The 57671-nt window shown below is 56.1% G+C and carries 54 protein-coding genes, 1 other RNA gene and 1 riboswitch (1 of these 56 running past the window's edge); of the genes, 20 read left to right on the top strand and 35 right to left on the bottom strand.

The genetic code is table 11. The annotated features are described in order from the left end of the window. From rpoC to rplJ, 4 genes are all read right to left on the bottom strand, one after another. A protein-coding gene (gene rpoC, locus ACR0IO_RS22325) for a DNA-directed RNA polymerase subunit beta' (RefSeq protein ID WP_155142438.1) crosses the window boundary here: on the bottom strand, positions 1-4187 show its 5' portion. 55 nt of this gene lie to the left of the window's left edge; only the first 4187 of its 4242 coding nucleotides appear in the window; it begins with the start codon at positions 4185-4187; the stop codon falls past the left edge of the window. A 52-nt stretch (positions 4188-4239) separates the two neighbouring features. After that, positions 4240-8376 carry a DNA-directed RNA polymerase subunit beta gene (gene rpoB, locus ACR0IO_RS22320; RefSeq protein ID WP_480744937.1) on the bottom strand — a complete coding sequence of 1379 codons (4137 nt, stop codon included), beginning with the start codon at positions 8374-8376 and terminating at the stop codon, positions 4240-4242. A 250-nt stretch (positions 8377-8626) separates the two neighbouring features. Next, the gene (gene rplL / locus ACR0IO_RS22315; RefSeq protein WP_155142436.1) at positions 8627-9001 is read right to left on the bottom strand and encodes a 50S ribosomal protein L7/L12; all 375 of its coding nucleotides are present in this window, start codon (positions 8999-9001) and stop codon (positions 8627-8629) included. A 79-nt stretch (positions 9002-9080) separates the two neighbouring features. Then, positions 9081-9599, bottom strand: a complete 519-nt coding sequence (gene rplJ, locus ACR0IO_RS22310) for a 50S ribosomal protein L10 (protein WP_170337106.1) — start codon at positions 9597-9599, stop codon at positions 9081-9083. A gap of 414 nt (positions 9600-10013) precedes the next feature. Here rplJ and ACR0IO_RS22305 point away from each other — a divergent pair, with 414 nt between their 5' ends. After that, positions 10014-10973 carry a phosphotransferase gene (locus tag ACR0IO_RS22305; protein ID WP_480744934.1) on the top strand — a complete coding sequence of 320 codons (960 nt, stop codon included), beginning with the start codon at positions 10014-10016 and terminating at the stop codon, positions 10971-10973. A 104-nt stretch (positions 10974-11077) separates the two neighbouring features. Here ACR0IO_RS22305 and rplA read toward each other — a convergent pair whose 3' ends face one another. Both rplA and rplK read right to left on the bottom strand, forming a co-directional pair. After that, positions 11078-11776, bottom strand: coding sequence for a 50S ribosomal protein L1 (rplA, locus tag ACR0IO_RS22300; protein WP_008758243.1), 699 nt, complete (start codon positions 11774-11776; stop codon positions 11078-11080). Position 11777: 1 nt separating this feature from the next. After that, positions 11778-12227 carry a 50S ribosomal protein L11 gene (gene rplK, locus ACR0IO_RS22295; protein ID WP_037314971.1) on the bottom strand — a complete coding sequence of 150 codons (450 nt, stop codon included), beginning with the start codon at positions 12225-12227 and terminating at the stop codon, positions 11778-11780. Between the two features lie 340 nt (positions 12228-12567). Between rplK and gntH the strand changes: the two genes are divergently transcribed. Further along, entirely contained in the window at positions 12568-13824 is a 1257-nt protein-coding gene (gene gntH, locus ACR0IO_RS22290) for a guanitoxin biosynthesis MBL fold metallo-hydrolase GntH (protein ID WP_170337110.1), read from the top strand. Between the two features lie 117 nt (positions 13825-13941). On the opposite strand, the gene nusG is transcribed toward gntH, so the two are convergent. The 7 genes from nusG to ACR0IO_RS22255 form a co-directional block, all read right to left on the bottom strand. After that, positions 13942-14475, bottom strand: coding sequence for a transcription termination/antitermination protein NusG (gene nusG, locus ACR0IO_RS22285; RefSeq protein ID WP_155142458.1), 534 nt, complete (start codon positions 14473-14475; stop codon positions 13942-13944). Positions 14476-14676: 201 nt separating this feature from the next. After that, positions 14677-14874 carry a preprotein translocase subunit SecE gene (gene secE / locus ACR0IO_RS22280; RefSeq protein ID WP_155142428.1) on the bottom strand — a complete coding sequence of 66 codons (198 nt, stop codon included), beginning with the start codon at positions 14872-14874 and terminating at the stop codon, positions 14677-14679. Positions 14875-14970: 96 nt separating this feature from the next. After that, the gene (gene ccoS, locus ACR0IO_RS22275) at positions 14971-15129 is read right to left on the bottom strand and encodes a cbb3-type cytochrome oxidase assembly protein CcoS (RefSeq protein WP_155142426.1); all 159 of its coding nucleotides are present in this window, start codon (positions 15127-15129) and stop codon (positions 14971-14973) included. 5 nt (positions 15130-15134) lie between these two features. Continuing rightward, positions 15135-17312, bottom strand: coding sequence for a heavy metal translocating P-type ATPase (locus tag ACR0IO_RS22270; protein WP_480744931.1), 2178 nt, complete (start codon positions 17310-17312; stop codon positions 15135-15137). A gap of 3 nt (positions 17313-17315) precedes the next feature. After that, on the bottom strand, positions 17316-17774 hold the full coding sequence (locus tag ACR0IO_RS22265) for a FixH family protein (RefSeq protein ID WP_170337114.1): 459 nt from the start codon (positions 17772-17774) through the stop codon (positions 17316-17318). 2 nt (positions 17775-17776) lie between these two features. Next, positions 17777-19204 (bottom strand): cytochrome c oxidase accessory protein CcoG, encoded by a 1428-nt coding sequence (ccoG, locus tag ACR0IO_RS22260; RefSeq protein WP_170337116.1) that lies wholly within the window; start codon positions 19202-19204, stop codon positions 17777-17779. 101 nt (positions 19205-19305) lie between these two features. After that, positions 19306-20181, bottom strand: coding sequence for a LysR family transcriptional regulator (locus ACR0IO_RS22255; protein ID WP_480744928.1), 876 nt, complete (start codon positions 20179-20181; stop codon positions 19306-19308). Between the two features lie 99 nt (positions 20182-20280). Here ACR0IO_RS22255 and ACR0IO_RS22250 point away from each other — a divergent pair, with 99 nt between their 5' ends. Further along, on the top strand, positions 20281-20439 hold the full coding sequence (locus tag ACR0IO_RS22250) for a hypothetical protein (RefSeq protein ID WP_480744926.1): 159 nt from the start codon (positions 20281-20283) through the stop codon (positions 20437-20439). 140 nt (positions 20440-20579) lie between these two features. On the opposite strand, the gene ccoP is transcribed toward ACR0IO_RS22250, so the two are convergent. Genes ccoP through ccoN form a run of 4 tightly spaced genes read right to left on the bottom strand, consistent with a single transcriptional unit; the run spans position 20580 to position 24015 of the window. Beyond that, positions 20580-21443, bottom strand: coding sequence for a cytochrome-c oxidase, cbb3-type subunit III (gene ccoP / locus ACR0IO_RS22245; protein ID WP_480744924.1), 864 nt, complete (start codon positions 21441-21443; stop codon positions 20580-20582). After that, positions 21440-21652: a cbb3-type cytochrome c oxidase subunit 3 gene (locus ACR0IO_RS22240; RefSeq protein WP_155142413.1), complete on the bottom strand. Its 213-nt coding sequence runs from the start codon at positions 21650-21652 to the stop codon at positions 21440-21442. The genes ccoP and ACR0IO_RS22240 overlap by 4 nt, the downstream gene beginning before the upstream one ends. An 11-nt stretch (positions 21653-21663) precedes the next feature. Next, positions 21664-22392: a cytochrome-c oxidase, cbb3-type subunit II gene (ccoO, locus tag ACR0IO_RS22235; protein WP_170337124.1), complete on the bottom strand. Its 729-nt coding sequence runs from the start codon at positions 22390-22392 to the stop codon at positions 21664-21666. A 15-nt stretch (positions 22393-22407) separates the two neighbouring features. Further along, a complete protein-coding gene (ccoN, locus tag ACR0IO_RS22230; protein WP_155142409.1) occupies positions 22408-24015 on the bottom strand; it encodes a cytochrome-c oxidase, cbb3-type subunit I in 1608 nt (535 codons plus the stop codon). A gap of 194 nt (positions 24016-24209) precedes the next feature. Here ccoN and ACR0IO_RS22225 point away from each other — a divergent pair, with 194 nt between their 5' ends. Continuing rightward, entirely contained in the window at positions 24210-25049 is an 840-nt protein-coding gene (locus tag ACR0IO_RS22225; RefSeq protein WP_155142406.1) for a universal stress protein, read from the top strand. 51 nt (positions 25050-25100) lie between these two features. Here ACR0IO_RS22225 and ACR0IO_RS22220 read toward each other — a convergent pair whose 3' ends face one another. Together ACR0IO_RS22220 and ACR0IO_RS22215 are read right to left on the bottom strand one after the other, a co-directional pair. After that, entirely contained in the window at positions 25101-25355 is a 255-nt protein-coding gene (locus tag ACR0IO_RS22220) for a GlsB/YeaQ/YmgE family stress response membrane protein (protein ID WP_170337127.1), read from the bottom strand. Between the two features lie 58 nt (positions 25356-25413). Next, the gene (locus tag ACR0IO_RS22215) at positions 25414-26736 is read right to left on the bottom strand and encodes an aminotransferase class I/II-fold pyridoxal phosphate-dependent enzyme (RefSeq protein WP_480744918.1); all 1323 of its coding nucleotides are present in this window, start codon (positions 26734-26736) and stop codon (positions 25414-25416) included. Between the two features lie 97 nt (positions 26737-26833). On the opposite strand from ACR0IO_RS22215, the gene ACR0IO_RS22210 reads away from it, so the two are divergent. Next, on the top strand, positions 26834-27706 hold the full coding sequence (locus tag ACR0IO_RS22210; RefSeq protein ID WP_480744916.1) for a LysR family transcriptional regulator: 873 nt from the start codon (positions 26834-26836) through the stop codon (positions 27704-27706). Here the strand turns inward: ACR0IO_RS22210 and fnrL are convergent. Next, a complete protein-coding gene (gene fnrL, locus ACR0IO_RS22205) occupies positions 27703-28446 on the bottom strand; it encodes a transcriptional regulator FnrL (RefSeq protein WP_155142398.1) in 744 nt (247 codons plus the stop codon). The two genes, ACR0IO_RS22210 and fnrL, sit on opposite strands and share 4 nt — an antisense overlap. A 61-nt stretch (positions 28447-28507) precedes the next feature. Here fnrL and hemN point away from each other — a divergent pair, with 61 nt between their 5' ends. Together hemN and ACR0IO_RS22195 are read left to right on the top strand one after the other, a co-directional pair. Next, positions 28508-29863 (top strand): oxygen-independent coproporphyrinogen III oxidase, encoded by a 1356-nt coding sequence (gene hemN, locus ACR0IO_RS22200; protein ID WP_480744913.1) that lies wholly within the window; start codon positions 28508-28510, stop codon positions 29861-29863. Positions 29864-30067: 204 nt separating this feature from the next. Further along, the gene (locus ACR0IO_RS22195; protein ID WP_480744910.1) at positions 30068-31996 is read left to right on the top strand and encodes an elongation factor G; all 1929 of its coding nucleotides are present in this window, start codon (positions 30068-30070) and stop codon (positions 31994-31996) included. 24 nt (positions 31997-32020) lie between these two features. On the opposite strand, the gene ACR0IO_RS22190 is transcribed toward ACR0IO_RS22195, so the two are convergent. The 5 genes from ACR0IO_RS22190 to ACR0IO_RS22170 all read right to left on the bottom strand — a co-directional run bounded on the left by ACR0IO_RS22190 (position 32021) and on the right by ACR0IO_RS22170 (position 38389). After that, a complete protein-coding gene (locus ACR0IO_RS22190; RefSeq protein ID WP_480744907.1) occupies positions 32021-33598 on the bottom strand; it encodes an ABC transporter ATP-binding protein in 1578 nt (525 codons plus the stop codon). After that, positions 33595-34701 (bottom strand): ABC transporter permease, encoded by a 1107-nt coding sequence (locus tag ACR0IO_RS22185; RefSeq protein WP_155142393.1) that lies wholly within the window; start codon positions 34699-34701, stop codon positions 33595-33597. The genes ACR0IO_RS22190 and ACR0IO_RS22185 overlap by 4 nt, the downstream gene beginning before the upstream one ends. Further along, complete coding sequence (locus ACR0IO_RS22180) at positions 34702-35796, bottom strand: microcin C ABC transporter permease YejB (protein ID WP_480744904.1); 1095 nt, start codon at positions 35794-35796, stop codon at positions 34702-34704. 1 nt (position 35797) lies between these two features. After that, the gene (locus tag ACR0IO_RS22175) at positions 35798-37708 is read right to left on the bottom strand and encodes an extracellular solute-binding protein (protein ID WP_480744902.1); all 1911 of its coding nucleotides are present in this window, start codon (positions 37706-37708) and stop codon (positions 35798-35800) included. A 174-nt stretch (positions 37709-37882) separates the two neighbouring features. Then, positions 37883-38389, bottom strand: coding sequence for a c-type cytochrome (locus ACR0IO_RS22170; protein WP_155142456.1), 507 nt, complete (start codon positions 38387-38389; stop codon positions 37883-37885). Between the two features lie 119 nt (positions 38390-38508). Here ACR0IO_RS22170 and ACR0IO_RS22165 point away from each other — a divergent pair, with 119 nt between their 5' ends. Then, positions 38509-39342 (top strand): prephenate dehydratase, encoded by an 834-nt coding sequence (locus tag ACR0IO_RS22165; RefSeq protein WP_155142387.1) that lies wholly within the window; start codon positions 38509-38511, stop codon positions 39340-39342. A gap of 11 nt (positions 39343-39353) precedes the next feature. Here ACR0IO_RS22165 and ACR0IO_RS22160 read toward each other — a convergent pair whose 3' ends face one another. The 4 genes from ACR0IO_RS22160 to nudC are packed head-to-tail and all read right to left on the bottom strand — an operon-like array spanning position 39354 to position 41940. Then, positions 39354-39896: a chloramphenicol phosphotransferase CPT family protein gene (locus ACR0IO_RS22160; RefSeq protein WP_480744900.1), complete on the bottom strand. Its 543-nt coding sequence runs from the start codon at positions 39894-39896 to the stop codon at positions 39354-39356. 46 nt (positions 39897-39942) lie between these two features. Further along, complete coding sequence (locus ACR0IO_RS22155) at positions 39943-40413, bottom strand: N-acetyltransferase family protein (protein ID WP_480744896.1); 471 nt, start codon at positions 40411-40413, stop codon at positions 39943-39945. Between the two features lie 36 nt (positions 40414-40449). Continuing rightward, entirely contained in the window at positions 40450-40917 is a 468-nt protein-coding gene (locus tag ACR0IO_RS22150) for an SRPBCC family protein (protein ID WP_170337149.1), read from the bottom strand. Between the two features lie 39 nt (positions 40918-40956). Next, positions 40957-41940, bottom strand: a complete 984-nt coding sequence (gene nudC / locus ACR0IO_RS22145) for an NAD(+) diphosphatase (RefSeq protein WP_480744894.1) — start codon at positions 41938-41940, stop codon at positions 40957-40959. A gap of 137 nt (positions 41941-42077) precedes the next feature. Here nudC and ACR0IO_RS22140 point away from each other — a divergent pair, with 137 nt between their 5' ends. From ACR0IO_RS22140 to rsgA, 3 genes are all read left to right on the top strand, one after another. After that, on the top strand, positions 42078-44003 hold the full coding sequence (locus ACR0IO_RS22140) for a bifunctional 2',3'-cyclic-nucleotide 2'-phosphodiesterase/3'-nucleotidase (protein WP_480744892.1): 1926 nt from the start codon (positions 42078-42080) through the stop codon (positions 44001-44003). A 39-nt stretch (positions 44004-44042) separates the two neighbouring features. Further along, positions 44043-44141: signal recognition particle sRNA small type (ffs, locus tag ACR0IO_RS22135), an RNA gene on the top strand. A 174-nt stretch (positions 44142-44315) separates the two neighbouring features. Continuing rightward, positions 44316-45344 (top strand): ribosome small subunit-dependent GTPase A, encoded by a 1029-nt coding sequence (gene rsgA, locus ACR0IO_RS22130; RefSeq protein ID WP_480744889.1) that lies wholly within the window; start codon positions 44316-44318, stop codon positions 45342-45344. Between the two features lie 31 nt (positions 45345-45375). Here the strand turns inward: rsgA and ACR0IO_RS22125 are convergent, their stop codons facing one another. Next, positions 45376-46233 carry an alpha/beta hydrolase family protein gene (locus tag ACR0IO_RS22125; RefSeq protein ID WP_480744886.1) on the bottom strand — a complete coding sequence of 286 codons (858 nt, stop codon included), beginning with the start codon at positions 46231-46233 and terminating at the stop codon, positions 45376-45378. Positions 46234-46317: 84 nt separating this feature from the next. On the opposite strand from ACR0IO_RS22125, the gene ACR0IO_RS22120 reads away from it, so the two are divergent. Together ACR0IO_RS22120 and ACR0IO_RS22115 are read left to right on the top strand one after the other, a co-directional pair. After that, a complete protein-coding gene (locus ACR0IO_RS22120) occupies positions 46318-46878 on the top strand; it encodes a TetR/AcrR family transcriptional regulator (protein WP_480744883.1) in 561 nt (186 codons plus the stop codon). A gap of 48 nt (positions 46879-46926) precedes the next feature. Next, positions 46927-47144: riboswitch (cobalamin riboswitch) on the top strand. A gap of 88 nt (positions 47145-47232) precedes the next feature. After that, positions 47233-47640 carry a hypothetical protein gene (locus ACR0IO_RS22115; protein WP_480744881.1) on the top strand — a complete coding sequence of 136 codons (408 nt, stop codon included), beginning with the start codon at positions 47233-47235 and terminating at the stop codon, positions 47638-47640. Position 47641: 1 nt separating this feature from the next. On the opposite strand, the gene ACR0IO_RS22110 is transcribed toward ACR0IO_RS22115, so the two are convergent. Then, complete coding sequence (locus ACR0IO_RS22110) at positions 47642-48145, bottom strand: protein-tyrosine phosphatase family protein (protein ID WP_480744879.1); 504 nt, start codon at positions 48143-48145, stop codon at positions 47642-47644. 173 nt (positions 48146-48318) lie between these two features. Here ACR0IO_RS22110 and ACR0IO_RS22105 point away from each other — a divergent pair, with 173 nt between their 5' ends. The 3 genes from ACR0IO_RS22105 (at position 48319) to recR (ending at position 51235) form a co-directional block, all read left to right on the top strand. Continuing rightward, positions 48319-50082, top strand: coding sequence for a DNA polymerase III subunit gamma/tau (locus ACR0IO_RS22105; protein WP_480744876.1), 1764 nt, complete (start codon positions 48319-48321; stop codon positions 50080-50082). A 141-nt stretch (positions 50083-50223) separates the two neighbouring features. Beyond that, positions 50224-50577, top strand: coding sequence for a YbaB/EbfC family nucleoid-associated protein (locus ACR0IO_RS22100; protein ID WP_155142368.1), 354 nt, complete (start codon positions 50224-50226; stop codon positions 50575-50577). Positions 50578-50641: 64 nt separating this feature from the next. Continuing rightward, on the top strand, positions 50642-51235 hold the full coding sequence (gene recR / locus ACR0IO_RS22095; protein WP_170337162.1) for a recombination mediator RecR: 594 nt from the start codon (positions 50642-50644) through the stop codon (positions 51233-51235). Positions 51236-51305: 70 nt separating this feature from the next. On the opposite strand, the gene ACR0IO_RS22090 is transcribed toward recR, so the two are convergent. After that, the gene (locus ACR0IO_RS22090; RefSeq protein WP_170335661.1) at positions 51306-51803 is read right to left on the bottom strand and encodes a lactoylglutathione lyase family protein; all 498 of its coding nucleotides are present in this window, start codon (positions 51801-51803) and stop codon (positions 51306-51308) included. A 197-nt stretch (positions 51804-52000) separates the two neighbouring features. Here ACR0IO_RS22090 and ACR0IO_RS22085 point away from each other — a divergent pair, with 197 nt between their 5' ends. Continuing rightward, positions 52001-52489, top strand: coding sequence for a hypothetical protein (locus ACR0IO_RS22085; protein WP_480744868.1), 489 nt, complete (start codon positions 52001-52003; stop codon positions 52487-52489). On the opposite strand, the gene ACR0IO_RS22080 is transcribed toward ACR0IO_RS22085, so the two are convergent. Next, positions 52486-53127, bottom strand: a complete 642-nt coding sequence (locus tag ACR0IO_RS22080; RefSeq protein ID WP_480744866.1) for a ribonuclease T2 family protein — start codon at positions 53125-53127, stop codon at positions 52486-52488. The two genes, ACR0IO_RS22085 and ACR0IO_RS22080, sit on opposite strands and share 4 nt — an antisense overlap. A 130-nt stretch (positions 53128-53257) precedes the next feature. Here ACR0IO_RS22080 and ACR0IO_RS22075 point away from each other — a divergent pair, with 130 nt between their 5' ends. Further along, the gene (locus ACR0IO_RS22075; protein WP_155142360.1) at positions 53258-54022 is read left to right on the top strand and encodes a DUF1013 domain-containing protein; all 765 of its coding nucleotides are present in this window, start codon (positions 53258-53260) and stop codon (positions 54020-54022) included. 55 nt (positions 54023-54077) lie between these two features. Beyond that, the gene (locus tag ACR0IO_RS22070) at positions 54078-54467 is read left to right on the top strand and encodes a hypothetical protein (RefSeq protein WP_480744863.1); all 390 of its coding nucleotides are present in this window, start codon (positions 54078-54080) and stop codon (positions 54465-54467) included. A 57-nt stretch (positions 54468-54524) separates the two neighbouring features. Here ACR0IO_RS22070 and ACR0IO_RS22065 read toward each other — a convergent pair whose 3' ends face one another. Next, the gene (locus tag ACR0IO_RS22065) at positions 54525-55556 is read right to left on the bottom strand and encodes a permease (RefSeq protein ID WP_480744861.1); all 1032 of its coding nucleotides are present in this window, start codon (positions 55554-55556) and stop codon (positions 54525-54527) included. Beyond that, on the bottom strand, positions 55549-55857 hold the full coding sequence (locus tag ACR0IO_RS22060) for an ArsR/SmtB family transcription factor (protein WP_155142353.1): 309 nt from the start codon (positions 55855-55857) through the stop codon (positions 55549-55551). Before ACR0IO_RS22060 ends, ACR0IO_RS22065 begins: the two co-directional genes overlap by 8 nt. 136 nt (positions 55858-55993) lie before the next feature. Here ACR0IO_RS22060 and pdxR point away from each other — a divergent pair, with 136 nt between their 5' ends. Continuing rightward, the gene (gene pdxR, locus ACR0IO_RS22055; protein WP_480744857.1) at positions 55994-57454 is read left to right on the top strand and encodes a MocR-like pyridoxine biosynthesis transcription factor PdxR; all 1461 of its coding nucleotides are present in this window, start codon (positions 55994-55996) and stop codon (positions 57452-57454) included. Positions 57455-57671 lie beyond the last annotated feature (217 nt).

Raw genomic sequence — 57671 nt, 5'->3', positions numbered from 1 at the left:
TCATCATCCATCATCGGAGCCGCCAGAGCAGCGGCCGCTTCGGCCTCTTCCCGGCGGGCTTCGATCACCACGTTGTCACGCGACTGCGCGATATGGCGGACGCTTTGAGTTGCGCCACCGGTACCGGCGGGGATCAGACGGCCGACGATGACGTTCTCTTTCAGGCCAACCAGTTTGTCTTTCTTGCCCTGAACCGAAGCTTCGGTCAGTACACGAGTGGTTTCCTGGAACGACGCCGCCGAGATGAACGAACGCGTCTGCAGCGAGGCCTTGGTGATCCCCAGAAGGATCGGCTCGCCCTGTGCCGGACGACCACCGCGGGCGATGGTCTTCTCGTTGGCTGCGTCGAACTCCTGCTTGTCGACATGTTCGCCTTTCAGCAGGGTGGTGTCGCCTGAATCCAGGATCTCCCACTTCTGCAGCATCTGGCGCACAATGACCTCGATGTGCTTGTCGTTGATCTTCACGCCCTGCAGACGATAGACGTCCTGCACCTCGTCGATCATGTAATCCGCCAGCGCTTCGACACCCATGATGGACAGGATGTCATGCGGAGCCGGGTTACCGTCCATCAGGTATTCACCCTTCTGGATGAAGTCACCTTCTGCGACCGGGATGTGCTTGCCCTTGGGCACCATGTACTCGATGGTCTCCATGGACTCGTCAGCCGGTTCAATGCTGATGCGGCGCTTGTTCTTGTAGTCGCGGCCAAAGCGTACGTAACCATCGGCTTCTGCGATGATCGCGTGATCTTTCGGACGACGGGCTTCGAACAGTTCCGCCACACGCGGCAGACCACCGGTGATGTCCTTGGTCTTGGCGCCTTCACGCGGGATACGCGCAACAACGTCACCAGCTTCAACCTGCTGACCGTCTTCAACCGACAGGATCGCATCCACCGACATCGGATAGTGAACCGGGTTGCCCGCATCGTTGCGGACCGGCTCGCCATCTTCGCCAACCAGAATAATCTCAGGCTTGAGGTCGCTGCCTTTGGGGGCGGCGCGCCAATCGATCACGATCTTCTGGGTCATGCCGGTTGCTTCGTCGGTCTCGTCGCGGACAGCAAGGCCCGAAACAAGGTCAACGTATTTCGCAGTACCGGCTTTCTCGGCGATGATCGGCAGGGTGTAGGGATCCCACTCGAACAGCTTGTCGCCACGGGCCACTTTGGTGCCATCTTTGACAAACAGCTTGGAGCCGTAGCCCAGCTTGTGGCTGGCACGCTCTTCGCCGTGTTCGTCCTTGATCACCAGCTTCATGTTCCGGCCCATGACAAGGCTGTCGCCTGCTGCATTGACCAGAATCTGCGGGTTCTCGAACGAAACAACACCGTCCTGGCTGGCTTCCTGGAACGACTGCTGACCACCTTGTGCAACACCACCGATGTGGAAGGTCCGCATCGTCAGCTGCGTACCGGGTTCACCGATGGACTGGGCGGCGATGATACCGACTGCCTCACCCGTGTTCACCATGGTACCGCGTGCAAGGTCACGACCGTAGCAGGTCGCACAGACGCCTTCCTCGGACTCACAGGTCAGAGGCGAGCGGATGCGCATCGACGCAACGGCAGCCTCGTCAATGGCGTCGGCCATACGTTCATCGATCAGCTGACCGGCAGCGACCAGAACCTCATCTGTACCCGGACGCAGAACGTCATCGGCAGACACACGGCCCAGCACACGCTCGGCCAGCGAAGCGACGACTTCACCGTCATTGACTGCAGCTTCGGCTGTGATCGCGCGCTCGGTTCCACAATCGACCTCGCGAACGATGCAGTCTTGTGCGACGTCCACAAGACGGCGGGTCAGGTAACCCGAGTTCGCCGTCTTCAGAGCGGTATCCGACAGACCCTTACGGGCACCGTGTGTCGAGTTGAAGTACTCGAGAACGGTCAGACCTTCTTTAAAGTTCGAGATGATCGGTGTCTCGATGATGTCGCCGTTCGGCTTAGCCATCAGGCCGCGCATACCGCCCAGCTGTTTCATCTGAGTAACCGAGCCACGCGCACCCGAGTGAGCCATCATGTAGACCGAGTTTGGTTCCTGCTCGGAGCCATCCTCTGCCCGATCCGACGACGAGATCGTGCTCATCATCGCCTCGGTGACGCGGTCGTTACACTTCGACCAGGCATCGACAACTTTGTTGTACTTTTCACCCTGAGTGATCAGGCCGTCCATGTACTGTTGTTCGAAATCCTTCACCTGATCGCGGGTGTCATCAACGATGCCCCACTTGTCGCCCGGGATGACCATGTCGTCCTTACCGAACGAGATACCGGCCTTGAACGCTTCTTTGAAGCCCATCGACATGATCTGGTCACAGAAGATGACCGACTCTTTCTGACCGCAGTAGCGGTAGACAGTGTCGATCACCTGCTGCACTTCTTTCTTACGCAGCAGACGGTTAACCAGCTCGAACGGTGCCTTGTTGTTCATCGGCAGCAGAGCACCCAGACGCACGCGGCCCGGAGTGGTCTCGAAACGCTGCTGAACTTCGTTGCCTTCGTCGTCGATCTGAGTGATCCGGGCAGTGATCTTCGAGTGCAGATGAACTTCACCCGCGTCCAGCGCGTGCTGGACCTCGTCGATCGAGCCGAACACTTTGCCTTCGCCGGGCATGCCTTCACGTTCCAGGGTCAGATAGTAGAGACCCAGGATCATATCCTGCGACGGAACGATGATCGGCGCGCCGTTTGCAGGCGACAGAACGTTGTTCGTCGACATCATTAGAACACGGGCTTCCAGCTGCGCCTCAAGGCTCAGCGGAACGTGAACAGCCATCTGGTCACCGTCGAAGTCAGCGTTAAAGGCCGAGCAGACCAGCGGGTGCAGCTGAATGGCTTTACCTTCGATCAGGACCGGCTCGAATGCCTGAATGCCAAGACGGTGCAGCGTCGGCGCACGGTTCAGCATGACAGGGTGTTCGCGGATCACCTCGTCGAGGATATCCCACACTTCGGGGCGCTCTTTCTCGACCAGTTTCTTCGCCTGCTTCACGGTCGAAGACAGACCCTTGGCTTCAAGGCGCGAGTAGATGAACGGCTTGAACAGCTCCAGCGCCATCTTCTTGGGCAGACCACACTGGTGCAGCTTGAGTTCCGGACCGGTCACAATGACCGAACGGCCCGAGAAGTCGACGCGCTTACCCAAAAGGTTCTGACGGAAGCGACCCTGTTTACCCTTCAGCATGTCCGACAGCGATTTCAGCGGACGCTTGTTGGCGCCGGTGATCACGCGGCCACGACGGCCGTTGTCGAACAGAGCATCTACGGATTCCTGCAGCATCCGCTTTTCGTTGCGGACGATGATGTCAGGTGCGCGCAGCTCAATCAGACGCTTCAGACGGTTGTTCCGGTTGATGACCCGGCGATACAGATCGTTCAGATCCGAAGTCGCAAAACGGCCACCATCCAGAGGAACCAGCGGACGCAGTTCCGGCGGAATGACCGGGATCACGGTCATCACCATCCATTCAGGCCGGTTGCCCGACTCGAGGAAGGATTCAACAACCTTCAGACGCTTGATGATCTTCTTAGGCTTCAGCTCGCCGGTGGCTTCGGCCAGATCAGCGCGCAGCTGCTCGGCTTCGGCTTCCAGATCGATCTGGGCCAGCATCTCACGGATGGCTTCAGCACCGATATTGGCGGTGAACGCGTCCATGCCATAGGCATCCTGCGCATCCATGTACTCTTCTTCGGTCAGCATCTGGCCGTAGGTCAGGTCAGTCAGACCGGGCTCGATGACGACGTAGTTTTCAAAGTACAGAACGCGTTCCAGATCACGCAGAGTCATATCCAGCATCAGACCGATGCGGGACGGCAGCGATTTCAGGAACCAGATATGTGCAACAGGCGCGGCCAGTTCGATGTGGCCCATGCGTTCACGGCGGACTTTCTGCAGGGTGACTTCCACACCGCATTTCTCGCAGACAACGCCGCGATACTTCATCCGCTTATATTTGCCGCACAGACATTCGTAGTCTTTGATCGGGCCAAAGATACGCGCGCAGAACAGACCGTCTCGCTCGGGCTTGAACGTCCGGTAGTTGATGGTTTCGGGTTTCTTGATCTCACCATAGGACCAAGACAGGATCCGTTCAGGGCTGGCCAGCGAAACCTTGATCTCGTCAAAGACTTTCGGCGGTGTCAGCGGGTTGAACGGGTTGTTGGTGATTTCCTGGTTCATTTTGATACCTCAAATTTTGCGGAAGGGGGGACGGGAGGAAGGGCCGAGGCCCTTACTCCTCAACCTCCGCATCCAGGAGTTCCATATTCAGGCCGAGGCCACGGACTTCTTTAACCAGAACGTTGAACGATTCCGGTACGCCCGCTTCAAAGTTATCCTCGCCCTTAACGATCGACTCATAGACCTTGGTCCGGCCAGCGACGTCATCCGATTTCACGGTGAGCATCTCCTGCAGGGTGTAGGCGGCGCCATAAGCTTCCAGAGCCCAGACCTCCATCTCACCAAAGCGCTGACCACCGAACTGCGCCTTACCACCCAGCGGCTGCTGGGTAACCAGGCTGTACGGCCCGGTCGAACGCGCGTGGATCTTGTCGTCCACCAAGTGGTGCAGTTTCAGCAGGTACTTGATGCCCACGGTCACAGGACGTGCGAATTGCTCACCGGTACGACCATCGAACAGAATCGACTGACCGCTCTCCGAGAAGCCCGCACGCACCAGCGCGTCGTTGACGTCAGCTTCCTTGGCACCGTCGAAGACCGGGGTAGCGATCGGAACACCACGGGTCACATTGCCCGCAGCCTCGATCAGGCCATCCTCGTCCAGACCGGTGATGCCTTCTTCGTAGACGTTCTCGCCATAGGCCAGCTTCATCGCTTCGCGCACCGGGGTCAGATCGCCGGAACGGCGGTACTCACCCAGAGCGTCATCGATGTTCAGACCCAGACCGCGCGCGGCCCAACCCATGTGGGTTTCAAGGATCTGACCGACGTTCATACGCGAAGGCACACCCAGCGGGTTCAGACAGAAGTCGACAGGAGTACCATCGGCAAGGAACGGCATGTCTTCCATCGGAACAACCTTGGAGATCACACCTTTGTTCCCGTGACGACCGGCCATCTTATCGCCCGGCTGCAGCTTACGCTTCACGGCGATGAAGACTTTGACCATCTTCATCACGCCCGGCGGCAGGTCGTCGCCACGACGGACCTTTTCGACCTTGTCTTCGAACCGGGCGTCCAGAGCGCGCTTCTGCACTTCGTACTGCTCGTTCAGAGCCTCGACGATCTGTGCGTCCTGCTCGCCTTCCAGTGCCAGTTGCCACCACTGACCACGGGTCAGGGTTTCCAGCAGTTCCTCGGTGATCACCGACCCTGCCTTGACCCCTTTCGGGCCTTTGACAGCGGTTTTACCCAGGATCAGACCCTGCAGACGCGCATAGATGTTGCGGTCAAGGATCGCCAGCTCGTCGTCCCGGTCACGGGCCAGACGTTCGACTTCCTCACGCTCGATCTGCAGCGCACGCTCGTCTTTCTCGACGCCGTGACGGTTGAAGACGCGGACTTCCACGACCGTACCGTAATCGCCCGGCTTAACGCGCAGCGAGGTGTCACGCACGTCAGATGCTTTTTCACCAAAGATGGCGCGCAGCAGCTTTTCTTCCGGGGTCATCGGGCTTTCGCCCTTCGGAGTGATCTTGCCGACCAGAATATCGCCCGGCTCAACATCCGCACCGATGTAAACGATGCCAGCCTCGTCGAGGTTGCGCAGCGCTTCTTCACCGACGTTCGGGATGTCGCGGGTGATCTCTTCCGGGCCCAGCTTGGTGTCACGGGCGGCGACTTCAAATTCCTCGATATGGACCGAGGTAAAGACGTCGTCCCGCGCGATACGCTCTGAGATCAGGATCGAGTCTTCGTAGTTGTAACCGTTCCATGGCATGAACGCGACGACCACGTTCTTACCAAGAGCGAGTTCACCCATATCGGTCGACGGACCGTCGGCAATGACTTCGCCCTTCTGGACGGTGTCACCCACCTTGATCAGCGGACGCTGGTTGATGCAGGTGTTCTGGTTCGAACGCTGGAATTTGCGCAGACGATAGATGTCAACGCCAGCGTCGCCCAGTTCCAGATCCTCGGTGGCGCGGATAACGATACGCTGGGCATCGACCTGGTCGATGATACCGGCGCGTTTCGCTTGAATCGCAGCACCCGAGTCGATCGCAACCTTTTCCTCGATACCGGTACCGACCAGCGGCGCCTCGGCGCGCAGCAACGGAACCGCCTGACGTTGCATGTTCGAGCCCATCAGAGCGCGGTTAGCGTCGTCATTTTCAAGGAACGGGATCAGCGATGCAGCGACCGAAACCAGCTGTTTCGGTGACACGTCGATCAGGTCCACATTCTCGCGCGGGGCAAGGGTGTAGTCACCGGCCTGACGGGTCGAAACCAGATCGTTGATGAACTTGCCATCTGCATCCAGAGTCGCGTTCGCCTGCGCCACGGTGTGACGCATTTCCTCGGTCGCGGACATGTAGTGAACCTCATCGGTCACCTCAGCGTCTTTGACAACGCGATAAGGTGTTTCGATGAAGCCATACTTGTTCACGCGGGCAAAGGTGGCCAGCGAGTTAATCAGACCAATGTTCGGACCTTCCGGCGTTTCAATCGGGCACATCCGGCCATAGTGGGTCGGGTGTACGTCACGAACCTCAAAGCCCGCACGCTCACGCGTCAGACCACCGGGGCCAAGCGCCGAGAGACGGCGTTTGTGGGTGACTTCCGACAGCGGGTTGGTCTGGTCCATGAACTGCGACAGCTGCGACGAGCCGAAGAATTCGCGGACAGCAGCAGCAGCCGGTTTCGCGTTGATCAGGTCCTGAGGCATGACGGTGTCGATCTCGACCGACGACATACGCTCTTTGATCGCGCGTTCCATGCGCAGCAGGCCAACGCGGTACTGGTTTTCCATCAGTTCGCCGACCGAACGCACACGACGGTTGCCGAGGTGGTCGATATCGTCCACGTCGCCCTTGCCGTCACGCAGTTCAACCAGCGCCTTGATGCAGGCCACGATGTCTTCGCGGCGCAGCGTGCGCAGGGTGTCCGGCGCATCCAGAGCCAGACGCATGTTCATCTTCACACGGCCAACGGCTGACAGGTCATAACGCTCGCTGTCGAAGAATAGCGTGTCGAACAGGGCCGATGCAGCTTCGACGGTGGGCGGCTCGCCCGGACGCATGACGCGATAGATGTCCATGAGCGCGCTTTCGCGGTTCATGTTCTTGTCCTGCGCCATGGTGTTGCGCATGTAAGGGCCGACATTGACGTTGTCGATGTCCAGAACCGGGATGTCGGTGATGCCCGCGTCGATCAGTTCCTTTGCGGTACCGCCGATCAGGTCGCCATCCTTGTCATATTCCAAGGTCAGTTCGTCACCGGCCTCGACATAGATCGCGCCGGTTTCTTCGTTGATGATGTCCTTGGCGACATACTTGCCAACGATATGGTCGAACGGAACCAGCAGGTCGGTAACAACGCCTTCTTCGATCAGTTTCTTAACAGCGCGCGGGGTGACTTTCTTGCCTGCTTCAGCAATCACTTCACCTGATTTCGCGTCAACCAGATCATAGGTCGGACGGGTACCACGAACACGCTCGGGGAAGAACGGCGTGATCCAGCCTTTCTTCTTGTCCAGTTTGTAGGACACGGTGTTGTAGTAGGCATCCATGATGCCTTCCTGGTCCAGACCCAAAGCGTAAAGCAGCGTGGTCACCGGCAGTTTGCGGCGACGGTCGATACGAGCGAACACAATGTCCTTGGCGTCGAACTCAAAGTCCAGCCAGCTGCCGCGATACGGGATGATGCGGCAGGCGAACAGCAGTTTACCCGAGGAGTGGGTTTTGCCCTTGTCGTGGTCAAAGAACACACCGGGCGAGCGGTGCATCTGGGATACGATTACTCGCTCGGTGCCGTTGACAACGAACGTACCGTTCGGGGTCATCAAGGGCATGTCGCCCATGAAGACATCCTGTTCCTTGATGTCTTTGACCGACTTTGCACCGGTATCTTCATCGACATCAAACACGATCAGGCGCAGAGTGACCTTCAGCGGCGCGCTGTAGGTCATGTCGCGCTGCATGCACTCTTCGACGTCATATTTGGGCTTTTCCAGATCGTATTTCACGAACTCCAAAACGGAGGTTTCGTTGAAATCCTTGATCGGGAAAACCGACTGGAACACACCTTTGATGCCTTCGCCATCAGTGGGCTGCTCTGCATCGCCGGAGCGCAGGAAAAGATCATAAGAAGATTTCTGGACCTCAATGAGGTTCGGCATCTCCAGCACTTCGCGGATTTTGCCGTAATATTTACGAAGACGTTTCTGGCCAAGGAACGTTTGAGCCATGTCAGATGTCACCTTTCGATGTTCTCAGCGGGCAAAGACACCGTCGGGCCCCGGCATCTTGCACATTCGAGACGACACGTCCGGATCAATTCATGGCCACCGTCCCGAAGGCAGCCTCCCGATCCGAAAACCGTGTCTTAGAAAACGCCCCAGATATTGAGGCCCTTTCTAAGACAGGTTCGGCTGGACCCGGATTTCTCCGGACCCAGCCAAATTTTTCGGCACATCAGCGATGCACCAGAGACTAAGCTTAGGCCAGCTCGACTTCGGCGCCAGCTGCTTCCAGCTTGCCTTTGATGTCTTCTGCTTCTGCTTTGTCTACGCCTTCTTTGATCTTGCCGCCGGCTTCGACCAGTTCCTTGGCTTCTTTCAGGCCCAGGCCGGTGATGCCGCGAACTTCTTTGATGACGTTGATTTTCGATGCGCCGGCGTTCTTCAGAACGACGTCGAATTCGGTTTTTTCTTCCTCAGCTGCGCCACCGGCGTCGCCACCAGCTGCAACCATTACGGCGCCGCCAGCTGCAGGCTCGATGCCGTATTCGTCTTTGAGGATGGTTTTCAGTTCTTGTGCTTCCAGCAGGGTCAGACCCACGATGCTTTCTGCGAGTGCTTTCAGATCAGCCATTTTATCAGCTCTTTCCGTTTACAGTGTGTGTTCCAACGTCAGGGTATTTACCCTACGCAGATCATTCAGTGCCAACCGCTTACGCAGCTTCCGCCTTCTCTTCGATGGTGGAAAGGATGCTTGCGATGTTGCTTGCAGGTGCGCCAATCGCGCCGGCGATGTTCGAAGCAGGTGCGCCAATGCAGCCCACGATCGAAGCAATAAGCTCCTCGCGAGACGGCATTTTCGAAACGGCTTCAACGCCTTTGCGGTCCAGAGCGTTCTCGCCCATTGCACCGCCGAGGATTTCAAAATTCTTGTTATCCTTGGCGAAGTCCTCGGCCACCTTGGCTGCTGCCACGGGGTCCTCGGAATAGGTCAGAACGGTCATCCCTGTCAGCAGGTCGGCCATGCTTTCACACGGCTTACCCTCAAGGGCGATTTTGGCGAGCCTGTTCTTGGCAACACGCACGGAACCTCCGGCTTCGCGCGCACGCGAACGCAGGTCCTGCATCTCGGCAACTGTCAGACCGGCGTAGTGCGAAACCACTACGACGCCAGAGCTTTCGAAGATTTGGCCGAGTTCCTCGACCACTTTCTCTTTCTGGGCTCTATCCACAGTTCTCTCCAAGTTAGGGATGAAACCTCATCCCGGCTCATATTTGCCGTAGCTTACGCTCCGGCGTTCAGGTCCGTTGTTACGGGATTGGCCAAAATTCGCCCGAGGGTCAGGACCCTCGAAATTCTTTGGTCTTACCCGTCTCAGGCAGGGAATTAAGACCTTTCGTAAGGTCACCCACCGTCTTGGACGAAACGAAATAAAGCGCACGACGAATCGCACGCTTTACTCCGCAGTTCTCTTTAGGGCAGATGGCGGGGGTTTCCAAGGGGTAAATTGGTCAGATCCCGGAAATCCGTCCGGCTCACTTTTGAACTTTGGTCAATAGGGAAATGGCAGCCATTGACACATAACCTGCGCTGAGGTCCTGTCACCTGCACATACAGAAGATCAATCACAGGCACCACTCTCCGAATGCCGGACCTTACCGAGAGCGAAAGACAGTTTACATCCGACTACGTGACTGAGTTTCTGAGTTACGCGAACACAGACGCTACGGAACAAGTCAAGTGCATCTACCGTTCACATGCTTATGCTACATCCCGCCTCGTCCTGAAGGTTCAAACCAAGCCCGCAACCTACGCTTTAAAGATTGATACAGAGGCTCCTGACACCGGAAGATTGCGCGATGAATTTGACCTTCTGACCAAACTGCATATCCATTTCGAGGACAACCCAACCACTCAGGTTATCCGCCCGGTATATCTGTCAGACACAAACTCCTTTTTCGTCACAGAGTTTATTGACCGGCCGACAGCAGTGGATCTGATCTACAACAGCACGGATGACGATCAGGTCGCACAGGTTTTCCGTCGTGCAGGATCTTGGCTCAATGACCTTCATAGTTGCCAATTGCCGGTAAACTATGCCTTCCGACCAAAGTGGATGACCGACAGCATCAGTGATCTGCTGGATGCGGTGCCCTATGAGATCTCGGATCAAAGTCGGAGATGGGTGAACATCATGTTCGCCGAAGCCGCCCGCCTGAAAGGCGTTGAAGACATTCGGGTCTTTTCACATGGTGATTTTCATGGGCAGAACCTGATCATCGGGCAGGGCAAAACGATTGGCCTGGATTTCACCGAAGCCCGAGAAAAACTGGCGGTGTATGACATCGTTGATTTTCTGAAAGCAGATATATTTCGGGAAGGTGGGGCATCAGACGTGGATCGAAGCGGCATCCTGAAGAGAAACAAAGAAATGTTCTTCCGCCGCTACAAGCACCCCATAAACACCGAGATTCTGGATTTCTGCATTCGGGGGCGGTTGCTGAAAGACTGGCTCTTTCTTCACCAGAGACGCCATGATTGCAGTGAATTCGAAGAGCACAAGCGAGAGCGCCTTGGCATTCGGCTAAGGCAAGTATTCGGCTAGATCATCGGGGAGCTTTCCGCTCATCCACAAACATCGATCCCTAAAAGAAAACCCGGGCAGCTTTCGCTACCCGGGTTAATTCTGTCACTACTGGTCGCTAAGGCTTATTCGCCCGCAGCAGCTGCAACGTCCAGAGTCACGCCTGGGCCCATGGTCGAGCTCAGTGCGATTTTCTTCATGTAGGTGCCTTTGGCGCCCGACGGCTTGGCCTTGGCAACAGCCGAGATGAAGGCGCGGACGTTTTCGACCAGCTTGGCTTCGTCGAACGACGCTTTGCCAACACCAGCGTGCACTACGCCGCCTTTTTCAGCTTTGAACTGAACTTCACCACCTTTGGCTGCTTCCACGGCCGCTTTCACGTCCATGGTCACAGTGCCAACTTTGGGGTTCGGCATCAGGTTGCGGGGGCCCAGAACTTTACCCAGACGGCCAACGATCGGCATCATGTCAGGGGTTGCAATGCAGCGATCGAATTCGATGGTGCCGCCCTGAATGGTTTCCATCAGGTCTTCTGCGCCAACGATATCTGCACCTGCTTCTTTCGCTTCGTCAGCCTTGGGGCCACGAGCAAATACAGCAACGCGCATCGCTTTACCGGTGCCGTTCGGCAGGCCGACAACGCCGCGAACCATCTGGTCTGCGTGACGAGTGTCAACGCCCAGGTTCAGAGCGATTTCGATGGTTTCGTCGAATTTCGAAGTTGCGTTGGCTTTGACCAGGGCAACTGCTTCGTCCACCGACAGGTTTTCCTTGCCAGCGACAGCTTCGCGCGCAGCGCGGGTACGTTTACCGAGTTTTGCCATCTTACTTCACCTCGATGCCCATAGAGCGGGCCGAGCCCAGGATGATCTGCATTGCGCCTTCGACGTCGTTGGCGTTCAGATCTTTCATTTTGGCTTCGGCGATTTCACGAACCTGCTTCGAAGTCACGGTTGCCACGGTCTCACGACCTGGGTTCTCCGCGCCACGAGGGCGGTTACGCTTGCCAACCGGCTTCAGACCAGCTGCTTTTTTCAGGTAATAAGACGCGGGCGGCGTCTTGATGTCCATGGTGAAGGACTTGTCCTGATAGTAGGTGATCACGGTCGGGCAAGGCGCGCCTTGCTCCATGTCTGCGGTCTTGGCGTTAAACGCCTTGCAGAATTCCATGATGTTGATGCCGCGCTGACCCAGCGCTGGACCAACTGGCGGCGACGGGTTCGCCTGACCTGCAGGAACCTGCAGTTTCATTGTACCAGCAAGCTTCTTGGCCATTTGGTTTTCCTTTCAACTTAGGTGAAACGCGTTCCACCCAGATTATGTTGCGTGGTCCGATCCGGGATCGCGATCCCAGCAACCTCCCACGAGAGAATCTCGCCCGAAGACGATAGAGGCGGCGTTTACAGGGGAATGCAGGGGTTGGCAAGGGGATCACTGACCCAATCCGAGACGACTTACAGGGCAACTTTCAAAAACAGTCATCTGCCCATCTATACTACTTCCTTGCATGCGATTCCGAGTAAAACTTGCCAAACACATTCAAAAATTGCGACCCTTGGATGAGTCGGAACTGCGTGTTTGGTTTCTCGACGATATCCTTATGGGAGGGCTTTTGATGATATTTTCCAAGACTTTCATAAATGTAATAACGCTTAGCGCCGGGATCACCACAGCCGCAGCGACGATCACGATAGCGCAAAACGAGGAACCTTCGGAATGGTCAAGGACCGACCCATACCCCAACCAAACTGTTTACTACCCGGGAACTGAATCTCTGGGGCCTGACGAGATGCGGGTTATCGCTTGCGGAACGGGGATGCCTCAACCACGCCTTAAACAAGCTGCCGCCTGCTTTCTTGTTGAACTGGGCAATGGTGAAAAATTCATCTTCGATATGGGCGAAGGTTCATATGAACGGATCATGGCGCTTGGGATACCCCTGGATCAACTGGATAAGGTCTTTTTAGGTCACTTGCACCTTGATCATGCAGGCGATTTTCCAGCCTTCTATTTTACCGGCCCCGTAAACAATCGCTTAACTCCAGTCCGCCTTTGGGGGCCTGAGGGGATCAAGCCGGAATGGGGCACTAAGGCATGGTCCGACCACATGATGAAGATGTGGGCCTGGGAAGAAGCGACCAGAGGCGCGGCGGTCGATCCGAGAGGATTGCAGCTTGAAGTGAACGAATTCGACTGGAAAGCTGTAAACAATGTCATCTTTGATGAAAACGGCGTTCAAGTCAGAACCCTGCCAGCCATTCATGGCGAGCAATCGGTTAGTTTTCTATTGGAATGGAATGGCCTCAAGTTCGCTTTTTCCTCTGATACACTTCCGACACGCTGGTGGAGAGAGCATGCCGCCGGTGCCGATCTTGCCATCCACGAGTGCTTCACTCCCCCTGAATACATGATCGAAAAGTACGGTTTTGAACCATCTGAGGCGATTTTTGTGGGCTCACAGGGGCATACAGCTGCACAGGCGTTTGGGAAGATCATGTCTGAGACAGAACCGCGACTGGCAGTTTGTTATCACTTCCAGAACGATCATGACATCGCGTTGGCCGTCTATTCGGCAATACGGGAAACCTATGACGGCCCGTTGGATTTAGCAGCTGATTTCATGACATGGAATGTAACGAAAGATAGTATTCGAACCCGGCAAGGGATACCCAACGAAGAGTCCTTTCCGGCACCGGTTCAAATGGCGAAGCAACCCCCAGACTCTGCCGCAGAGTTTCCATTCTCCGAATTCGATCTTGAAAGCATGGACCTTGGGGCTGCCGAAGCTACAAATGACATGATCGAAGCATTCAATGAGCGCTCGGGCAACAATGAGGTAGGTGCCTACACCAGCCTTCCCTTCAAAGAATAGGGAGCTAGTTCTGCGACGTTCGCGAACTTGGCTGGTCAGCGATCACAAAACTCATAAAGCAAAAAACGCCGCGTGGTCGATGACAACGCGGCGTTCTGAAATGCTCTGAGAAGCTATTCAGCCCTGCTTCGTGACCTGCGTAAAGTCCAGCTCCACCGGAGTTTCCCGACCAAAGATCGAGACGGTCACTTTCAGCTTCTGGTTCTCGTCGTCCACGCCTTCGACCATGCCGTCGAAATCTTCGAACGGGCCGTCGTTGACCTTGACCTTCTCGCCGACCTCGAAGGTAATCATCAGCTTGGGCGCTTCTTCACCTTCCTGAACGCGGTTGAGGATCTGGTTCACCTCGGCGTCGCGCATCGGCATCGGGCGGCCCTGCGGGCCAAGGAAACCGGTGACGCGGTTGATCGAGTTAATCAGGTGATAGCCCTGATCCGACATTTCCATATGCACCAGAACGTAACCGGGCATGAAACGACGCTCGGTCGTGACCTTCTTGCCGCGGCGCACTTCGATCACCTCTTCGGTGGGCACCAGTACTTCGTCGATATCGTCCTCAAGGCCCTGCTCGGCCACGGACGTGCGGATCTGTTCTGCGATCTTCTTTTCGAAATTCGAAAGAACGCTGACCGAGTACCACCGTTTCGCCATGAACCTGTCGTCCTTGTTTGCCTTTCGGGCCACCGAACACTCGGACCTGCCCGTCATTGAAATTCTATCTCGTCACCCGGAATAAAAAGCGGCGCGCAGCCCGAATCGCCGCACGCCCATTCCGAATAGTACTGTGTCAACTACTCTGACACGGCGCGCTGTGCAAGGGGGCAGTGGCGTTTCCGCGCGGCCCGGTTCGCCTTAGCTGAATGCGCCGAGAACCAGTTGCAGACCACCGCGGATGGCCAGATCAACCAGTGCAAAGAAAACGGCCGTCAGTGCCGCCATGATGAACACCATGACCGTGGTCAACAGCACCTCACGCCGGGTCGGCCAGACGACCTTTGCTACTTCGGCACGGACTTGCTGAATGAACTGGATCGGGTTTGTGGTGGCCATTAGGCTTGGTCTCTCTGCTAGCGGATGGGCCGGACATAGCCGGGCATTACGGCAAATTCAAGGGCAGTTGGTGCAACCGTGAACAAAGGTGGGGCTTCAGGGCTTTGGCCGGTCGTCCCATTCGTCACTCAGGATGCGCCGCGAGTCCCCTTCTGGATCCTCATATTGGTTCGAACGAACGGTATAAATAAACGCCACAAGGCCAATACCGCCCAGAAGCAGTGAGATCGGGATCAGATAGGCCAATACTTCCATTCAGGTCACCTTAGGCGCAGGGCGTTCAGGGATACGGTAATCGATGAGGTCGACATCGCAAGGGCCGCAATCAATGGCGTCGCCAGCCCGGCAACGGCAAGCGGCACCGCAATCACGTTATAGACCGTTGCGATCTGAAAATTCTCACGAATCCGTTTCGTTGCTTTCACTGCAGTATCGCAGGCATCGGCAATCGGGGACAGATCATTCCCAAGCAAAACGATGTCTGATGCAACACGCGCCGCGTCCAGCGCCGAAGCGGGTGAGATCGAGACATGCGCGGCAGCAAGGGCAGCGGTATCATTCAGGCCATCCCCTACCATCAGGACATTCCTGCCCTCCTCACTGAGGCTCTGAATGCGAAGCGCCTTGTCCTGAGGCAATGCCTCGGCAACCCAGTTTTTGATCCCAAGCTTGTCGGCAAGCGCATGAACCGCACCCTCTGTATCGCCGGAGATAAGAATCACCTCTTTGCCAGATGCCTTAAAGGCCTCAACCGCTTCCTGCGCGCCCGGGCGCAAAGCGTCAGAGTATCGGAACGCAACGGGTCGAGCCGATCCGATAGCGAGCCAGGCCGATGTCTGCGCATCCTGCTGTCCGCCAACCCAGGCGGAACGCCCAAGGCGAACACGCTGGCCTCGATACTCGCCTTCGGTTCCATATCCGGGCACCTCAGTGATATCACGAACCTTGGCAGGCTTGACCCCGGCCTCTCGTGCCGCCTTTACCAGCGCGACGGACAAAGGATGTGCCGACGCTTCAGCCAGCGCCAGCGCCACTCCAAGTTCAGAACGGGAATGATCCCCCAGATTAATCAGTTCAGGCGCACCCGAAGTCAGAGTGCCGGTTTTATCGAATACAACTGTGTCGACCTCAGCCAGACGTTCCAGCGCAGTGGCATGTTTGATCAGCATGCCTTTTCGAAACAAACGTCCCGAAGCAGCCGTTGTCACCGCAGGCACCGCAAGCCCCAGCGCACAAGGGCAGGTGATGATCAGAACCGCTGCCGCAATGTTCAGCGCCGTACGGATATCGCCGGAATAGATGTACCAACCCAAAAAACTAAGCGCCGACAGGATATGAACACCCGGTGCGTAAAGCTTGGCAGCCTTGTCAGCCAATGACGTGTATCGCGAGCGGCCTGACTCTGCGATGGCCACCAAATCTGCCATGCGATGCAGGGAGGTATCCTCGCCCACAGCAGTTGCACGGATAGTCAACGGCCCGGTCAGATTGACCTCACCTGCGCTGACCTCAAATCCCTGTTCCGCAAAGACTGGCAGTGTTTCACCGGTCAGCAAGGAACGATCCAGCTCTGACTGGCCGGAAACAATCTGGCCGTCTACCGGCATTCGGCCACCAGGCCGAACAAGGATCAACTCACCGACCTTTAGTTGAGCGACAGGTACCTCTTCTTCTGCACCATCCACCAACCGAATGGCACGTGGCACTTCGAGTGCCGTCAGTTCTTCGGCTGCTGACCGCGCCGCAGCACGCGTTCGGTAATCAAGATAGCGACCCGCAAGCAGGAAGAATGTAAGCGTCAGAGCTGCGTCGAAATAGGCGTGCTCGCCACTCAGTGCAGTTTCCCAAAGGGATGTAACCAGAGCCAGCAGAATAGCCAGCACGATCGGTACATCCATATTGAGGCGGCGAACCCGAAGCGCGCTCCACGCATTGGCAAAGAACGGCTGTGCAGAAAACGCGATAGCTGGCAGCGCGATGGCTGCTGAGATCCAGTGGAACATGTCTCGCGTCGCATCGCTCGCACCCGACCAGACCGAGACCGACAGCAGCATCACGTTCATCGAAGCAAACCCGGCTACTGCCAGTCGCATCAACAGATCACGTCCAGCCTTGTCAGACTGTGTGGCAGACAACGCCCCCGGGTCCAACTCGTGCGCCTCGAAACCTGCGCGCTCGAGAACAGGAATCAGATCTGCCGCGCGGATATCAGGCGCGGCTTTGATCATGGCTCGCTTCAGGGTCAGGTTGACGCGTGCATCTTCGACACCGGGATGGGCGTTCAGCTCACGTTCGACCGTTGTAATACAGGCCGAACAATGGATGCCCGGCAGTGACAGCGCAATCTGCACATCCTCGGGGACTGGCCGGGCAGGTTCGGCCGGTGTTGCGATGCAACCCGGACAAGCCGCCGTGCCAGAGCTGAGCTGTGCCGTCATCCCCTACCCCTTTACATAAAGCGGAATGCGTTGGGAAAACTCAGACCCGTCATGGTCTTTCGCGACAAGACGAATATTCCAGTTTCCTGCACCCAAGGTGGCAGGTGTCGCATAGGCAATGCCGTCGAACGTGAAATCGGGGGTGAAATCATCACGCACATGGGTTGCGCGACCGACCACTGCCTGCAGTTCTGCCACTTTGACCGGCGCGCCCTGCGCATCGGTGATGCGCAAAATCAGCAGACCACCTTTTGCTTCGGCCTTTACGTCCCAGCCCAGCGCCTGCTGTTCCTGCAAGCGCTCGTTGAACTCCTGACTCGCAACGTAGGAGTTTTTGACTTCGAGCCCGGGAAAGGTCTTCACAGCGCTATACGCAAGCAACAGATTGACAGATATGATTACGGCAAAGGCTGCAACGAACACAGCTAACGCGTGTTTACCGGTAAATTGACGCTCTGCCATGATCAGTCTCCCCGCCCGTTGAACGTGGTATCTTTTGATGCGCGCTCGCCGCTGCTCAGATCTTCGACCCAGATGCGAACCGGGGTCGAGTCGGCGCTCGCCGGCGCAGTGTCTTTCGACGCCACGATGTAAACGCGGGTCAATTGTGCCGTATCTGCCGTGACATTCACAGTATCCAGATCTGTACCCTCGATCTCAATCCGCATCGACGGGTCACCGACCAAAGAGAGTTTAAACAGGCGGTCGTCTCCATGCTTGTTCCGCAAACGCACATCATAGGTATTGCGGATCGTACCGTCTGACAGGGTCACAAAGGTTGGGTTGCGCACCGGGGCGACCGTCAGGTCGATATCGGAACGAATGAACAGTGCAAACAGCAACGCAAAACCAACCAAGGACCAAAGGGCAGTATACATAATGGTCCGCGCCCTGAAGATGTGCTTCCAGACACTCACGGGTGGTTCGCCTGCGCGCTCGCGCGTTTCGTCGCTTAGCGCCATGTAGTCGATCAATCCGCGCGGTTTGCCGATCTTGGCCATCATGTCGTCACAGGCGTCGATGCACAGTGCGCATGTGATACATTCCAATTGCTGACCATCCCGGATGTCGATTCCAACAGGGCAAACATTGACGCAGGCCATACAGTCGATGCAGTCCCCCAGTTCAGAGTCTGCAGTCCGCTTCCCTTTGCCCCTCGGCTCACCCCGCCATTCGCGGTAGCCAACGACCAAAGTGTCCTCGTCCATCATTGCGGCCTGAATACGTGGCCACGGGCATGCGTAAATACAGATCTGCTCTCGGGCAAATCCCCCAAACAGAAATGTCGTGCCCGTCAGGATCAGGATTGTCGTGTAAGCAATCGGATGGGCATTTCCGGTAACCAGATCACGCGCCAACGTGGGCGCATCTGCAAAGTAAAACACCCATGCACCGCCCGTCGCCAGACCGATCAGTAGCCAGGCCACCCATTTCGTAATCCGCAGCCGCGCCTTTCGGAAATCGAGCTTTTTCTGCCGGTGCAGTCGCAAACGCGCGTTTCTGTCCCCCTCGATCCAGCGCTCAACAAGAATGAAAAGGTCGGTCCAGACCGTTTGAGGGCAAGCGTATCCACACCAGACACGACCAAGCGCCGATGTGAACAAAAACAGCCCAAGACCAGCCATGATCAGCAAACCTGCCACAAAGTAAAACTCGTGTGGCCAGATTTCGATCCAGAAGAAATAGAAACGGCGATTTGCCAAATCCAGCAACACGGCCTGATCGGGCAGGCTGGGACCCCGGTCCCATCTGATCCATGGGGTCAGGTAATAGATACCCAGTGTTACTGCCAAAATGATCCATTTCAGGTTTCGAAATGGCCCTGACACACGTCTGGGAAAGATCGGCTCCCTAGCGGCATAAAGGCTGGGGGCGGGGTTGGAATCGCTCACGGGCTGGCTCCGGATCTGGCTCTTTTTCAGGCGACTTCTTCCAGATCATACACCCACCAACTTTGATTTGGGTCAAAAGCGTATCGCAAAGACACCTTTTGTCACACCCCGAGTGCCTGTCGCCTCAGCCAGCTAACAAATGTCTTTACCGCCTGTCTTTGTGGCGTTTGGGCCGTAACAATATGGTATCCTGCGCCATCGGGCTCGGCATAAAGCTCTACAATTCGCCCGTTCTCGATATCCTGCTCGACGAAATGTCGCACTGTAACGGTAACCCCCTGCCCGGCTCGTAGACCGTCCAACACCAGATTTCCCGGAACGACGATCCGCCCTACGCCGCGCTCCAGTTCTGCCCCGCGACCTGCCAACCACGTGGTCGCTTCGGTCGTTCCGACCTCTTCCAGCCAGGGCAATTGCGCGAGTTCGGCGGGTGACCAGTCAGATTTACCTTTGAGCAGTTCGGGTGCCGCCACGATCACCATCGGCGTCTGCAGCAGCATCTGCGCGTCAACTCCGGACCACCCACCGGCACCGTACCGGATTGCGATATCTATACCGCCCGGACGCAGTTCAACCAGATCCGGCGATGGATCCAGAATCAAGTCGATCTCGGGGTGATCTAAGCGAAATGCCGGAAGCCTGGGCATCAGCCAGGATGTAGCAAAGGACGAAGTTAAAGACACATGCACGGGCCGGTCCGTACCAGACCGCACGAGCTCGTCGACAGCTGACCCGATTGCTCCGAACCCGAGTTGAAGAGCCCGCGCCAGATGCTCGCCTTGCGAAGTCAAAGTCAGAGACTTCCCGCTTCGATCCAAAAGAGCGACACCCATATGATCTTCAAGCGCGCGTAGCTGCTGGCTTATTGCGGCATGGCTAACATTAAGCGCCGCACCAGCCTGAACAACGTTTCGCTTTTCCGCAAATGCTGAAAAGGCTCGCAGTGAAGTTAGCGGAGGAAGAGACAACCAATCCATATGTAATCCTGTCTTACATAAGCAAATGGTAATTGAGTCGCCTTTCTCCCGTCAACGGCAGATCATGTGAGCAGACGCCAATCAGTCAGGAGAAAGATCATGCTCTCGATTTTCGCCAAGTCCTTCATGACCGCGACACGAATTGATGCAACGACTGTCCGTGATGTGCCCAAGGCAAAGGCCAGCAAGCGCCGTTGGCTGCCTGCAGGCCATTGGTGGCTGCAGAGCAAACGTGATATCGATTTGTGCGATCTGTGATATGGTGCTTTGCACCAGAGCAGGTAATCGACCTAATTCTCGGAAAATAGACACCGGCTGTTCAGGAAACGCGCGAACAGATGGAACAGCCGGTGTCAGAGCCTTCGGGCGGCGAGCCGTCCGAAGGTTTTCTTTAACCCTTACTGACCACCACCCAATTGGTGGACATAGGCGGAAACCGCACGGATTTGCGCCTCGGTCAGTCGGGTATCCCAAGGTGGCATCACACCAAATCGGCTGTTGGTCACCGTTTCGGTCAACGCCTCTTCGTCGCCACCATAAAGCCAGATAGCATCGGTCAGATTCGGCGCGCCCTGGAAAACGTCACCAGTGCCATCTTCACCATGGCAGGATGCACAGTTGTCTTCGAAAACAACTTTGCCCGCTTGTGCCGCCGCATCATCCGTCTGCGCATTGGTCAGCGACATGACATACTGAACCACCTGAGTGATCTCGTCATGCTCGAGAATCTCGCCAAAGGCAGGCATCTCGGAATAGCGTGTGTCGTCGCTTTCCTCGCTACGGATACCATAGCTGACAGTGGTTACGATATCGTCCAGCGTACCGCCCCAAAGCCATGCGTCATCCAACAGGTTCGGGAAACCCGGGGCACCTTGCGCACCGGAACCATGACACTGCGCGCACCAGGTGCGGAACACCGCACCACCCGCATTGACGGCGTATTGCTGAAGCTCCGGATCTTTCGAAATCTCGTCCAGAGGTGTTTCCACCAGCTTGGCATTCCACGGAGCATTCGCCTCTTCGAAGGCAACCATCTCTTGCTGAACAATCTCGCGCGACGACCAGCCCAACACGCCCGCCGTTGCAGACTGAACCAAGGGCCACGCCGGATACATGATCGTGTAGATCACAGCCCAAACGATCGTCGCGTAGAAAGTCCACAGCCACCAGCGCGGCATCGGGTTGTCGAATTCTTCGATACCGTCCCAGCTGTGACCCGTGGTGTTTGGATCGCCCGGCTGTTTTTTAGGTGTCTTGCTCATTTCCTCGCCTCCTTAACTTCGGCGGGTTTGTCGTCTCCCTGCTGAGACGCAGGCGCATCGGTGTGCCGGAAGGGGATGTTGGCGGTGTCCTTGTATTCCTTGCTGGCACCAGGGCGAAAAACCCAGATGACGATGCCGACAAAGAAGGCAAACAAGAGCAGCAGCATCCAGCTATCCGCGAATTGCCTGAGGAGTGTGTACTCTTCCATAACAATCCTCCCTAGCGGCTGGCGTCCGGGGTGAAGGTCGAGAAGTCGACCAGCGTGCCCAGCATCTGCAGGTAGGCGATCAGCGCGTCAGCTTCGGTTAGCTCAGGCTGACCATCGAAGTTGCGGACATTGACCTTGTCACCATAGCGCTCCAGCAGACCATCATAATCGCTGTCCGGATCTGCCTGAGCGCGGAAGTCTGCCACTGCATTCTCCAGCATCTCTTCGGTATAGGGCGTGCCGACTACTGCGTTTGCCGCCATGATGTCACCGATATACCTGCCGTCGATCTTACGGCGCTCGAGGAACCCGTATTTTGGCATAACCGATTCAGGTACCACCGATTGCGGATCCCGCAGGTGATCCATCTGCCACTGATCCGAATAGCGGCCGCCAACACGCGCCAGATCGGGACCGGTCCGCTTGGACCCCCACTGGAATGGGTGGTCGTACATCGACTCGGCCGCCAACGAATAGTGACCATAACGTTCCACCTCATCCCGCATCGGACGGATCATCTGGCTGTGGCAGGTGTAGCAGCCTTCGCGGATGTAAATCTCACGCCCAGCCATTTCGAGAGGGGTGTAAGGGCGCATACCCTCCACCTTCTCGATGGTGTTCTCAAGATAGAACAGCGGGGTGATCTGCACGATGCCACCGATGGTCACGACCAGAAAGCTGAAGATCAGCAGGAGGGTCGCATTGGTCTCGAGGATCTTATGTTTGTCGAGAATTGCCATAGCTACCGGCCCTCCTTATTCAGCCGGGACCGCGACGGTCAGGCTGGCCTCTTTGGCCGGCGCTTTCCGCACAGTCATCCACAGGTTGTAGCACATGATCAGCGAGCCAGCGACGAACATGACGCCACCCAGAGCACGCACCACATACATCGGGAACTTGGCAGCCACGGTGTCGGCGAACGAGTTCACCAAGAAGCCGTTGGCATCCACTTCGCGCCACATCAGGCCTTCCATGATACCGGTGACCCACATCGACGCGGCGTAGAGCACGATACCGATGGTGGCGAGCCAGAAGTGCCAGCTGACCATCTGCAGCGAGTACAGACGCTCACGCTTCCACAGCACCGGCACAAGGAAGTACAGCGCACCAAAGGTGATCATGCCGTTCCAACCCAGCGCGCCTGAGTGCACGTGACCAATGGTCCAGTCGGTGTAGTGGCTCAATGAGTTCACAGCACGGATCGACATCATCGGACCCTCAAAGGTGGACATGCCGTAGAAGCCGACCGAGATCACCATCATCCGGATAACCGGGTCGGTGCGCAGCTTGTCCCATGCGCCCGACAGGGTCATCAGACCGTTGATCATACCACCCCACGAAGGCATCCAGAGCACGACCGAGAACACCATGCCCAGCGTCGAGGCCCAGTCTGGCAGCGCGGTATAGTGCAGGTGGTGCGGACCAGCCCAAATGTACAGGAAGATCAGCGCCCAGAAGTGGATGATCGACAGCTTGTACGAGAACACAGGACGTTCGGCCTGCTTGGGAATGAAGTAGTACATCATGCCCAGGAAGCCCGCGGTCAGGAAGAAGCCAACAGCGTTGTGGCCATACCACCACTGGATCATGGCATCCTGAACACCCGACCAGACGATGACCGATTTCGAACCCCAGATGCTGACCGGGATGGTCATGTTGTTGACCAGGTGCAGCATGGCAACGGTGACAATGAACGCGAGGTAGAACCAGTTTGCCACATAGATGTGGGGTTCTTTCCGCTTGATGATCGTACCCAGATAGACCGCCAGATAGGCCACCCAGACAATGGTCAGCCAAAGATCAACATACCATTCAGGTTCGGCATATTCCTTGGACTGGGTTCCACCCAATACGTAACCGGTTGCCGCCAGTACGATGAACAACTGGTAGCCCCAGAATACAAACCACGCCAGATTGCCACCCCACAGCCGCGCAGCGCTGGTGCGCTGAACTACATAGAATGAGGTCGCGATAAGCGCGTTACCGCCAAATGCAAAGATCACAGCTGAAGTGTGCAACGGCCGCAAACGCCCAAAGTTCAGATAGCCTTGGGCCCATTCAAAGTTGAGTCCGGGAAAGGCCAACTGGAACGCAATAAAGGTCCCTGCCAGAAATCCGACAACGCCCCAGAATGCCGTCGCAATCACGCCATAGCGGATCACGTCATCCATGTACTCGGCGGAGCGATCAACAAGAATATCTGGCTCGTCAGTGTTTCTTAGCGTCCAGATAAACAACCCACCGGCGATGATCATCACCAGAATCGCATGCACCTGATACGCCAAATCCCGTGCATAGTTGGACCCTATCGCTGCGAATAGCACGATAAGCCCAAGCACGATCAGCTTGATGTAATTCGACATATTGCGTCCCTTTGCCATGCTCTGCGCGATTCTTTTGTGCGCAGAACCTTTTTGACTGGCTGCTGTATTGTCGGACAGCAGCCGCCGCTGCTTTGATCTGTATCAAGACAATAGCCTGTTTTCTGTGACAGGCATAAATAAATGAATATGTTACCTGTGCACATCCGGCTAACCGCCCCAAAATTGAGGTCGACATGGCTTACAAATCTCTTCTCACAATCATGACCGAGACCCGGTTTGCCCAACCGGCTCTGGCACAGCTGGCCGCATTGGCCGAAGCACAGGATGCACATGCCGAAGCGCTTTGCCTTGGTGTCGATCGCAGTCAGACAGGGTATTACTATGCGGGTGCCAACGCGCTCATCCTGCAGGAAACTCTGACCCGGGCAAATGCCGAAGCTGATGAGATTCTGGCATCTGCTCAGGAATATCTGGGAAAAACCGGCATACGCTGGTCTGCGGAAAACGGCGTAAGTCAGCTAGCCGATCTGAGTCGCCACGTAGCGCATCGCGCACGTTTTTCGGACCTTGTTGTCCTGCCGAAACCCTATGGCAAGGATCGTGGAGCCGAGGCCGAACCCATTGTCGAAGCAGCCATGTTCGAAGGACATGCACCGGTATTGATCGTTCCCGAAGATGCAAAGCCGTTCTCGAAGCCGCGCACTGTTCTGATTGGCTGGAACGAAAGCGTCGAGGCGATGCGGGCGATACGCCGTGCCCTTCCTTTCCTGAAACAAGCTGATGTCGCACGCATCGTGGTGATTGACCCGCCACGCCACGGACCCGACCGATCAGACCCGGGTGGTATGCTCTCGCAGATGCTCGCCCGTCACGGCGTGAAATGCGAAATAGATGTACTAAGCAAAACCATGACGCGTGTCTCAGACATTCTGAACCGACACGCCGCAGATACTGATGCGGACATGATCGTCATGGGTGCATACGGACATTCCCGTTTCCGCGAAGCGATCCTGGGCGGGGCGACTCGGAATATGTTGGAACAATCTGATGTTCCGGTCTTTTTGGCACACTGACCAAATGTATTAGATTGAGAGAACCGCCCTCAATCAGGGCGGTTCTTCTGTTCAGGCTTTTTTGATTAGCCCGATTACAAACAGCAGGATCACGGCGCCCACGGTCGCAAAGAAGATCGACGAGAACAAACCACCGCCAACTGCAAAACCAAGGGCGGGAAAGATCAGGCCTGCCAGAAAAGCCCCAACGATCCCAACGATCACGTTGCCGACAAGACCAAAGCCTCGGCCTTCCATGATTTTGCCGGACAACCAGCCAGCGATCGCCCCGATGAACAGCATTGCCAAAAGGCTACTGAATTCCATGCCTTGCTCCTGAATGTTGTTTCACTCAAAGGCATTAGACCATGGTCGGGGCGTTCGGTCACGTACGAACGTAGTGCATGCCCTGAAACCGTTCGCGGAGTTCCCGCACACGCGGTGCGATACTCGCCGGATCTGCGCTGGACAAAGCCTCGGCGATCAGAGCCGAAAGCTCTCCTGCGTGATCCGGTGTGACACCTCGACGAACCAATTCCGGAGTCCCAATGCGCAAGCCGTTCATGTCTCCTTCCACCGGTGCGATCGGCAATCCGATCCCGCAAGCAAGGAAGCCTGCCTTTCGCAGCGTTTTCGATGCGGCCTGCCCGCCTCCAAAGCGCGCTGCCTCCAACGCAAACTGGTGGGATTCAGTTGCGCCACTTGCACCTTTGAACACTGGTAATCCGATCTCTTCCATTTCCTTGGCCATCGCTTGCGCGAGCTCGACCATAGCCCGTCCGTAAGCGGGACCGAATTCGATCCAATCCAGCAGGGAAATCGCCAAGGATGCCGATTTGGCCGCATCAAAGTTGGCGGTCATGCCGGGAAAGGCGATGGCGTCCAGCCGCTCTGCAATCTCTGCGTCATTGGTGACGATAAGGCCACCGGCGGGGCCACCCAGGCTCTTGTAGGTGCTCATCGTCATAAGATGCGCCCCTTCATCCAGTGGATTTGACCAAACGCCACTGGCGATGATCCCACATTGATGAGCCGCGTCAAACAGCACCTTGGCGCCTACTTCGTCCGCTATCTCCCGGACAGCGGATACGGGATGCGGAAACAGGTTCAGCGACCCCCCAACTGTGATGAGTTTAGGTCTGTGCGTTTTTGCCAGCTCGCGCAAACCGTTCAGATCAAGGCTATAACCATCCGCATCGACCGGAGCGTTCAACGTGTTCAGACCATAAAGGCCCGCACATCCATCTTTGTGGTGCGTCACGTGCCCTCCGACTGTCGCGGGAGGGGCTATAATTGTATCCCCGGGATCGGTCAGCGCCATAAAACCATAGAGGTTAGACAATGCGCCTGAAGCGACACGAACTTCCGCGTACTTCGCGTTGAATACCTTCGCTGCGAGTTCCGCTGCGATAACCTCTATTTCTTCAATCGCTTCCAGCCCCATCTCATACTTGTCGCCGGGATAACCCAGAGACGGGCGACTACCCAAGCCAGCTGCCAAGGCAGCCTCAGCCCGTGGATTCATGACATTTGTTGCCGGGTTCAGGTTGAAACACTCTGCATCGTGGATCTCTGAATTTCGCGCAATCAGCGTCTCGATTTGTTTGTCGATTGCGTCCGGGTTGAGCGGCTCAACGGCCTGAGCAATCTGTTGGACGCGGTTTTCACATTGGGTCGGGACCCATGGGCGGCGGGCGAGTTGTGGCATCTGATCCTCCGTTTTCAAAGTCAGAGTGCAAAGATCCCGGCTTGCGATCAAATCAGTTTTCCGAAAAAATAGGGTCAGAAAATCTGAGCCTAATATTATGTCTGTTGCACCGCCGCGTCCCAAACCACTGCCTCTGAATGCGTTACGCGCGTTCGAAGCCGCCGCGCGACTGGGCGGCTTTTCCTCTGCCGCGATCGAACTGGGCGTCAGTGCGGGCGCGATTTCAGCCCATGTCAAAGCGCTGGAAGAAGACCTGGGGGCACCTTTGTTCGATCGAAACGCACGGGGCGTGGCCCTTACGGCCTTGGGTCAAAAGGTTTTGCCCGACCTTACGTTGGCGTTCGATATGATGGGTCAGGTAACTCAAACCCTGCGAACCGAGGCGCGACCGCAGGTAGTTCACATCGTGACACTGCCTTCGATCGCACAGCTTTGGCTGTCACCCAGATTACCCGAACTCCGTTTGGCGGAACCGGAAATCGAGGTTTCGCTAACAGCCGAAGAGGCGCCCCCAAACCTCAAGCGTGCGCCTTATGACATTTATCTGTTCTTTGGCGGCGAACTTGGTGAATCCGTCTCGGACAACGTCATTTTTCCGGTTTGCGCGCCTACTCTCGCAAACCGTCTGAAAACACCAGAAGACTTATCCAGTGTCACTTGCCTGTCGGATTCCACTTGGTTCGACGATTGGCAGCAATGGACCTCCGCAGCTATGCCCGAACAGGGATTTGCCCCTAAAGGCCCTGTATTTTCGCTCTATGCTCTCGCGGTTGAAGAGGCATTGAATGGCGCAGGTGTTTTGATGGGCCATAGCGCACTTGTGGAGCCGCATCTCAAAAGCGGACGGCTTGTTGCACCGTTTGAAACCAAGGTTACATTGCCGGACACGCTGAACCTTTGGTGTCCGCGCCCCTTGCACCCCCGTTCGCCCGTCGAAAGGGTTGTGAGGTGGCTCAAAGGGATTGGTTAGACCAGAAAGCCGCCATCAGTATCGTCACCGGCCTCTTCCATCAGGCGTCCCATATCCGGGATAGTCACGTGACGTTTGCCTTCCAGAAGGATGACCTGATCCTTTTTCAAGGCTGAAATCTGACGACTTACGGTTTCCAAAGTAAGGCCCAGATAGTCCGCCATTGCTTCGCGCGTCAGAGGCAGATCGAATACGATCGGACCCGACATACCCTTCTGGCTGACCGACGCATCGCGGCGGGCGATGATCGACAGCAGGCTGGCGATCTTTTCCCGCGCGGTCTTACGACCAAGGACCAGCATCCATTCCCGTGCCGCATCCAGCTCGTCCAGAGTCATCTGCAGCAGACGATGCGCAATATGCGGCGTATGGCTCATCAGATCCTCGAACGGCTTCTTGCGAAAGCAGCACATGACCACGTCGGTGGTCGCCTGAACATCGTATGGTGCCGATTCGCGCCCCGGGCGGCCAACAAAGTCGCTGGGCAGCAAGAGGCCGACCATTTGTGTGCGACCATCTTCCATCGTCTGAGTCAGCGATGCGATTCCGGACACAACAGAGCCGACAAAATTCATCTGATCACCTGACCAGATGATGGTCTGCCCAGCCTCGAAACTGCGATAATATTTAATATCTTCCAGCTCTTCGAGCTCTTCCTGATCGCATTGCGCGCATACAGCCCGATGACGGATCGGACAGTCATCGCAGTTAGAATGGTCAAATTGAACAGTCAGTGTCATTCGCGTTTCCACTTGATCTCGGTCAAGGTACCTAGACGGGGCATGCCATAACGGTATCGCTATGATAGTGAAACCTCAATTGGCCAAGCTCGGACTTTTTGACGCGAAAGTACCGCGTTACACGAGCTATCCTACCGCCCCGCATTTCAGCAATGATGTGGGGCCTGATCGTTTTGGCGACTGGATTTCGGACATAAAACCCGGAAGTGCCGTTTCGCTTTACATACATGTTCCATTCTGCCGCAGGCTGTGCTGGTTCTGTGCCTGCAGGACGCAAGGCACACAAACGGACAATCCCGTCATTGCTTATGTAGACGTCCTGAAGGCCGAGCTTGATCTGCTGGCGCAACGTCTGCCCAGCGGTGTGACCCTGTCGCGGCTACATTGGGGGGGCGGCACCCCAACGCTACTGAACCCGGACCTGATGCGGGATCTGGCCAGTTATATTCTGGGCATAGTGCCCATGGGATCAGATGCAGAGTTTTCGGTCGAGATCGACCCGAACGAAGTTGATGAGGCGCGTCTGGACGCGTTGGCCGAGGCGGGAATGAACCGTGCCTCGATCGGCGTGCAGGACTTCGATGATGAGATTCAGAAGACCATCGGGCGCATACAGAGCTACGACACAACTCGTGAAGCCATTGAAATGATCCGGGCACGCGGGATTTCGAGTCTGAACGCAGATATCCTGTATGGCCTGCCACATCAGACCAAGACCCGGATGACTGAAAGTGTCCAGAAACTGCTGTCGCTGAACCCGGACCGCGTCGCGCTTTATGGTTATGCTCATGTGCCATGGATGGCCAAGCGTCAGCAACTGATCCCGTCCGAGGCTCTGCCGACACCCGAACAGCGACTCGATCTTTTTGATACGGCACGTCGGCTGTTCCTCTGGGACAACTACGCCGAGATCGGAATTGATCACTTTGCTACGCAGGATGACGGGCTGACCCATGCGCTGAAGGCCAGCAGGCTCAAACGGAACTTCCAGGGCTATACCGACGATCAGGCCGAGGTGCTGATCGGGGTTGGCGCCAGCTCAATCTCACGCTTCCCGCAGGGCTATGCACAAAACGCGCCAGCAACCTCGGCGCACACCAAAGCCATTCGCAACGGCCAGTTCTCGACATCGCGGGGACACTTGTTCAAAGGTCAGGATGTATTACGCGCGCGCCTGATCGAGGCCCTGATGTGCGACTTTCGGATCGATTCGGCAGAAATCCTGCGGGACTACGATGTTTCCGCTTCAGAACTGCAGCGCATGTATCGGACAACCAACGATGCGTTTGACGGGCTGCTGAAGATAACTGATGAAGACCTGTTCATCCCTGTCGAAGCGCGTCCACTTACTCGAATGATTGCCCGCAGTTTTGATGCTTACGACCTCAACGAGGCCGGGCACAGTTCAGCCATCTGAAGGGGCAGCCCAGCAGGCTGTTCCATTTCCAAATACGTCGGGGCTTGACGCGCGCCTTGAGTTTTCCCCAAACTCAACGGGCGAGACAACAAACCGCTCCGCATTTGAGGCAGGTCCAGACACAGACAATTCGTGCCGACGCTACTGCGTTCGACAATCCCTTTTCGTGCAGCCGTTCTGCAACTTGAAAGAGGGACAGCACCCATGCGCGTTTTCACCGTCCTCGGCCCCAGTCAATCGGGCAAATCAACCCTAGTCGAGGCTATAAGCCGCCTCGACGGACGCCCCACCACATTCGATGTTTCCGGAACCGTGCACTTGCACGGTTTTTCTTATCTGGACGAGCCTTGGTGCGCGATAGACGTGGATGGCGGAGGGGATTCGCTGGCATATGTCGGACCCGCAATGGCAATCTCGGATGCTGCCGTCGTCGTTGTGCCACCCGATCCGGACGCGGCGGTCCTATGTGCGCCCTATCTCAGATTGGTTGAAGAAGCCGGTATTCCCTGCTTTCTGTTCATCAACCGGATGGACAATCCCAATGGCCGTATACGCGACATTATCGCGGCGCTGCAAACCTATTGCACCCACCACATCGCCCTGCGTCAGGTACCAATCCGCGACGGAGACAAGATTGTTGGAGCCGTTGACCTGATTTCAGAACGGGCATGGAAGTATCAGGAAGGACAACCCTCGGCTCTGATCGAACTGCCTCAATCCGTGGAAGATCGGGAGCAGGAAGCCCGCACCGAACTGTTGGAGACACTGTCAGATTTCGATGACAACCTGCTGGAGCAATTGATCGAAGATAAGCAGCCGCCCAGCGATGAAGTCTATGATCTTGCCGCTCAGGTGTTGCAGAACCATCAACTGATCCCTGCCTGTTTGGGTGCTGCCAGTCACGGTAATGGCCTGACCCGCCTGATGAAAGCCTTACGGCACGAGGCACCCGAGTTCGATATTGCTGCAGGGCGTGATGAAGCAGCTGAGAACGCCCGCGCGATTGCTGGCTTTGCAGACGTCAAAAAACATGTTGGTAAAATCATCGTCCTGCGTGGCTTGGGTGATGGTGTCAAAGCGCATGAACCTTTGGGGGGTGAGACGGTTGGAAATCTGACCACTTTGGATGCCAAGACGCAAATCAATCAGCTCGAGGCGGGTCAGATCGGCCTTGCCGTCAAATCCGACCATCTTAATCCGGGTAATCTCTACGACACCAACTCCGCCACTCCGTTGCCCGAATGGGCATCGTCGCACCCTGCAGCCCACCGGCAAATCGTTTCACCTGCGCATGAGCGGGACGATGTGCGCCTATCGAATGCTCTTGGGCGTATGGTCGAGATCGATCCGGGTCTTCATCTGGCTCAGGATGAACTTAGTGGTCATGCAATTCTGGGATCGCAAGGCCCACAACATATGCGCCGCGTCGCGACCAAACTGGACGAGGATTTTGGCGTCGAGATCGCGACCGAACCTGTTGAGACTGCGTATCGCGAGACCATTCGTTCAACCATCGAACACCGGCATCGTCATCGCAAACAGTCAGGCGGCGCGGGTCAGTTTGCCGATGTTGTGATCTCGATAGCCCCAATGCCACGCGGTGCTGGCTTTCAGTTTGATGAAATCGTCAAGGGTGGTGCTGTCCCCAAAAACTACATCCCGTCTGTAGAGCACGGGGCAAAAGACGCGCTTGAGCAAGGGCCTGAAGGGTTCCCTGTTGTAGATGTCAAAATCACGCTGAGCGATGGCAAGCACCATAACGTCGACAGTTCTGACTACGCCTTCCGAACAGCTGGCAAGAATGCGGTGCGCGAAGCGCTCCCACAGGCAAAGCCTGTGGTTTTGCAACCGATCCTGAATGCCGAAATCCATCTGCCTTCGGCCTTTGTCGGCGATCTGGTTCCAACGATCAGTTCTTTGCAGGGACAGGTATTAGGCTTTGAGGGCAATCCAAATGCCTCAGGCTGGGAGATTTTTAATGCTCAGCTCCCCGCAGTGGCCGAGGACGAATTGCACCGCACCCTGGCAAGTGCAACGCGCGGAACAGGTTGGGTCAAACTGCAATTTGATCACTATGAAGAGCTGCGCGGGCCAGTACCCAAGTCAGCTGCCCGCGAAACAGCCAACGCCTGAGTGAATTGCGGCAGCAGGCCAAGCTCAGCCTGCTGCTGCAATAAGTTCTCGCGTGTAATCGGTCTGAGCATTCTCGAACAACGACTCAGCCGATCCCATTTCAACTACATCACCATTCCGCATGACGATCACATTATGCGACATTGCCCGCACGACTTTGAGGTCGTGGCTGATGAACAAATAGGCCAGCCCATATTTCCGCTGCAGGTCGCGCAACAGATCAACGATCTGGACCTGAACCGTCATGTCCAGCGCACTTGTCGGCTCATCCAGAACCAGCAGTTTGGGTCGCAGGACCATCGCGCGCGCAATGGCGATACGCTGGCGCTGGCCGCCTGAAAATTCGTGAGGGTAGCGATCCATCGCCTCTGGATCCAGCCCGACCTCTGTCATCACTTCGGCAACCAGTTCGCGCGGGGCGCGATGCGGGTCTACCTTGTGGATCGCCAACCCTTCGGAAATGATTTGCTGGCATGTCATACGCGGGCTAAGGCTGCCGAACGGGTCCTGAAACACGATCTGCATATCTTTGCGCAGCCGCCTCAGTTCACGTATGGACCAGCGACGTACGTCCTGATCGCGGAACGTGATCCCGCCTTCGGATGCGATCAAACGCATGATCGCCAGAGCCAACGTGGTTTTGCCTGAACCGCTCTCTCCGACTATGCCCAAAGTCTCTCCTGCGCGGACGCTCAGCGTTGCATCGTTGACAGCCTTCACATATCCCACGGTCCGTTTCAAAAAACCGCGCTGGATGGGAAACCAGACCTTCAGGTGATCCGTACGGGCCACCTCTTCGGCATCTGCTGCAACCGGATCCGGGTGTCCTGACGGTTCCGCTGCCAACAGCTTACGTGTGTAAGGATGTTGCGGATTGTCGAAAATCTCAGCCGTTGGGCCAGTTTCAACAATCTCGCCGTCCTTCATCACACAAACCCGATCCGCGATCCTGCGAACGATCCCCAGATCGTGCGTGATGAACAGCATCCCCATGTTCTCGGATTTCTGCAGTTCAGCCAGCAGCTCAAGAATCTGCGCCTGAATGGTCACATCCAGAGCTGTTGTCGGCTCGTCTGCGATCAGGATATCGGGTTTGTTGGCCAACGCCATGGCGATCATCACGCGTTGACGCTGCCCGCCTGACAGTTGATGAGGATAGCTGTCCAACCGGTCTTCGGGATCGCGTATGCCCACCTTGGCCAGCAACTCGACAATCCGTTCCCGCGCGACATCTCCTGACACGCCCTGGTGCAGTGCCAGAGATTCCGCCATCTGCTTCTGGATTGTATGCAGCGGGTTTAGCGAGGTCATCGGCTCCTGAAAGATAAAGCTGATGTCGTTACCACGAACGTCCATCAGCAGATCTTCAGAGGCGCCGATCATCTCTTGCCCGTCGTATTGAACCGATCCTTCAACAATTGCGCTGTCGCCAAGCAGGGACACGGTACTGAGCGCTGTGACTGACTTTCCCGAACCGGACTCACCAACCAAAGCGACGGTCTCACCACGATCGACGGTGAAGGACACACCTTTTACCGCTGCACTGACCTGCCCGTCCTGGCGGAACGAGACCTTGAGGTTGTTCACATCCAGCAGGCTCATGAGAAGGTCTTTCTGGGATCGAATGCGTCACGCACGCCTTCAAAGATAAAGACCAGCAGTGACAGCATAATGGCAAAGGTGAAAAACGCGGTAAACGCCAGCCAAGGGGCCTGAAGGTTTTGTTTTGCCTGCAGGGTCAGTTCACCCAACGACGGAGCCGATGAGGGCAGACCAAAGCCCAGAAAATCCAGGCTTGCGAGTCCGCCAATGGTTCCGGTCACGATGAATGGCATGAATGTCAGCGTGGCAACCATCGCGTTGGGCAGCATGTGGCGGAACATGATGGTCATGTTGCCGACGCCCAGCGCCTTGGCCGCCCGCACGTATTCAAGGTTTCGCGCCCGCAGGAATTCAGCCCGAACAACCCCGACCAGGCCGGTCCATGAAAACAAGATCATGAGCGCCACGAGCAGCCAGAAACTTCGGCCCAGAATGGCGAACATGATGATGATCACATAGAGCGAGGGCGTAGCCGACCAGATCTCGATAATGCGCTGGAAAATCAGATCCAGCCAACCTCCGAAAAACCCTTGAATGGCACCGGCAAATATCCCGATCAGGCTGGCCGCACCGGTCACGATCAGTGTGAAGAGGATCGACAGACGGAAGCCATAGATGACCCGGGCAAGCACGTCGCGCTTGGTGTCATCCGTACCCAGAAGATTCTGGCCATTGGGCGGCAGAGGGGCCGCACCGGGGCGATCCACACTTGTGTTGAAGGAATACGGGATAAGGGGCCAGATCGCCCAGCCACGCTCGAAACCTTCGGCCTGAAAGGTTCCGGCGTCGATCTGTTCAATGATCCCTTCGGGGTCGTCAAAGCACTGCTCGAGACCGCCGCTGTCGATCAGACACTGGACCTCAGGATCGCGGTAGATCGCTTCGGTCTGAAAATCTCCACCAAAGTCCGTTTCCGGGTAGAACTTGAAGATCGGCGTATAGAGTTCACCCCGGTAACTGACCAGGATCGGTTTATCGTTGGCGATGAATTCGGCGAAAAGCGAAAGGCCGAATAGCACACCAAAGATGATCAGCGACCAGAACGCCCGGCCATTGCGCCGGAAATTGCGCCAGCGCCGTTGATTGAGAGGGGAAAGCGCCATTTACCCCTCCCGCTTTTCGAAGTCGATGCGTGGATCGACGAGGACATACATCAGGTCACTGATGATACCGACAACCAGTCCCATCAGGCCGAAGATGAAGAGCGTACCGAAGATGACGGGATAATCACGCGCGACAGCTGCTTCGAAACCCAGCCGTCCAAGGCCGTCCAGCGAGAAGATCGTTTCGATGATGATTGAGCCGCCAAAGAAAACGCCGATGAATACCGCAGGGAACCCTGCGATGACGATGAGCATAGCATTCCGGAATACGTGACCGTACAGCACCCGGCTTTCACTCAGTCCTTTAGCGCGCGCAGTCATGACGTATTGTTTTTTGATTTCATCGAGGAATGAGTTCTTGGTCAGCAATGTCAGCGTCGCAAAAGCCGAAATTGTCAGGGCGATGATAGGCAAAGCAATATGCCAGAAGTAGTCGGCGATCTTGCCAAACAGGCTAAGGCTATCCCAATTGTCTGACGTGAGCCCCCTAAGCGGGAATATCTGCCAGTAAGAACCGCCTGCAAAAAGTACCAACAGCAGGATCGCAAACAGGAAACCCGGGATCGCGTAAGCCACGATAATCGCACCACTGGTCCAGGTATCAAATCTCGAGCCATCCTTTATCGCTTTGCGAATACCCAACGGAATCGACACCAGATACGCAATCAGTGTCGACCAAAGACCCAGCGAAATCGAAACCGGCATCTTCTCCAGCACCAGATCAATCACGCTGATCGACCGGAAATAGCTCTCACCAAAATCCAGCGTCAGATAGTTACCCATCATACCGAGAAATCGCTCAAGCGGCGGTTTGTCGAAACCGAATTCCTTTTCCAATTCCGCGATGAATTCAGGTGGCAGACCGCGTGCACCAACGTATTTGTCGTCGAATACCCCGCCTGCGGGCTCAGCACCGGCACCGGTATCGCCGCCACCGGCAAAACCGGCAAAGACATCACCCTGCCCTTCGATCTGCGCGATGATCTGCTCAACCGGCCCACCCGGTACAAATTGCACCAGCGTAAAGTTGACGATCATGATGCCCAGCAGCGTCGGAATGACGAGCAACAGGCGTCTTAGAATATAGGCGCCCATGTTATCGCAGTGCGCCTTCTGCCTTCAGTTCTGCCTCTTTCTCTGGATTGACCCACCACAGGTCGAGGTATCCAAGCGCATAGGGAGGCAGGTTCTCAGGGTATTCATACATATCGTAGTAGGCCGTCCAGTAGTCCGCGATGTATCCGACAGGGATTACAAAGAACTCATACCGCAAAGCACGGTCGAGCGCCATGAGCGCCGTATCCTGATCGGCCTGATTGTCCGTTTCGAATGACGCTTCAATGATTGCATCAACCAACGGGCTGGCTAGTCCGGCCGGGTTAAACAGGCTGAACTCAGCTTCGTCCGATCCATACATCTGGCTCAGCCCGCCACCCGTAGACAGGAAAGAGCCATAGCGCGTTGAATAGACCATGTCGTAATCCCGCTCACGGCTGCGCAGCGTGTATTGGGCGGGATCAACCTTTTCAGCTTTGGCATCGACACCAATGGATTGCAGGTTTTGAACGAAGGTTTCGATCATCGTTGCCGTCGAAGTCGGCAGGTTGGAGGGATACGGGATTTCAACCCGCAGCGTCTGCCCCTGCGCATTACGGCGCAGATTCCCTTGGCCTACCGGCCAACCGGCTTCATCCAGAAGTTTGGAAGCTTTGCGCAAGTTGCGGCGATCATTCAAACGTGCCGGATTGGATTCGTGCACGACCAGTGCGGGCTCGGCCAGAAACTCTGCTGGAACAACGTCACCAAGCGTTTCGAGAAACTCCAGTTCCGCGCCTTCTGGCAAACCCTCTGCCTGCAACGGAGTACCCTGTACAAACGAACTGCGCGGTGCGTTCAGTCCGAACATCAGAGATTCATTTGCCCATTCAAAGTTGAACGCCAGAGCCAGAGCCTTACGCACATTTTTGTCTGCAAACTGCGGTTTGGCCAGATTAAAAACAAACCCGGATGGCGTCGGAGGGCTGCCATCGAGAATTTCATCCCTTACCACAAAACCTTCAGTCAGCTTTGGGAAGTCGTAGCTGGACGCCCAGAGTTTCGGATCGCTTTCGATCCGCATAGTGTATTCGCCGGCTTTGAACCCTTCGAAAGCAGCAGTCTGGTCCGCGAAGTACTCCAGGCGAATGGTGTCATAGTTATGCCGACCCCGATTGATGGGAAGATCTTTGCCCCAATAGTCATCTCGGCGTTTATAGACGATGCGGCGATTGATGTCGTAGCTGTCCAGTTTGTATGGCCCGGATCCCACGGCAACTTCGAGCCGGGGCTCATCCAGACGGCGGGACTCATCCGCTTCGAACCAAGCCTTAGAGAACACGGGGGTCGCACCAACCGTCTCGATCAGGCTGCGACGTGTCACGTCGGGGTTGAAAGTGAATTTGACGGTGTGATCATCCAGCGCTTCGGCACCGGTCACCATCCGACCGACAGCCTGCGCGTATGACGGCAAACCCTGTTCGATGAACAGTCTGTGGCTATAGACGACGTCCTCGGCCGTAACCGGCGTGCCATCCCAGAATGTCGCTTCGGGCCGAAGATGGAAAATGACGTAGTTGCGCCCTTCGTCATACTCGAGGCTTTCGGCTATGACCCCGTAGTACTGACCGACACTGTCATCAGTGCTGTCGATCAGACGATCATACTGAAGTGTTGTCAAAGCACCCGGGCGGCCCTTGCGCGAGTAGGGGTTTAATGAATCGAATGTACCTGATGCCGCGAGGGAAAGCTCTCCACCCTTAGGCGCATCCGGATTGACATAGCCCAAATGCTCATAGTCAGCCGGGTAGTCCAGATTACCAAAGTACGAGTAGCCGTGACTTTTGGTAATCTTCTCTTCAGCTGCAGTAGAGTGTCCAGCTATCCCCAGCAGTAAAGCCGCCGATATTCCCAAAACTGATGCCCATGGCCGAATAGTTGATACGCGCGTTTCAGGCAGGCGGGGATTCATATGGCTCATCCTCTGGGTCGTTCACGACTTTAATCTTGTTCGTGCTAGCTAAAGGTCCAGCACTGACAGTTGCAAGTTTAGACTGCGTGAACACTTTGTGAAGATTCACTAAGGAAAAAATAAAGCCGCTGCACGTGGCAGCGGCTTTGAAACTTGTCGAAACTGACTAAAAAATCAGTTGATGGTTTGCAGATAGGCAATCAGGTCTGCCCGATCCTGCGGCTTTTTCAGGCCGGCAAAGCTCATGGAGGTGCCCGAGATATAGGCGCTCGGGCGAGTCAGGAAGGCATCCAGAGCTTCAGGTGTCCAGTTGCCACCATGGGCCTGCATCGCTGCAGAGTAACCGGTGAAACCTTTGGCTGCAGCTACAGGACGATCAACGATCGCATAAAGATATGGACCTGTGCCATTCGCGCCGTCTTCCAGTTTATGACATGCGGTGCACTTGCGGAAAACCTTGGCACCTTTCTCGGGATCGGCTGCGGCCAGCATTTCCTCAAAGACGACTTCTTCGCCGTCAGCGCTCTCGCCAGAGCTTTCGGTTTCGATGATATAGGCGGCTTCGGCGCCATGCCCGCCCGCATAATAGAGAACGTCGGCTCCCCATTTTGCCAGAAGGAGCACCAGGAAGGTGCCGAACAGGCCAGCGGCGGCCTTGGTAACTGTCATCGTGTCGAACATTGATCGCTTGTCCATTTCAGCTGTCTGCGGGGTGTCTAAGGCTTCCCCTTGCAAGAGGCAAGGTATAGACACCGCGACTAAACGCCCAAATCAAGAACTTGTTGCATGGAATCGACCAAATGACCAAACGCATCGCATTTCAGGGTGAGCCCGGCGCCTATAGTCACGAGGCTTGCAGCAATGCGCGCCCCGATATGGAAGCCCTTCCGTGCCGCACATTCGAGGACGTGATCGAATCAGTACGCTCCGGCGAAGCCGAGCTTGCGATGTTGCCCGTCGAAAACACGACCTACGGCCGGGTTGCCGATATCCACAGGCTGCTGCCACATAGCGGGCTGCATATTATCGATGAGGCTTTTGTTCGGGTTCATATCAACCTGCTTGGCGTACCGGGTGCAAAGCTTGAAGACATTACCGAAGCGCATTCTCATCTGGTGTTGCTGCCGCAATGCGCGGGTTTTCTGGCAAAACACGGCATTCGAGGTCGGGTAAGCCCTGACAATGCCCGAGCCGCCCGAGAAGTGGCAGAAGCAGGCGACAAGCATTCAGCTGCTCTGGCAAGTGAACTGGCCGGAGAAATCTATGGGCTGAATGTGCTGGCCCGCCATATCGAGGATCAGGGTGATAATACCACTCGCTTTCTTGTCATGTCGCGGCAGGCTGACGAATCGCGCCGTGGCGAGCATGGCATGATCACGAGCTTCGTTTTCCAGGTCCGAAACATTCCGGCTGCCCTGTATAAAGCGATGGGCGGGTTTGCCACCAACGGGATCAACATGACCAAGCTGGAAAGCTACATGGTCGATGGGTCCTTCACCGCCACTCAGTTCTACGCCGATATTGTCGGGCATCCTGAAGACCGGAACGTTAAGCTGGCAATGGATGAGCTGGAACACTTCACGACCAATGTCGAGATTTTGGGCGTCTATCCTGCCGCACAACCGCGTGGGTAATAGATTCGCCTCTAGTCCAATTGCAAACTGAACTCGGACCGGCGCAGTCCACTGCGCCAGACCTCCAGTATGGATTGCACATTGGCATCCACCCCATCTTCGGATTGGATTTCCAGATCATATCTCCGGTTCTGATGGATTGATTTCTGATCCCTTTCAGCACTACCCAACGGACGGTCACCCCGCTTCAATTCTCGCTCGTTCAGAACCGGTACTGAACAATGCACCGCGACGAAAAACACATCATGTGGTTCGAACAGCTCTACTAGGGTTTCTATCCAGCCGTCGGTGTCCAGTATGTGTTCCAGAATCAGGTTGTTCCCAGCAGCTGCATAAGATGCCAGCGATTGATGAAACCCCGCGAAAAAGCGCGGCCTCTCCTCGCTCCAGTCAAACTCTCCACTTTGAAATCGATCCCGCGGCAACACTCCGGCATCCCGTAGATGGTCGATCGAGATGTGCCAGAAGGGTTTTTCTATTCTTTGCTGCAGTGCACGGGCGATTGTGCTTTTACCGCTGCTGGATGCCCCGTGGAGAAAGATTATCTGCGACATAACATGTCTTCCTCTCGTTCACATCCGGTTGGTGCCGCTTCCAGAACTATCTGAGCCGAAATGCCTTTGAGATCGCCCCGTCTGATACGCGATAATCCCTGAACCCCATAGCTTGGTAATAGTTCAGACCCTCAGGGTTTTTTGCACCAATAGTAGCGTCAATGGCCTCAAGGTTGTTGGCCCGCGCAGCTGCATGAGTGCGCTCGAACAGTTGCCTTCCAATGCCACGCCGCGCTGCAGTTGGTCTGATGTGGGTTCCGATCACGCCCCAACCGACAGGCGCGCCATAAGGATTATCTTCAATCGCCAGAATCAGCGCCTGAAATCCGAGGATGTTGCCATCTTCATCTTCGGCAACGGTGCACTGCAAATTATTTGAGTGGGTAATGTAGTGCGCCCGAGCAAACTCTGAATCGCTAGCTGAGTGCCGTTTCCCTGCCGCCACAAGCTCTTGCAAAACAGAAGCAATACCTTCCGCGTCTGCTTCATTTGCATTTCGGAATGTCAAAGGGCTCATCATATCCTCGCTCCGAATAAGGACGTATTGCAGACCTCACGCACCGTGCAGGTGTCGTTCCTCCAGCTCTCTGGCGAACTCACCCAACCGAAGTTGAAATTGCCTGCGAAAGCGTGATTTTCCGAGTTTCAGGGACTGAAGCAACAAACGTGCAGGCAAAGACTTTGCGGTCAGCGCAATCTCCATACTCATACGCGTTCTGCGTTGCGATAAAGCGAGAAACTCGATCGTCGTCAGACCGTTCAGGCCCTTACTGGTTGTTTCAAACTTCATCACTTCGGGACGCGCGAACTCGCTCATCAAGACCGAAACCTGACGGGGTTTACCACGCACCTTGATTTCCGTTTCCCAAAGCGTGCCAACAGAGACCGGCGAATGCTCGTCCACCCGACGCACCTCGATCCCGCGTCGCATAGCCATGCGTTCAAAACGTTCGAAATCGGAGACCATTTCAAACACCCGATCAATAGGCGCTTCGATGTCTTCACGAGCTGAAAATTGCATGTTGGTCTTTGCTTCTCTTGCCTGTGAACCAGTGTTTCCTCAGTCCAGTGTATCCGCAAGCCAGTTTTGCAACAGAAAATGCGCAATAGCACCCTTGCGCGCTGGCAAAAGCAACGGATGCTCACCGGCAAAGGCCTGCATCATTTCGGACTTGCTTACCCACATGGCGTCTTCGATTTCAACAGGATCAATCTTAATATCGCGTGACAATGCCTCACCGGCGCATCCGAACATCAAAGACGCCGGAAATGGCCAGGGTTGGCTGGCCAAATAGCTGACCGCACCTACCGGAACGCCAGCTTCTTCCATGACCTCACGTCTTACCGCAGCTTCCAATGTTTCGCCTGGCTCTACGAACCCCGCAAGCAGCGAGTACATCCCCTCGGGCCATCCCGGAGAGCGACCCATAAGGACGGAATCCCCATGTGTTATCAACATAATAACAACAGGGTCTGTACGTGGAAAATGCTGGCCTCCACACGAGGGGCAACTCCGCTGCCATCCAGCTTGCGAGACTTCGCTTTGTGCGCCACATCTGGCACAGAACCGGTGCGTCTCATGCCATCCGATCACAGCCTTGGCCGTCGCAGCCAGTTCGGCATCCCGCGGCGAAAGGCGTGTCATGATGCGACGCAGTTCGGCAAATACAAACCCATCCGGCAAACCCGGATGCTGTTGCTCGGTCCGATCAACAAACTCGCCGACACCGGATAAATCCAGCCCCTCGGCAGCCCATTCCGAGATATCCATGGCGAATATGGGCAAGTTCGCTTCAGACAGCCCAAGGAAAACCGGCGTTTCGATCGCACCACCCGGGCCCTTCTGAACCAGGTCATGTGTCATCGGGACGAAAGCCAAACTGTTCAACGCCTCGCCACAAACCAGAATCTTTCCCCGCCAAAGCAGCAAACAGCGCGCCGACGGGTCGTTCTCAGCATCAGCAAGTCTCTGCGCATCGCTTCGAATAAGGGCCGCCCGGTCAAGACCCGAACCTCCAAAAGTCACCTGTTCAGCGCGTTTCATTCTGGCCCCTCAGCTTTTCGCCAAGGGGTGCCACGGCTTCGGCTCCAGAGCAATGGATATTCGTAGTCCTAAAAAATCAGACATACTCTCGAATAACCGTATGGTTGCTCAAGTATTTACATGTATTCTACTTTTTAGTGCAAACGTTCACTCAATCACCACCAAAAGAAGACAAATTGATCAAGAATAAAGTTCCCTGCCGTAGCCAGAATCAAACGATCTGTGGACGCATTCAGCTTCTGGCGACATCGGATCTTCATATGAACCTGACCAGCTTCGACTATTATGCTGATCGCCCAGACTCAGCAGTCGGATTTACTCGAACAGCGACACTTATCCGTATTGCACAGCAGCAGGTCAGAGACAGTGGCGCGCTGACATTGCTGTTCGACAATGGCGATTCACTGCAAGGTACTCCGTTTGGCGAATGGGCGGCAGAGGAGAAGGGTTCGGAACACCCTTTGATGAAGGCCTTTGGTCTGTTGGGTTATGATGCCATCGGCCTCGGCAATCATGATTTCAGCTTTGGCTTGCCAGCTCTTGACGGCATACTCTCTCAGGCACCTTGCCCTGTGGTTTGCAGCAATATGAAGTACAGCACGGGCGACCAGAGCTGGCAAGAATACGCGGTCTTGCGGCGATCTCTCACAGTCGCCAACCGGGAGTTTCCAATTCAGATCGGAGTATTGTCCGTATTGCCACCGCAAACTGCACAATGGGAGGCGCATCGCTTGTTGGATCAGGTGACAGTGGCCGACATCATGTCATCTGCGCGCAGAACTGCATCCCGGCTACGTCAAATGGGGTGTGATCTGGTCATCGCGCTGGCCCATTCCGGATTGGGACAGTCCGATGCTGCCACGGGGTTGGAAAATGCTGTGATCCCGATGGCCGCGATTGATGAAATAGATGCGATCATCGCTGGCCATACGCATCTGACCTTACCCGGGAAAAACCATGACGAACTGGAGCATGTCGAAAATCACATCGGTCGAATCCATGGCAAACCTGTTGTCATGCCGGGTTTCGCCGGCTCGCACCTGGGCATCATCGATGTTGCCGTCGAACGTGAGCCTTCCGGTCGCTGGCGCATCGTAGACAGCTCAAGCCAGTTGCAGCCAATATGTTCTGCCAATGAGAACTTACCTGTTCCGGAAGACGCTGAATTAAAGAAGGTGTTTTCGCACGGACACGCGCACACCAGAGCACGTATGGCCGAGCCAGTAGGGCAGACCTCCAAGCCTCTGCACAGCTTTTTCAGCTATTGTGCGCATGATCGGGGGCTGGCCTTGGTTGCAGCGGCACAAGCCGCTGCTCTTCGGCCATTCTTGTTCGGAACCAAGTTTGCCACCCTTCCTGTTTTATCCGCGACAGCACCCTCAAAGTTCGGAGGACGCGCTGGCCCTAATCATTATACACATGTGCCGGCAGGTGAAATTTCGATGAGACATGTAGCAGACCTGCACGTATTTCCGAATGAGCTTCGAGCCATACGTGTCAGTAGAGCCCAACTGCTTGACTGGATCGAGATGTCTGCAGGGATCTTCAATCAGCTCGACAAAAGTCACGAGGCTGAGCTGAATGATCCGCGCCGGGCAGGGCACAACTTCGACGTATTGCACGGCGTGTCATACGAAATCGATTTGTCGCAACCCGCCCGCTTCGGCGCGAGTGGTCAATTGATCAATCCCGCGAATTCTCGAATCTGCAACTTGCGACATCTCGGCAGTCCGGTGGAGCAGGAGCAGGAATTTATCGTAGCGCTCAACAACTATAGAGTCAGCGGAGGCGGGCATTTTCCGTTTCCTGAGCGTGTGGAAGCCATCAAGCTTCCTCCATTGCGAATACAGGATATCTTGCGTGACTATCTATCCGGAAAACTGCCTGCTGATCCTCTGGAGAAGGCTCCACGCCCCTTTTCGTTCACCAGCCAGCCGGGATCGCTGGCAATCTTCAGAACCGGGCCGGGCGCCGCGGATTATCTACAAGAACTGGCAGAATACGAACCGCAAATTCTCGATCAGGACCCTGATGGATTTCTCAGGATCAGACTAAGCCTGTGATGGGTTGTCATTGCACTGCCAAATCCCTATATCGGGCTTCGAGAGGTTGGCGCGGGCGAGCGCCTCGCCAACCTGGTCAGGTCCGGAAGGAAGCAGCCACAACGAGTCCCGCTTGGGTCGATGTCCAGCCTCTCACTTACCGCCAATTCGGCGATCAATCCGCAGCCAAAGGAGGGCTTTGATGATTGTAGTACAAATCCCTCAGGCAGTGCGGCGCTGATCTAGCGGCCACTTCCGACTGCCTGAACACATCACCCACGGATGCGCGTGCGCCATCTGTGCGGCTTGCTGTTTCTGAACACAGGCAGATCAATGTCCCTTACACTATCGGACCTCGGATGGTCCTCTCACTTTGCCGCGCAATATGCGGCTGATCCAACATACACTCCCTATCGCGTGAGCGCAGTTCACCGTGACCGTCTGATCGGAATGCATCCTGACGGCGAAGCAACATTGCTGAGTAACAACCAATCTACTGGTGATTTTGCTGTCGGTGATTGGGTTTTGGTCGATGAACACATGCGTATCCAACGACTGCTGGACAGGCGGAGCCTGCTAAAACGCCGGGCCGCAGGCACCGGTGCTGGAATCCAGTTGATTGCGGCCAACGTCGACGTTCTGTTCATCGTCAGTTCCTGTAACGCAGACTTTAACCTGCCTCGGCTGGAACGATACTTGGCACTTGCACATCAGGCTGGTTGTTATCCAGTGATCGTGCTGACCAAGGCAGACACGTGCGATGATCCGAAAGACTATGTTTCACGCGCAGAATCACTGACACTCTTTCTGACGGTTGTGCCAGTGAATGCCCATGATGACGATGACGTGCGACAGGTCCTGAATTGGTGTCCAAAAGGGCAAACAGCGGCTCTGATCGGCTCATCAGGTGTAGGTAAAACCACACTGACTAACGCAATGACTGGCGCAAACGAAGCCACCGCGGAGATACGTGAAGATGATGCCCATGGACGACACACGACGACCTCGCGCGAGCTGCACCAGATGCGTAACGGCGGTTGGCTGATCGACACCCCCGGTATGCGCGCCCTGCGTCTGCTGGATGCTCAAGAAGGGGTCGATGAAGTATTCTCGGATATCGTCGAACTTGCCGAAACCTGTCGCTTTGCGGATTGCAGCCACGAAACCGAACCGGGTTGCGCGATCCAAGAAGCCATCAGCGCCGGCGAGCTCGACCCGGCGCGTCTAGAGCGATGGAGGAAGCTGCGACGCGAAGATCGGCGTAACTCTGAAACAATCGCGCAGTCGCGCGCACGTGACAAAGCCTTTGGGAAAATGGTGCGATCCGTGATGCAGGATAAGAAATCACGCAAACGGTTCTGAAGGAAAGGGCACCTCCGTGCGGTGCCCTACTTCACGCAATCAACCGGGGCCAAACCGCAGAGTTGCGACGGGCAAACGCCCCGATGTGCCCCACACCCTTGAGGCCAAAATCGCCGGGCTTCAACAGGTGACGTCTGGCAGCAGGCCCGTAGGCATCTGCAAGTCGCCAAACTGCCTCCGGAGGCACCATCTCATCATCCTCAAATGTAAGAACGTCGACGGGCGCACCTGAACGCGACCAATCCGCTTCGGGCAGTGTAACTCCGGTCTCAGGCAAATAGCTTTGAGGTGCGGTACACCACTTTCGCCACTGCCAATACACTTTTGGCGGCAGGTCAGCACCAAAACCAACCAACTTACCCGGCAGATATCCCTTCAGGCGCACGATCAGGGGAGCGTGACCAAACCAGAACAACATAGCCAATGCACGATATGGCCAGGGATGATCGGATACGGTCACCAGTCCCGAACAGACACAAATCATCCGGTCGATCTGTTCGATTTCCGGCTGGACTGGACCCAACATCCCGCCAACCGAATGACCAATAACCCAGAGCTTGGCATCCGGAAATCTTCTGCGCATCTCAGCACGGGCCGCTGGCATATCGACAAGAGCCCAATCGGCCATGGTCACGTCGCTGTCCTGCAAGCGCCCTGAAAGGGAATGGCCAAAATCGCGGTAGTCGTATGTAAGGCAGGCAATACCCTGTTCGACAGCCAGCCACTGTGCAAAATGCCTGTAGTAATCGCGTGGCACGCCGGTGGCGCTGTTCAGAACTACAACTGTATCAGGCTCGGTCGCAGGCAGGAACAGACGGGCAGACAGCGTCGCTGAACCAGCCGGAAACTGAAAATCCTCGATGAGCGCATTCTGCTGGCTGTCCAACATTGAATCCTCCAACCAAGTCTGGACCAATCAGTCTAATAATTCCATCTGGACCATTTGGTCTAGTGCTGTCAATATCGATGAAAGATGACCAAACGTCCGCTACCAACCCGAGATCGCCTGATCCAGACCGCCGCCGAGCTGTTCCAGCGCTCGGGGTACAACGGCGTTGGGTTGTCCGAATTGCTGGCAGAGGCCCAGGCACCCAAAGGTTCGCTTTACCATCATTTTCCAAAGGGAAAGTCCGACCTGGCCCTTGCTGCGGCAAGCTGGGCGTCAGATGGAATGCTGGAACTGATTGCGGCCTCTTTCAAAGACGCACGCGACTTTCGCGATGGCGTCGAAACCCTATGCCACAAGATCGCAAAGCTCTTTGACAAATCCGGTCGCTGGGAAACCTGCCCTATATCCGCCACGCTGTTCGAGGGGCCGGAGAACCAACTTTTCAGGGATCACGCCTACCGCCTGTACGAAAGCTGGATTGTGCAAGTCCGCAGGCATGCCGAACGCTTTGGCGTCGATCATCCTCAGGAAACCGCCGATACACTGTTCATTATGCTTCAGGGCGGATGGCAACTGGCCCGCGCGCGTCGAAATTCGGATGTATTGCGCAACCTGCCGAGGTTTCTGCCCGCCAACGCTCTCTGAAGCTTACTGACCGCGGCGGAATGCAGCTTGACTCAAGCCGACCACAAGCATTAGCGGTTAGGCGATGGTTCTCGTATCGGACTGGTACGGGATGAAAAGGGAACACGGTGCGGTCCTGCCCGAAACGTTGGAATGGACCTATGCCGCGACTGCCCCCGCAACTGTAGGCGGAGAGCAATGCCGAAATACCACTGGCCAATAGGCTGGGAAGGTCGGCAAAGCGATGACCCGCAAGTCAGGAGACCTGCCATCGGAATTGAAACCGAAACTCGGGCGGGGTGTCCGGGCAGGGTCTGACCGCATCGCGTAGTCCAGCCTGTACCAAGCCCCCGTCTCGCGCGCGGAGGGCGCAACATGATCTGGAAGACCGAGACACACGAATTTATAGCTACAGTTTGCCAACGGACAGGCAAAACCTGCCCCGCACTGGCCAGAATGGCCCGTGCAATGGCGCAGGCCATGACAACAGCTGGACCAGTAGCGACGCGAGAATTCGAAATCGAAGGCAGCAGCGAGCTGACCCATTGCCCGGATGGTTGCACCGCCCGCTTTCGCGCGGGACCTGATCAGATCAGGTTTTTTTGCGGTTCAGATATGTCCGTCGAGACCAACGCGCTGGATGAATATGCAGACATGATGTTTGGCTCAGCAAACACCGCTTTGCCTTCCAGCATTCTTTCCAGTCCACCATATGCGCTACTTGAGGCCAATGCGCTCGTTCCAAGGCAAAATGTCGATATCAGCCAGCACGCGGCTGCATGATTCAGTGCTCGAGCTGCGGCTGAGCTGCCGATATCGCCCAGTTTAGCTGATCATCAGTTTCAACTGCACATGGCCGCACCTTGCGTAACCTCTGGAGTGCGTTTTCGGGTCTTTCACCGCATTCGATCATCAGTCGAAGCACAATCATCCCCGATCGTCCGCAGCCACCGCGGCAATGAACCAGTACCCGTCCTCCGCCCGAGAGTGCATGTCGAGCTGCTGCGCTGGTCTCAGTCCACAGCTCATTGATTTCTGGTGACGGCGCACCGAAGTCGGTCACGGGCAAATGCGCCCATCGACTAGCCCGGCTTTGAATATCGCTGCCGAAATCACCTGCGCCGAGCTGCACCATCTCGGCCTCAGTTGTCATTGAAATGACAAGACCTGGCTTCCAGTTCGCTATCAGGTCCAAATCGCCGGAATAGTCACCATCTTTGCCGGGTATCGACGTCAGCGCGAGCGTACCATTTCCAACCTGCAGGGCATAGATCACCAGCTGAGACACAAATTACTCCTCCCAAGAAATGGCATGCAACAGAACTCAGTTTTTCGAAATCGGTCCGGCCAGCTTATGCGCATCGGCTGGTATTCCCAAACGAAATTCGTGCCTGTGCGCTGTGGACGTAAGCCGCGGGGACAACTACGCTGCATCCTTGATACGAATCCGCCAGAGCAGACATGACCGACACACCCAGCCCCGCCTATCAGGTTCTAGCCCGAAAATACCGCCCGGAAACCTTTGCTGATCTCGTCGGCCAGGATGCCATGGTGCGCACGCTGAAAAACGCGTTCGAGGCCGACCGGATCGCGCAGGCCTTTATCATGACCGGCATTCGCGGAACGGGCAAAACGACCACCGCGCGGATCATTGCAAAGGGCATGAACTGTATTGGTCCCGATGGCAATGGCGGACCGACGACTGAACCTTGCGGGAAATGCGAACATTGCGTTGCGATCATGGAAGGCCGCCATGTCGACGTGATGGAAATGGACGCCGCAAGTCGGACCGGCGTCAATGATATCCGGGAAATCATCGACAGCGTACGCTACCGCGCCGCCAGTGCTCGCTACAAGATTTACATCATCGACGAAGTTCACATGCTCTCGACCAGTGCATTCAACGCGCTGCTCAAGACGCTCGAGGAACCACCCGAGCATGTGAAGTTCATCTTTGCAACGACTGAAATTCGCAAGGTCCCGGTCACCGTTCTTTCCCGGTGCCAGCGCTTCGATCTGAGACGTATCGAGCCCGAGGTCATGATTGGCCTGCTGAAAAAAATTGCCGGGTCAGAGAACGCTCAGATCGCCGAAGATGCGCTGGCTTTGATCACCCGCGCTGCAGAAGGTTCCGCGCGCGATGCGACGTCACTGCTGGATCAGGCGATTTCGCACGGCGCTGGCGAAACCAGTGCGGATCAGGTTCGCGCAATGCTGGGCCTTGCGGATCGGGGACGGGTTCTTGATCTGATTGATATGATCCTGCGCGGCGATGCGGCAAGTGCACTGACTGAGCTTGGTGCCCAATATGCCGAAGGGGCGGATCCGCTGGCGGTACTGAGGGATTTGGCCGAAATTACTCACTGGGTTTCCGTCGTTAAAATCACACCGGACGCGGCCGAAGACCCAACCGTTTCGCCAGACGAACGCGCACGTGGCCAGCAAATGGCCGAAGCCCTGCCGATGCGGGTGCTGACGCGCATGTGGCAAATGCTGTTGAAAGCGCTTGAGGAAGTTGCCGCCGCGCCCAATGCGATGATGGCAGCGGAGATGGCTGTCATCCGTCTGACCCATGTTGCCGACCTGCCAAGCCCCGAAGAACTGATTAAACGGCTGCAGGATGCTCCTCCACCGCCAGTTGGTGGGCCGGGTGGTGGCGTACCGGTGCCTAGCAATGGTGCCCCGGTTGCACAAGCACACACCCCCGCGACACCTGCCTATACATCGCCACCGCGTGGCAACGGCGGCGCGCCTTCAGCCGCGTTAGCGCAGGATGTTCAGGCAGCGCTGGCGCGCTATCCGAGCTTCGAGCATGTGGTCGAACTGATCCGGTCGAACCGGGATGTCAAATTGCTGGTCGAGGTGGAAAATGGGGTTCGGCTGGTATCCTACCAACCCGGCCGAATAGAATTCACGCCAGCATCGCAAGCACCTGCCGATCTTGCCGCCAGGCTAGGATCGTCTCTGCAACGCTGGACCGGCAATCGCTGGGCTGTTTCCATTGTATCCGACGGAGAGACGCCGACAATCGCCGAACTGAGGGATGCGGCAGAACTTGCTCTGAAATCAGAGGCAGAGGCTCACCCTCTGGTACAGGCGGTCCTTGCACAATTTCCCAAGGCGAAGATCACCAAGATCGAAACCCCCGAACAACGCGCAGCTCAGGTCGAAACCGAAGCGCTGCCCGAGGTCGAAGACGAATGGGATCCGTTCGAGGAAGACTGAGACCCAGACCTGCAATTCGCAAGCAGCAGGGCCCATTGCCTTGCAAAAGGCCTTAACAATGGGCGGGAGGCGCGCTGGCCTCTTGTGTCGCTCAGTCGGCATCCGTATTTAGGCGTCAAACCGATTTACAGGAGATTACCGATGCTCAAAGGACTCGGCGGCCTTGGCGGTCTGGGCGACATGGCCAAGATGATGAAATCCGCGCAGGATCTGCAGACCAAGATGACCGAAATGCAGGAAGAGCTGAACAACATCATGGTTGTCGGCGAATCCGGCGCCGGCCTGGTGAAGGCGACCGCTTCTGCCAAGGGTGAGCTGAAAGGTCTGGACATCGACCCGTCCATCTTTAACGGCGACGACAAGGAAGTGGTCGAGGATCTAATCCTGGCTGCGATCAAAGACGCTCAATCCAAAGCGACCGAACGTTCGCAGGAAGAAATGAGCAAGCTGACCGAAAGCATGGGTTTGCCCGCAGACATCAAGCTGCCGTTCTGATAGACACTCCTGACGACCCAAAGGCCGGGCACCCCTGCCCGGCCCTTTTGCAGGAGCGCAAGCCGTGAGCTCGAACAGCGACATCGACAATCTGATCGACCTGATGGCAAAACTGCCGGGCCTCGGGCCACGCTCGGCCCGTCGTGCAGTCCTGCATCTGATCCGCAAACGCGCCCTTCTGCTCACCCCCCTCTCGGACGCGATGCAACAAGTGGCCGTCACTGCGCGTGAATGCCTGAATTGCGGCAATGTGGGCACCACCGATATCTGTGATATCTGCGATAGCGAAGACCGCGCGACCGGAGAGCTCTGTGTGGTCGAGGACGTCGCTGATCTCTGGGCGATGGAGCGAGCCGGGGTATTCAAAGGCCGCTATCACGTTCTGGGCGGAACTCTTTCTGCACTGGACGGCGTCGGACCGGACGAATTGCGCATCCCCCGCCTCAAGGACCGGGTTCTGGCCGAGGGGGTTTCCGAAGTCATTCTGGCGCTGAACGCCACCGTAGATGGCCAGACCACCGCCCACTACATCGCGGACCAATTGGAGGGTCAGGTGCGCCTGACTTCACTGGCACAGGGTGTACCGATTGGCGGAGAGCTGGATTATCTGGATGACGGGACGATTACTGCAGCGCTGAGGGCGCGGAAAGAGCTCTGAGCATTGCAATAAGACAGCAAACGGAACGCGTTCGCCTGTTCCGGTTGCACACCAGTCTCTCTTCTATTTGTTAGGTGTAAGCGCCCGACGAATAGGTCAATTCATACGAATGGCTGTAAATCTCGAAGACGATGCCAAAAGGGTCTTCAACGTAGACCATACGATAGGGTTTCTCTCCGGGATAATAGTATCGGATCGGCATCCGTTGTTTGCCACCTGCTGCAACAATTTTTTCTACTAAGCCTTCAACATCCGGGTCCTGGACGCAAAAATGGAACGTGCCATTCTGGCGAAAGTCGATATTGTTTTCCGGTACATAGTTCCCGTGAAATTCAAAAAGCTCGAACCCGATGCGATCAGCGGTCGCCAGATGCGCAATACGCAGTTTTTTCCATTCCGGGCCAAACACATCAGTGCACATAACACCGATATCCGTATCATCCTCTACCACGTCTGTCGGCGGCATGATTACGTAAAAACCAAGGACTTCGGAATAGAACTTTACAGCCTCGTCAACGTTTGGGACTGACAAGCCGATGTGAGAGAATGTTCTTGGATGTTGCGGCATGGTTCGCTCCTTGGTTTATGGAGCGAAAACTATTGTGCCACTGTCTGGTTTCAAGCGCCTGCCCGGCGCGACATAGCCGGGTTCCGCAATGCACATAGGTTTTCTTTCTCGACTGCATTATCCGAGAATGACCTTTGCCTCCTGCACGCGACGTGTACTATGCCTGTGACACTATCCATTTGATATTGGAAACAGTTATGACCCGCCTTCTTGCCCTGACCTTTGCCGCTTTCACCGCAACCGCCGCACTTTCACAAGAACTCATCGACAAGGGATTTGTCGAAGGCTGGAACATCATGATGGATCCCGCGCTTGGGAACGGATGCCTGATCCAGACGATTTATCAGGACCTCTCGGTGGTGCGTTTGGGCTATGACGCGCTGGACAATCGCGGGTATTTCACCGTCTACAACAAGGCCTGGGGCGATATTGAGCCGGGGCAGAGCTACCCGATCCGGTTCGAGTTGGACGGCAAGAGCTTTGACGCCACCGCCATCGGATTCAAACAGGACCGTGTGCCGGGCGCGACGGTATTCTTCACCGACCGGAATTTCGTCAATGCAATTGCTCAGAACAAGACGATGACCGTTTTCAACCCGGCGGGTGAACGTGTGATGGCAATCGACCTCAAAGGGACAGCCAAGGCGCTGGACTACGCACGCGACTGCCAAAACAAGAAGCTTTAACGAATCGGATCGAACAGCGCATCCTTGGCCGTGCAGTCGCGGATGACATCGCGGCCGCAGGGTACCGGCTCAAGGTCGCGCGAGAGGCACAGGCGGACCTCTTCAATATAGCCTTGCTTACAGGTGATCGTGATCATGTCGCGCTCCAAATCCGGGTTGGATTTCAGAAACGCGTCCTCGACAACCGATGCCGGAAGTTTGACCGACGTGTCCAGCTGACGGAACACGGGCGGGCGTTCAACGCCCAGATAGGCCTGACGAGACAGGGCAAAATAGTCGGGCGCGCTGAGACCCGAGCAGGTGCCGTGTTTCTTCCACTGATGCCAGGCAAGACCGGAACTGCCCTGAATGTCTTCCATTTCCCGCGTCATGCGCCGGGTTGGCGGCGCCTCGGGCGTGCGACAGAACGCAGGCCAGCCTTGGTGGTATTGCGGCCAGAGACCGTGCAGGATCCAACCGTGATCATGCCGGTCGTCGCATTGATCAGATCCTCGCGCATCCCCTTCACGGGCGCACCAGTTGGGTGACCAGCTCAGCGACAGGACATAGTAGTCGAACTCACCAGCCTTTTCGCCATCTGCCAGCGCAGACATTGCGCTGAACGCCCCTAAAATGAGCCCGCAAAACACCTGACGCATTCGCCTCTTCCCTTCTTGCCTTGGCGCGACTATATACAGCCCAAGTTCCCCGACAACGGAAACCTGCCCCAAAACCACGGGGCCGCCGAATTCCGGCGACGGGACAGATGTATTTATAGGAGACGGGCTGATGGCAAAACCGCTTATGGCCAAGGCAACAGCCGTATGGCTGGTGGACAACACCACGATCAGCTTCAAGCAGATCGCGGATTTCGTGGGCATGCACGAGCTTGAGGTGCAAGGCATCGCAGACGGTGATGTGGCCGCTGGCGTTAAAGGGTTTGACCCGATTGCCAACAACCAGCTGACGCAGGAAGAGATTGACTCCGCGCAGGGCAACCCGCTGCACAAGCTGAAGCTCAAGTTCAACCCGTCGGCCGCTGGTGAAGAAAAGCGTCGCGGCCCGCGGTATACTCCGCTGTCCAAGCGTCAGGACCGTCCGAACTCGATCCTGTGGCTGGTCAAGTTCCACCCGGAACTGAGCGACGGTCAAATCGCCAAGTTGGTTGGCACAACCAAGCCGACCATCCAGTCGATCCGTGAGCGCACACATTGGAACATCGCCAATATGCAGCCCATCGATCCGGTTGCTCTGGGCCTGTGTAAGCAGTCCGAGCTGGACGCGGTTGTTCAGAAGGCTGCCGCCAAGAAAGCTGCCGAAGGTGGCGTGATGAGCGATGATGAACGTCGTCGTCTGGTATCCACCGAGCAATCACTCGAGATGGATGCGGCGCCGAAAATCCCGACTGCGATCGAAGGTCTGGAGACATTCTCGTTGTCTGAGGACAGTGACGAAGAGCAAAAAGACGATGAACCAATCATCGATGCCGACAGCTTCTTCAACCTGCCCAAAGGCGGCGGCGAAGAAGACGAAGAAGACGATCTGCGCAACTAACGCGTTATGTAGCTCTGATCTTTCCAGGTCGGAGCCATTTTTTCACAGGATTGCCATGCTGAACATTCTGTCTGCGATCTTTGGCCCGCATCGAGCCGTTTCGATCTATGCATTCGTCAAGACCAAGGGGCTTGCCATAGCTGGCGGTCTGGGATTGATCGTAATCGCGGTTGGTTTGCTGGTGCTGAATGATGACGGCAAGCATGAACATGATGCATTCATGACCGTCGATGTTCTCACAGCCACTCCGATCAACGGTGATCTCAAGAATGGCGTCATTGCTTCGGTCAGGCTGCCGGACGGCACGGCAACTTCGGTAACCGCCACCGAAGCACCCATTGCGCAAACGGTTGGAACCAGCGCCTGTATCGAAAAACGGGTCTACGTTGAAAGCGGCGAACCCCGCTATCGGTTCAAACTGCCGCGCTATTGTGAAGCGAGCTAAGTCAAAACCGCTACAAATGAAGAACGCCCGGCGCATCCGCCGGGCGTTCTTTTACTCTCAGATCATCTGGAACAGAATTCCAGCCACGATCGCGCCAGAGATGCCAAGCCCCAGATAGGTCGCAAACACCCGAGGTTTGACCAGGGACCAGACCGCGGCCATTGCCGGGATGGAGCTGACAGCGCCTGCCACCATGAAGGACATCGCAGCGCCTGCGCTCATGCCCTGTTCCATCAGACCAGCCAGCAAGGGCGGCGCGACATAGGAGTTGAGGTAAGCAGGCATCCCAACCAGCGCAGCGATCACGATTGGAACAAGGCCTTCACCTCCGACAACTCTCGCGATCAGGTCCGCCGGAACGTAGCTGACAAGCAAAGCTTCAAGCACATAGGCCAGTGCAAGCCATTTGAGCAGGAACAGTCCGTTGTGCACAAACTCACTCCGGAAACGTGCACGACGTTCGGGTTCTTGCCAGAACTTCCAGTGTGGTTTGTCATCCTTTTTCGGACCACAGCCGCAACAACCGGCAGGTTTGTACACGCGCAGCGGCTGGGCAAAGGCACCCTGACGCATCAGAAAGCGCACGACAAATCCGCCAAACAATCCCAATGCTACCGCCGCGATCGCTTTGCCAATTGCAAACGGCCACCCCAGTGCACCAGCGGTGATGAGCAAGGTTGGCGGGTCAATCAAAGGTGAACTGAGCCAAAAGGCCATAACAGCAGACAACGGCGCCCCTAGCGCAAGTAAGCCGGCGATGAACGGAATGACTTCACAGGAACAGAACGGTGCGAGCCCGCCAAAAAGAGCAGCCAGGAAAATCATCCGCGTTTCCCGTCCCTCAAAAGCCCGCGCGACCATAACCTCGGCACCGGTGGCCTTGAGGTAAGAGAGTAGCAGTACGGCAAACAGAATGTACTGACCCGTGTGTGCCAGTGCCTTGCCCGCAAAGGTCACGACCTCGGTCCAGTTGCCGGGATCAAGAACCCCTACTGCAGCAAGGATTGCGACGATCAATGCCCAAGGCGTCTTGAGCAGATCCAGGACACTCTTGGACATAGCTCTCGGGTTTTGCGTTAACTCAGCCATCGTTTGCGGCCTTTCCCACTTCGTCGGCGCAGCATTCGCTCAGGATGAACTGTGCCAGATTTCTCAGTTCGTCAAAGCAGGCACGGTTGATCGTGCTGCGTCCGACTTTTTCTTGTTCAACAACACCACCTGCCGCCAAGAACCGCAGATGATGGGCCAGTGTTGATGGTGCGATACCCGTTCGGCTTTGGATCTCGCCAACGGTCAGGCCCGTTTGCCCGGCACGTACCAGTGTCTTGAGGACCTGCAGCCTGGCTTCTGAACCCATGGCCGAAAATCCCGCGGCGGCTGTTTCCCACATTGCCTTTCTCCATTAAACTAGATTTCTGGTTTAATAGTTATTTTAAATTCCAATGTCAACGAACCGCTCAAAGATTTCTCAGGCTTTCGAGTTAAGTCCAGATTGCCCCCGACATAAGTCCACCCTATAACGAGGCATGGGGATCTCGGTCGATACATTCTTTCTAAAGCCTGATGGTCAAGGCACCTTGCAGGCGCAAATCCAACAGATGATAGCCGAAGGCATCTTGTCAGGTCGCTTTCATGTAGGTGAAAAACTGCCCTCGTCACGAAAACTGGCGGCACATCTGGGTGTCAGCAGGATCACCGTAACCTTGGCTTATACCGAGCTGCTGGCTAACGACTATCTGACCGCCAAGGGACGGTCCGGATACTATGTTTCCCAAAATGCGCCGGTACCTCCCAAGTACACGCCGTTGCAACGCGGTGAGGAAACAGTCGACTGGACCAGAACACTGGCCCGTCAGTTTTCGGACGGCGATGTCTTGTCCAAGCCGTTGGATTGGCGCGACTATCGTTATCCGTTCATCTACGGTCAGGCAGACCGGAGCCTGTTCGATCATGCCAACTGGCGCCTTTGCGCCGTGCGGGCACTGGGTCACAAAGATTTCGATTCACTGACCGGGGACTACGTGGATCAGGATGATCCATTGTTGGTAGAGTTCATCGCCCGCCACACGCTGCCAAGACGTGGAATTGCCGCCCGTCCCGAAGAAATCCTGATCACGTTGGGCGCACAAAATGCGCTCTGGCTGGCGTCCCGGATCCTGCTGGATCGCGGTCGCAAAGCGGCAATCGAAGACCCCTGTTACTATGCTTTGCGCGAGTTGTTGCACCGGTCGAATTGCGAAACGACCGCGTTGCGTGTGGACAAGGACGGGTTGCCGCCGGATGACATCCCGGATGGAACTGACGTCATTTTCACCACGCCCAGCCATCAGTGCCCTACAACATCGACCATGCCTGTGGACCGCAGACACGACTTGCTGAAACGTGCGCGCGATCTGGACGCAATGATTGTCGAAGACGACTATGAATTTGAGATGGCCTTTTTGGGCGCACCGTCGCCAGCATTGAAATCGCTCGACAGAGATGGTCGGGTGGTCTACGTAGGCAGTTTTTCAAAGTCACTGTTTCCCGGATTGCGGTTGGGCTACATGGTTGGCTCTGAGCCATTCATTCGTGAAGCCAGAGCACTAAGGTCGCTGGTTCTGCGCCATCCGCCGGGCCACATTCAACGCACAGCTGCCTATTTTTTGTCCCTCGGTCACTACGATGCGCAGATTCGCCGTATGTCCAAAGCGCTGCTGGAAAGGCGTAAAACAATCGAAGAAGCCATAGCAGAGCACAAGCTGACGGTTGCGGGTCGGGGTGTCTTTGGTGGTTCTTCGATCTGGATGAAAGCGCCTGAGCACATAGACACAACGCAACTTGCCAAAACCCTGCAGAAACAGAGCGTTCATATCGAACCGGGTGAGCCTTTTTTCTCAGGCCCGAACAAGCCAGCGAACTTCTATCGGCTGGGATATTCCTCGATAGCGCCCGATCGTATCCACCCCGGAATCAAACAGATCGCATCGGCCATTCGCTCAGCATAAGTCCAACTCTGGATATATCCCGCCGCTCCGACTGGCCCTAACCCCGCGCGCACCCATCGGTCAAAACCGACTCCAAGCCAAGGCAGTACGCCTGAGAGCTTCCACTTTAGCTTGGAGAGCATCCCGATGAAGATGACGACAGAAGAGGCCTTTGTTAAGGTATTGCAGATGCATGGTATTGAGCATGCGTTTGGTATTATTGGTTCTGCGATGATGC

The organism is Ruegeria sp. CE12 (genome assembly GCF_056537525.1).
This window is presented reverse-complemented; position numbering and strand designations above follow the sequence as displayed.

Coding starts and splice junctions, on each gene's coding strand:
- rpoB (WP_480744937.1), bottom strand. CDS start 8,376: ATGGCTCAAACGTTCCTTGGCCAGAAACGTCTTCGTAAATATTACGGC.
- rplL (WP_155142436.1), bottom strand. CDS start 9,001: ATGGCTGATCTGAAAGCACTCGCAGAAAGCATCGTGGGTCTGACCCTG.
- ACR0IO_RS22305 (WP_480744934.1), top strand. CDS start 10,014: ATGCCGGACCTTACCGAGAGCGAAAGACAGTTTACATCCGACTACGTG.
- rplA (WP_008758243.1), bottom strand. CDS start 11,776: ATGGCAAAACTCGGTAAACGTACCCGCGCTGCGCGCGAAGCTGTCGCT.
- rplK (WP_037314971.1), bottom strand. CDS start 12,227: ATGGCCAAGAAGCTTGCTGGTACAATGAAACTGCAGGTTCCTGCAGGT.
- gntH (WP_170337110.1), top strand. CDS start 12,568: ATGATATTTTCCAAGACTTTCATAAATGTAATAACGCTTAGCGCCGGG.
- nusG (WP_155142458.1), bottom strand. CDS start 14,475: ATGGCGAAACGGTGGTACTCGGTCAGCGTTCTTTCGAATTTCGAAAAG.
- secE (WP_155142428.1), bottom strand. CDS start 14,874: ATGGCCACCACAAACCCGATCCAGTTCATTCAGCAAGTCCGTGCCGAA.
- ccoS (WP_155142426.1), bottom strand. CDS start 15,129: ATGGAAGTATTGGCCTATCTGATCCCGATCTCACTGCTTCTGGGCGGT.
- ACR0IO_RS22270 (WP_480744931.1), bottom strand. CDS start 17,312: ATGACGGCACAGCTCAGCTCTGGCACGGCGGCTTGTCCGGGTTGCATC.
- ACR0IO_RS22265 (WP_170337114.1), bottom strand. CDS start 17,774: ATGGCAGAGCGTCAATTTACCGGTAAACACGCGTTAGCTGTGTTCGTT.
- ACR0IO_RS22255 (WP_480744928.1), bottom strand. CDS start 20,181: ATGGATTGGTTGTCTCTTCCTCCGCTAACTTCACTGCGAGCCTTTTCA.
- ACR0IO_RS22250 (WP_480744926.1), top strand. CDS start 20,281: ATGCTCTCGATTTTCGCCAAGTCCTTCATGACCGCGACACGAATTGAT.
- ccoP (WP_480744924.1), bottom strand. CDS start 21,443: ATGAGCAAGACACCTAAAAAACAGCCGGGCGATCCAAACACCACGGGT.
- ACR0IO_RS22240 (WP_155142413.1), bottom strand. CDS start 21,652: ATGGAAGAGTACACACTCCTCAGGCAATTCGCGGATAGCTGGATGCTG.
- ccoO (WP_170337124.1), bottom strand. CDS start 22,392: ATGGCAATTCTCGACAAACATAAGATCCTCGAGACCAATGCGACCCTC.
- ccoN (WP_155142409.1), bottom strand. CDS start 24,015: ATGTCGAATTACATCAAGCTGATCGTGCTTGGGCTTATCGTGCTATTC.
- ACR0IO_RS22225 (WP_155142406.1), top strand. CDS start 24,210: ATGGCTTACAAATCTCTTCTCACAATCATGACCGAGACCCGGTTTGCC.
- ACR0IO_RS22220 (WP_170337127.1), bottom strand. CDS start 25,355: ATGGAATTCAGTAGCCTTTTGGCAATGCTGTTCATCGGGGCGATCGCT.
- ACR0IO_RS22215 (WP_480744918.1), bottom strand. CDS start 26,736: ATGCCACAACTCGCCCGCCGCCCATGGGTCCCGACCCAATGTGAAAAC.
- ACR0IO_RS22210 (WP_480744916.1), top strand. CDS start 26,834: ATGTCTGTTGCACCGCCGCGTCCCAAACCACTGCCTCTGAATGCGTTA.
- fnrL (WP_155142398.1), bottom strand. CDS start 28,446: ATGACACTGACTGTTCAATTTGACCATTCTAACTGCGATGACTGTCCG.
- hemN (WP_480744913.1), top strand. CDS start 28,508: ATGATAGTGAAACCTCAATTGGCCAAGCTCGGACTTTTTGACGCGAAA.
- ACR0IO_RS22195 (WP_480744910.1), top strand. CDS start 30,068: ATGCGCGTTTTCACCGTCCTCGGCCCCAGTCAATCGGGCAAATCAACC.
- ACR0IO_RS22190 (WP_480744907.1), bottom strand. CDS start 33,598: ATGAGCCTGCTGGATGTGAACAACCTCAAGGTCTCGTTCCGCCAGGAC.
- ACR0IO_RS22185 (WP_155142393.1), bottom strand. CDS start 34,701: ATGGCGCTTTCCCCTCTCAATCAACGGCGCTGGCGCAATTTCCGGCGC.
- ACR0IO_RS22180 (WP_480744904.1), bottom strand. CDS start 35,796: ATGGGCGCCTATATTCTAAGACGCCTGTTGCTCGTCATTCCGACGCTG.
- ACR0IO_RS22175 (WP_480744902.1), bottom strand. CDS start 37,708: ATGAATCCCCGCCTGCCTGAAACGCGCGTATCAACTATTCGGCCATGG.
- ACR0IO_RS22170 (WP_155142456.1), bottom strand. CDS start 38,389: ATGTTCGACACGATGACAGTTACCAAGGCCGCCGCTGGCCTGTTCGGC.
- ACR0IO_RS22165 (WP_155142387.1), top strand. CDS start 38,509: ATGACCAAACGCATCGCATTTCAGGGTGAGCCCGGCGCCTATAGTCAC.
- ACR0IO_RS22160 (WP_480744900.1), bottom strand. CDS start 39,896: ATGTCGCAGATAATCTTTCTCCACGGGGCATCCAGCAGCGGTAAAAGC.
- ACR0IO_RS22155 (WP_480744896.1), bottom strand. CDS start 40,413: ATGAGCCCTTTGACATTCCGAAATGCAAATGAAGCAGACGCGGAAGGT.
- ACR0IO_RS22150 (WP_170337149.1), bottom strand. CDS start 40,917: ATGCAATTTTCAGCTCGTGAAGACATCGAAGCGCCTATTGATCGGGTG.
- nudC (WP_480744894.1), bottom strand. CDS start 41,940: ATGAAACGCGCTGAACAGGTGACTTTTGGAGGTTCGGGTCTTGACCGG.
- rsgA (WP_480744889.1), top strand. CDS start 44,316: ATGTCCCTTACACTATCGGACCTCGGATGGTCCTCTCACTTTGCCGCG.
- ACR0IO_RS22125 (WP_480744886.1), bottom strand. CDS start 46,233: ATGTTGGACAGCCAGCAGAATGCGCTCATCGAGGATTTTCAGTTTCCG.
- ACR0IO_RS22120 (WP_480744883.1), top strand. CDS start 46,318: ATGACCAAACGTCCGCTACCAACCCGAGATCGCCTGATCCAGACCGCC.
- ACR0IO_RS22115 (WP_480744881.1), top strand. CDS start 47,233: ATGATCTGGAAGACCGAGACACACGAATTTATAGCTACAGTTTGCCAA.
- ACR0IO_RS22105 (WP_480744876.1), top strand. CDS start 48,319: ATGACCGACACACCCAGCCCCGCCTATCAGGTTCTAGCCCGAAAATAC.
- ACR0IO_RS22100 (WP_155142368.1), top strand. CDS start 50,224: ATGCTCAAAGGACTCGGCGGCCTTGGCGGTCTGGGCGACATGGCCAAG.
- ACR0IO_RS22090 (WP_170335661.1), bottom strand. CDS start 51,803: ATGCCGCAACATCCAAGAACATTCTCTCACATCGGCTTGTCAGTCCCA.
- ACR0IO_RS22085 (WP_480744868.1), top strand. CDS start 52,001: ATGACCCGCCTTCTTGCCCTGACCTTTGCCGCTTTCACCGCAACCGCC.
- ACR0IO_RS22080 (WP_480744866.1), bottom strand. CDS start 53,127: ATGCGTCAGGTGTTTTGCGGGCTCATTTTAGGGGCGTTCAGCGCAATG.
- ACR0IO_RS22075 (WP_155142360.1), top strand. CDS start 53,258: ATGGCAAAACCGCTTATGGCCAAGGCAACAGCCGTATGGCTGGTGGAC.
- ACR0IO_RS22070 (WP_480744863.1), top strand. CDS start 54,078: ATGCTGAACATTCTGTCTGCGATCTTTGGCCCGCATCGAGCCGTTTCG.
- ACR0IO_RS22065 (WP_480744861.1), bottom strand. CDS start 55,556: ATGGCTGAGTTAACGCAAAACCCGAGAGCTATGTCCAAGAGTGTCCTG.
- ACR0IO_RS22060 (WP_155142353.1), bottom strand. CDS start 55,857: ATGTGGGAAACAGCCGCCGCGGGATTTTCGGCCATGGGTTCAGAAGCC.
- pdxR (WP_480744857.1), top strand. CDS start 55,994: ATGGGGATCTCGGTCGATACATTCTTTCTAAAGCCTGATGGTCAAGGC.